We start from the raw sequence: 46,923 nt of genomic DNA, 5'->3' as shown, positions 1-46,923 counted from the left end.
GAGCACCGCTGGGTAGCTATGTACGGACGGGATAAGCGCTGAAAGCATCTAAGCGCGAAGCCCCCCTCAAGATGAGATTTCCCAATTAGTAAGACCCCTTGAAGACGACGAGGTTGATAGGCTGGGGGTGGAAGCACAGCAATGTGTGGAGCTGACCAGTACTAATCGGTCGAGGGCTTATCCTAAAGACTTTAGCTAAAATGATTCACATTGACTTTCGCATCCAGTTTTCAGTGTGCAATACGCTGATTGAAGTTTGCATTCCCTGATAGCTCAGTTGGTAGAGCACTCGGCTGTTAACCGAGTTGTCACAGGTTCGAGTCCTGTTCGGGGAGCCTTCTAGCTCTCATAGCTCAGTAGGTAGAGTGCATCCATGGTAAGGATGAGGTCACCGGTTCGATCCCGGTTGAGAGCTCCATTTTGCAAGGCCCGTTGGTCAAGGGGTTAAGACACCTCCCTTTCACGGAGGTAACAGGGGTTCGAATCCCCTACGGGTCACCAACAATATGGACGCTTAGCTCAGCTGGGAGAGCATCTGCCTTACAAGCAGAGGGTCGGCGGTTCGATCCCGTCAGCGTCCACCATTAATGGGGATTAGCCAAGCGGTAAGGCAACGGACTTTGACTCCGTCACTCCCAGGTTCGAATCCTGGATCCCCAGCCATTTTATTAAGAGCCATTAGCTCAGTTGGTAGAGCACCTGACTTTTAATCAGGGTGTCGAAGGTTCGAGTCCTTCATGGCTCACCATGTTTTATCAAACACGCGCATGTGGCGGAATTGGCAGACGCACTAGACTTAGGATCTAGCGCCTACGGCGTGGGGGTTCAAGTCCCTCCATGCGCATCACAGAAGAAGAACCCTTGATATTCAAGGGTTTTTTCTTTTTCTTTGAAGTGGTAACGAGGAGTTGTTACCGCATTTGGTAACATTTCATGGTAACATAAACTGAGTTATCCACAGTTTTTTAAGTTTTTATCTCTGTTTTGCACTGTTCATTGCCGTGCTAAATCCACTCGCAAGAAACCAGCGGGCGAGGAATAACGGGAAAGTGAAAACGGGTAAATGAAATGAATCAGCGCTTTGTTTCCACCGGAAACAGGCGCTTTTTTCTTTAATTTGCTGTACTCGTGACTGTGTGGGGAAAATGCAAATTTTCACATGGAAAATATTTTATAATGAAGTATAATAATTATATAAATGACGGTATAAGTCATGTCATGTTTTTGTTTCATGCGGGCCGTGCACCAAAGGGATCAAACAATCAGACTCCATGATGAGACTCCTTTGAATCCAAGCGATTCGGGAGTTTTTTATTTCACATTATCGCTTTACTCCTTTTGTTTAATCAGAGAGATAGAAATGATCACTCAAGATCAATTTGACAAGGAGGCGGGACGGGGGATGCATCCAACAACGGAGCTGTCCGGAAAGATGGTAGAACTGGTGGAGTCGCATGTCTATGAGCCTGAGCTGCGCAGGCTCGCGAAGGAATTTATCGCCTACAAGGCAACGGAATCAGGGGTGTTCGGCAGGCTGGCTTCACTGCACTGCGAAATGTTCGGCGGAACAGCCGGGCAGGCCGAATATGCTGCAGCCGCAGCGGAAATCATGATCCTGGCGCTTGATATTTATGATGATCTCCAGGATCTCGATAATGATGCAGTCCCATGGTCAAAGATCCCCGCAGCATTGTCCCTGAATGTAGCGATTGCGCTCCAGGCGTTGTGTATTGAAGCTGTGCGTCTTGGTGCGGAAGGTGACGACAGGCGGGCCATGCTGGCGATGAAGCTGCTCAATCAGGGAGTTCTCAAGGCGGTCAATGGGCAGCATACCGATTTGCGCAATGAATGGGCGACAGAAGAGGAATGTTTGCAAATGATTGCGGATAAATCAGGCGCCCTGGTAGCCGCCGTCTGTCTTGCAGGTACGGCATTGGCAACGGGGGAATACAATGAGAGCGTCGCTGCCTATGGACAAGCGCTTGGTGTAGCTGCGCAACTCCGCAATGATATCGCGGGGGTGGAAAGATGGGATAAGCGAAATGATCTGCTGCATCGCAAGCGGACGCTGCCTCTATTCTATGTATTGGAGGAGCCTGGCGAAAAGGCAGATATGCTGAGAGCCTATTATGACGGCGAATTGAGCCGGGATGAGGTTCTTGAGCATAAGCAGGAGCTTATGCAATATGTCCAGGAATGCGGTTGCATTGAATATGCCCGGGTACATGCGAGAATCAAAGAGTATGAGGTTGAGCAGGTGCTGTCAGCTATGGAACTGGAGGAGCACTGGAAGGAGAAGCTGAGACAATATATGTAGCTGCGTGCCGCGCAAAAACCGCACTTCAATCACGCAAAGAACGCGCAATGATAACTGCGTGATTCCACAACATCATTGTCGATGCAAGGAACAAAAGCCCATGTTATAGTAAAGGTGTAAAGAAAATAACGAGAGGTGGTAGTTTAAAATGATTAAAAACTTGGTGGCTCAATTGAAACAAAGTCCGGAGCTTTTGAACCTGCTGCTGCAAAATCGTGTATCCCTGGTTGGTGTAAGTGCTGTAGAACAGCGTGCACTGGTTGATGTGTTGAAATCCGAAACACTCTCCGAGAAAAAGGTTAACAATAACTACTGGATGTCGTACTGAGAGCAGTTGAAAGGATGAAGGGCATTTGAGGTCTGCATCAAGAAGAACGTGGGCACTATTAACGGTCGCTCTGCTGTTCGCTTTCTACTTTATATGGGTTCATTTCAATGTTCCATATATTGCGATTAGTACGACATATGACGGAGACCAATTTCTCGTCAGTAATATCGAGCAGGAGGCCTGGTCAGCCAAGAGCGGAATCCGGGTTGGCGATGTAATCCAGGAGCTGAATGGAGGCCCTCCTGCCGAGAACGACTGGTTAGTATGGTCCGGTAATATACAAACGGCACAAAACATAGTCGTTGAACGTGATGGCGAGCTGCTGCCTTTTGATTTTAGTGATATGTCCAAACAGCCCCTGTCGTTTAACTTGACCATTGTGCCGATTATGCTTTTTACACTCTTCTATCTATTCTCTACCTTTATTGCATACAAGAAGCCCGACGACAAGCCGGCCATATATCTCATCTTGTTTTTTATGTCCGTCGCTTTAGGATTTTTGGCCGCCGGTACAGGAGTGCGCGGTGATATTTTTTCTTATTTGTTTATGAAAATTTGTATTTTGGGAGTCCCGGTTATTTTTCTGCAATTCCTTGTAGAGTATTTCCGTCTCCGCAATATAAAAGTTTTGCCCTTTAAGACCGGGCATCTTCTATACATAGTTATAGCTGTTTGGCTTTTGCTTGAATGGGTTAACCGAACCAAAACCTCAATCGGCTTTCTTATCGGCAGCAACTTTGGGATCGTGATTTTGTTCTCTGTTGAAATGCTTTGTGTCTGGTATTTGCTTGTCCGTATGTATGCAAAATACCGGCAGACACCGCATGGCTCGCTGCTGAAATATATGATCTTCGGAAATGTTGGAGCGTTTGCTCCGTTTATTATTTTATATATTCTTCCGTTGGCGCTGTTAGGAAAACAACTGGTTGAGGCTGGAGTAGCAGCCTCGTTTTTTCTCGTTTTGCCGTTAATTTACATGTATCTGGTTGCCTCCAGGCAGTTGTTGGATATTGAATTTATTATTGGGCGCTTGCGTTACTATTGTCTGATTGCTATTATTCCAACCTTTCTATTAGTACCGCTTGTAGGGATGCTGATGCAACAGCAGCCGTTCCATTCTGTACAATGGCTGCAGTCTTTTCTGGTGGTATATATTGGTGTCATTCTGTTTTTGTATTTGAAGGAACTGCTGGATCAAAAGGTCCGCAACCGGCTGATTAAAGGGGCGCACCGCTATGAGCAAAGCCTCGAAGGCTTCTCCAAAAAAGTCGGGAATGTCATGAAAGTCCATGAACTGGAGCAAAGCCTTGCTGAGGAAGCGCTGGCTTTACTGCCTATCAGCTCGGTCAGTTTCCTGGAGCGGGATACGAAATCGAATGGAATTACATTGAAAAAAAGCTATGGTCCGTTCGTATTTCAGGATATATTGCCGCAGATCAGATATGGCACCCGCCATTTGAATGTCGGCGAGTACCTGAGAACTGTGGGCGGATGTTGTTATGTCATCGGTCAAAGCCAGTCTGTACAGCATTTGATGTGGATTAGTGATAAGGATAATCGCATGGAGTTCAACCATGATGAACGGGTATGGCTCAGAACTCTGATCACCTATGTCGGTTTCGTATATGAAAATCTGCAGCTGATCGAGGGGCTTGTGCAGGATCTGGATACCAGGGACAGCGAGAAGGCGCCGCCTTGGGTGCTTCGTTTGCTGTTCAGACTGTCTGAGCATGAGCGGCGCAAGCTGGCCAGCGACCTGCACGATTCCGCACTGCAGGATCAATTGCTCTGGTACCGCAGGCTGGAATCGCTGACGAATGATAATCTTGAGCTGTCTGAAGGGACAAAAGCGGAGCTTATGGATATTCAGGAAGGTCTGCTTGATGTCATCCATCAAATTCGTGAGACATGCAATGAGCTGCGGCCCCCGTTCCTGAAAGAAATGGGCGTCATTGGAGCTGTAGGCGACCTGTGTACAAGGGCACAGCTTCATGCGAACTATACAATCAATTTTCAGCATAGTGAATTTCATAATATGCTGGATGATGAGTATGTACTCACCATTTATCGAATTACGCAGGAACTGCTTCGTAACAGCATGAAGCATTCCAAGGCAACGAAAGTAGATGTGGAACTGTTCCATGACGGGGAAAAAATCCGCTACCGCTATCGGGATAACGGGATAGGGATGGAGCAGGAAAGGCTTCAATCGTCTTTTCAGCATATGGGGCTGTCCGGCATTCGTGAGCGGGTGTGGGGCCTTGAAGGAGATGTTGAATTTCAGACGGCTTTGGGAGAAGGGCTGGAGGTCTCGATTTGGCTGCCTCTGCCACAGCATGGTACGGTTCATCAAGCCATCTAACAGCCGGGCTGATCAAGCCTCATTGTCAGGCACTTAAAGGAGGGGCATTATGATTCGTGTACTGCTGGTGGACGATCATCCTTCTGTCGGAGAAGGAACAAAACATATGATTGAACATGACTCGGATATGAAGGTCACGATCGTATTCTCCGGGGCGGAAGCGCTCCAGCTTATTGAGCAGGAAGAGTTCGATGTGATGCTGTTCGATCTGAACATGCCGGTCATTAGCGGGTTGGAACTGACCCGCCGGGTGACGGGAGCGCACCCGGATACGGTTGTGCTTATTTATACGGGATATGATATTGCTGCTCATTTTAATATGCTCATTGAAGCGGGAGCATCCGGATTTATCAGTAAAGCATCATCCAGAGAGCAGTTGATTACGACCATTCGCTGCTCCTTGCGGGGAGAGGCTGTCATTCCTGTTCCTCTGCTGCGGCAATTACGGCGCAGTGAAGTCCGGTTCCAGCAGTCGGACGGCCAGGTGATCGAGGAAGTCTCGATCAATGAGAAGGAGCAGCAAATCTTGCGGGAGGTCGCCAAGGGCAGCAGCAACAGGGAAATTGCAACCAAGCTGTATATGAGCCAACGGACAGTAGAGTATAACTTGACCCGCATATTTGAAAAGCTTAAGGTTCGTTCCCGCTCAGAGGCAATCAGTGAATCGAACCGGCTTGGTCTCATTAATGACCATGAAATCGTGTAAGCAGATTGGATCTGTACGACGCGAAGCATTATTGATTCTGGAATCCCCGATCTCATTCATTGGAATGAGGGCGGGGATTTTTAATGTGCACAGGATGTGCTCCGTGAGGAGTGAGGACACTGCCTACCGCAAGTCCTATTACGGTACCGCCTATACAGAAGTCTTGAAGCACGCCAACCCGCAATGGTATTGCGCCCTCAAGTTGCGGTTCACGTAGGAAGTCTGCGTTATTCTCCAGGTCGGATTTCGGTGAAAAACTTCCTGGGCTGTTTTATGATTTAGTTATAGGATAAGCATTGCACCATAGCTTGAAATAAAAAGGATACCGAAGCAGGTGAGTCCACCAAAAGCATTTTTTACTTTCCGGTGATAGCAGCTGTCGTGATTGCGTATATCAGATAGGGAGGCTTCCGGTCTGGAACAGACTGGCGGTACATACAGACGGCGGCCTGTGTGTCTTTCGCGGGCAAGCAGAGGCAGTCGTTACGCAAAAGAAGGGGAGAGCGTATGTGGCAATCCATTAGAGTTTATTATTACAACGATAACAAAGAAGAGCTACTGAAGCATGCTTTTGGACCTGTCATGAGGGAGCTTAGGGAGCAATTTGGCATCCGGCGGCAATATATGCGGCGCCATTGGAAGCTGGGACCGCATCTGGCCCTTATAGTGGACATTAAGGACTGTGGTGAACAGCGGTATTATGAGGAGGTGCTGCCATACATTAAAAGGCGCCTGGAGGAGTATTTGCAGGATTCCCCATCAAGTACAGTGCTCAATTCTGAATCTTATATTGCGTTAAGCCGCAAGCTTGGCGGGTGGGAATTCGAGCCGGGGCCGTATGAGCCGCTGCAGGCTGATAATACAATTGTATCCGGCCCGGCAGATCATCTCAGCGAAGACATGGGCAGTCCGGAGCTTGGGGAAATGCTGCGCTGCTTCTACTCGGATACAGCCCCGCTGCTATTGGAGACGCTGGAGCGGACAGAAATAAGCGATGAGGAACGATATGGCCTTGTTGTACAGCTTATGGCGATTATCGGCAGCTTGTATCCGGAAGAAGGGCTGCTGCGCGGACACTTGTCTTACCGCTCCCAGCTTGAAGGCTACATCAATCAGTTCCCCGAACCGGATGCGGTAAGAAGACATATGGCGAATTGGACAGATCAGCTTGGCAGGCAAATTCGCTATCAGGTCCAGGCGATTACTGATTGCCTTGAGGACGGGGTCTATGCAGGGGCTGATCCGCTGTTGCGGCAATGGTCGGTGGTTGCAAAGACACTTTATGACCGGGCTTATAAAGTAGCGTTTAAAGGGGAGCTGGTAGTTCCCAAAGAGCAGTACAAGTCGCTTGAAGATCATTATGAGGATGAGACCCGTGGCCGCTGGGGGAAGCAGGCCGAGCACCTTTTTGGGTCACCAGCATATGCGGCCTACCGGATTCCGGTTAACGCCTTCTATTATTTAATGCCGCTAATGGGAATCACCCCGCATATGAAGCATATTTTGTGCGAGCTGATCTCATCTGCAGTGGAGCGTCTTTACGGGACGACCTGGCAGGAACTTACCGGAAGATATACAGGATTAAGGCAGAGACGGCAAAGAGAGCTGGCAGTTGGTTCACCGGCGGAACCCTATGCAAATTAGCTGAAAATAATAGAAAGCAACCTATAGCTTGTGTCTCCTTACTGTGGTGAAAATGCTTACGGTGCTGAAGAATTGGTGTACACCGCAAAAGCAATTGGGCGACTGCAATGATTCTGCGGTGTTATGCAGGTTGAATTTCGGTGTTGCGGGCTTGCTTTTCAGCTAAGATTAGACTATAACTTTAACAATTCATGGTATTAACTTCCATTTTAATAAATGGAATACTTGCCTGGCAGGTATTCGGAAGGGGAGGCATCCATTAATGAAAAATGAACATGTAATTGAGGTGAATGACGTTACAAAATCCTACGGTAAAGTCCATGCTGTACAGGGAATCTCTCTGTCGGTGAATAAAGGGGAGGTATATGGTGTAATCGGCCCGAAAGGGGCAGGAAAATCAACGTTGCTGGAGATGCTGATGGGGGTTCGAAAGGCTGATGGCGGAAGCATCAACGTCTTGGGTCTGGATGTTGTGCAGGAGGAGGAGACGCTGAAGCACAAAATCGGTATCCAGTTGCAGGCGACTTCGCTTTTTGACCGGGTGAAGGTGAAGGAGGCACTCAAGCAATTCCATTCCTACTACAACAAGACCAGATGCTTGGATGAAATAATCGGCATGTTCTCGTTGGAGCCTTACTTGAATAAGTACGTCAGAAAACTGTCCGGCGGCTTGCAGCAGCGCACTGCACTGGCAATTGCACTGGTGAATGATCCGGAGATCATATTCCTCGATGAGCCAACGGCAGGACTTGAACCGCAGGCCCGTGCAGAACTTTGGGATATTGTGGAGCTGATGAAGGAAGAGGGCAAGACAATTGTTGTATCCACGCATGACATGGAAGAAGTAGAAACGCATTGTGACCGCGTTGCTGTCGTGGTGGAAGGGAAGCTGTTCGCCAGCGGGACACCGGATGAGCTTATCGCACAGCTGCCTGGAGGGAACGGAACCATGGAGGATGTCTATTTACAGATGGCTGTATTTCAGAATGGGGTGTCCGCATAATGCAAGCCATGCTTACGCATACGAAAATGGAAATGAGAATGTTTTTTCGCGAAATTATCGGTTTATTCTTTGTCTTTATTATGCCCGCCTTATGCTTCTATTTCTTCGGAAGCTTGTTCGGTACTCGGCAATACGGGGATATGACTTATTTTGACCAGTATATTCCAGGCATGATCGGTGTTATTCTGTTCACTGCAGGATTCTTCATTATTGGTTTGCAAGTCGTCATTGACCGGGAAAAAGGGGTATATAAACGGTTGAAGGGTACGCCGCTGAAGCCTGCTTATGTGTTTCAGGCGATTTTAACAAAAGGGTTCTTCGCCGTTTTTGCAGGAGCGCTGGAAATTATTCTAATTGCCAAGTATGCGTTTGGTGCGCCTGTTTCCAACCATTTGCTGCAATTCTTGCTGTCGCTGATTTTCTCAGCGGTTACGTTTTTCGCTATAGGCTTTGTGGTTGCAAGTATTGCCAAACGGTTTCAGAGCGCAATGGCGATTGGTTTTGTTGCGATGTATCCGATGATGTTTCTGTCCGGCGCGACAATTCCCCTCGATAATCTGCCAAATGGCTTGCAGACTGTATCCATGTTTATTCCGCTTAAATATGCGGTACATATGATGCAAAATGGCTGGACAGGACAGCTCTTCACCTCTGCCAGCACATTGGATGCGATCGTTCTGGGCAGCATTCTGACTGCTGGGATCATCATCGGAATCCGCTTCTTCCGCTGGGATATCGAGTAGGCCGACAACAACAGCATATTGAGCTTCTTCGTTCGGACAGCTCCGCCGGTTAGTATCGGTGAGGGCTGTTTTTGCTGTGCGGTGTCATGGTGTATTCCATTTTTTACAATTTGGGCTTTACATTGTAATTTAATAGTGATACTATAAAAATCAAATAATATTCAACGTTGACTATACAAAATTGGAGGTTTTAGAAATGACCCGTCTTATGGTGTTGGGCTTATTAAGAAACGGACCGATGTCCGGATACCAAATGCATCAGATGCTCCAAATGCTGCAATCTGACAAATGGGCGGGAATTTTGCCCGGATCGATTTATCATGCGCTTAAAAAAATGGAGCAAGAGAAATTTGTAGAGATTGCTTCGGTGGAGCAAACAGGCAACCGCTCCAAGGCCATCTACCGGATTACCCCAAGCGGGGAGCAGGAGATGAAGAAGCTCATTACAGAATCACTGAGCATATCTTCGATCGCTTTCCCGGCTCCGTTGTATACCGGCATTTCATTTCTTGCATGGATACCGGCTGATGAAGCAGTGGCAGCTCTGGACCAGCAAATTGCGAAAATAACAAAGGATTATGAGGAAATGAAGTACGGGGAGGAGCAAAAACAACAGGAAGGAGATCTCCCTGCAATTGTCCGGCTTTCGTTCGATAATATGTACGATCACTACGAGCTTCATTTAAGCTTTCTGCAAAAACTGAAGTCCGAAATAGTACGTAAACGCGAGGAGGATTAAGATGATTAAATCTTTGGTTCAAGCGAAAGGTCTCGTCAAGCACTACGGGGAGCGGAAGGTCGTAGACGGGGTGAGCATCCAGGCAGCAGAAGGAGAAATAATCGCGATTATCGGGCCGAACGGCGCAGGTAAATCGACATCTATGGATATGATGCTCGGTCTGAGAAAGGCGGATGCCGGAACCGTCACTTACTGGGAGGAGAATTACCGCAGCCAGGTAGGCGTGCAGCTTCAGGATACACCGTTTTTCCCCGGCATGACAGTCATGCAGAACCTGCGAATGTTCGCAGCTTTCTATGGACAAAAGCTGTCGCGGCAGCGGTCCATCGAGCTGCTTGCGATATCGGGCCTTCAAGGGATGGAGAAGCTGGAGGCTTCCCGGCTGTCAGGAGGACAGCAAAAGAGACTCGCTATTGCGCTTACACTGGCCCATTCACCGAAGCTGCTGTTTCTCGATGAGCCTACCGCTGCTTTGGACCCGCGGGCCAGACGGGACATTCATGAACTGATTCGTGAGTTGTCGGCGAAGGGGACAGCGATCATTTTCACCTCGCACGACATGGAAGAGGTCGGGAAGCTTGCAGACCGGATTCTCCTGATTGATAAAGGGAAAGTGGCTGCCGAGGGCACTGCCGGGGAACTGTTGATGCAGCACCAGTCTGAAACGCTGGAGGAGCTGTACTTGAATAAAACAATGGGGGCGGTCATATGAAAAGCACCATCTTTGCGGCTATGCTGGGGTTAACGCTAAAGGATAAGATCACGCTGTTCTATTCACTGATTTTTCCGTTGGCACTGCTAATCGGGCTGGGGATGTATTTCGATACGCCAGAGTATCAGGAGAAGCTGATCGCCGGTGTTACCGCTCTCGGAGCTTTATTCTGGGGAGTGCAGGGAATCGCCTTTCAGGTGTATCAGCAAAGAAGCCGCGGTGTCTACAAGCTGCTCATGATGACCCCGTTTTCCATCCTGTCTTTCATCCTCACAGTTACCCTCGCCAGAACAGTAGTCGGACTGGCGATCAACGGAATCATTTTGGCAACAGGTTTGCTGTTATTTGGTTTGACGTATTCCATTGTCAACCTGCTTCTGTTTACAGGGCTGCTGCTTTTGGGAACGCTGTGCTTTACAGCACTTGGCTTTGTCATAGCGAATCTGGCATCCAATGAAGGCCAAATCAACAGTTTATCCAATCTGCTGCAAATTCCGATGATTTTCGGGAGCAGCGCGTTCTATAGTCTGGAACAGGCACCAGCCTGGATCAAGCTGACAGGCGAGTTCTTCCCGTTCGCCCACATGATTAACGGGCAGACCGCTGCGCTCACAGGCCAACTAACAGAGGTTCTTGTGCCTATGAGTCTGCTGTTTCTATTCACCGTCCTCTTCGTAGTGTTGGCTGCAGTTACATTCAGATGGGATAGCCGCACCAGCTTCCTCGCTATTAGAAGACAGTATTAAGTTCTGTCTTAAATCTACCCTTTAACCGCTTGATCTGTTATCCTGCTTATCCACGTACTTTGCATGACGAGACGGGGATAAGCAGGGTTTTATTAGTTTTGAAGATGATGGAGGTTGGAAATTAAACTTGTTTAGTGGGCTTTGCTGTATTCTTAATGAGATTAAATAAAATTTTCAGTGTATCCGTGGCAGGTGTTTTTTGCATACGGGCAATGTAGCTGGTTTTATTCTTCAAAAGGTCGGCAGTGTGTTCAGCCAGTGTATCCGGTGTCAGATGTTCTTCGTTCAGCACCTTGGCGAAACCGGCAGTCTCAAATGACTGGGCATTGAGCAACTGGTCTCCGCGGCTTTGCGCTCTGGTAAGCGGAATCAGAAGCATAGGCTTCCGCAGATGCAGGAATTCGAAAATAGAGTTGGAACCGGCACGGGAGACGATGATGTCTGACAGGGCAAGCAGGTCTGGAAGCTCTTCGTTAACGTACTCATACTGCCGGTAGTCTGCAAGATTCAAGGAGGGATCGATCTGCCCCTTCCCGCATAGATGAATAATCTGAAAACGTCTGGCTAGTGATCGAAGATCGGCACGGACAGCGTTATTGATTGCTTGAGAGCCGAGGCTGCCGCCCATAATAAGGAGAACCGGCTTGGCGGAAGTAAATCGACAGAACTCGCGGCCTTTTTGAGCATTGCCTTCCTTGAGCTGTTCCCTGATAATAGCCCCGATATAACGGGCTTTGCCGGAAGGGAGATGCTTCCCGGTCTCCGGAAATGTCGTACAGACGCCCGTGGTGAACGGGATAGACAATTTGTTTGCCAGCCCCGGCGTCAAGTCGGACTCATGAATAAGTACAGGAACCCGGTTCAGCCATGCCCCAAGCACAACAGGAACGGAGACGAAGCCTCCCTTGGAGAAGAGGATGTCCGGCTTTTGTTTTTGGATCAGACGGAAGGCCTGACAGATTCCCTTGATGACCCGGAAGGGGTCCTTTATATTTTGCCAGTCCAAATAACGGCGCAGCTTGCCTGTGGAAATGCCGAAGTAGTTGACGTCTTCCACGGATGAAATAAGCTGCCGTTCGATACCGGACACGGAACCGATATAATCAACGGACCAGCCCTCCTCCAGAAATAGAGGGATTAACGCAAGGTTGACAGTCACATGTCCGGCTGATCCGCCGCCTGTGAACATAATTTTTTTCAATGTGCATTCACTCCTCGAATATTCAGAGACTATTGCATAACGGTAATCCCCAGTTCCCGGTAGGGTGCCAGTGTGCCGGCAGAAACCTCCGGTTCTGTCACCAGACAGCTCAACGCGTTTGCGGGCGAAAAGATAAAGGAAGATGAAGTGCCGAGCTTATCTGCCGTTGCAATGGCAACGACCTCGGAGGATGAGGCGATCATTTGCCGCTTCACATGCATCTCTTCTATAAAGGGTACGCTGAGACCAATTTCAGGATGTATGCAATAAACCCCGATGAAACACAAATCCGCCCGGATATTGGACAGGGCGCTGACGGTCGCCGCACCGATGTTGATGAGTGAATTTTTGAATAAATGTCCACCCAGCATGATGACTTCAATTCCGGGATGTGATGCGAGCGCTACGGCAATCGGAGGGCAATTGGTAACTACGGTTGCTGAAAGCTGCCGGGGAAGCCGCTCTGCCACACGCAATGTCGTTGTTCCACCGTCCATAATAATGACTTGACCGTCACGTACCAGGGAAACAGCTTTCTCGGCAAGCTGTTCTTTGGCTTCAATTGAATGAAGCTGCCGATCATCATAGCGGACTGCTGCAGGCGCTTTCGGGAGTGCGCCGCCGTGAACGCGATGAAGCAAACCGGCTGCATCCATTTCCCGTAAATCCCGCCGGATGGTATCTTCGGATACCTGTAATTGCTGGCTGAGCTCGGTCGCTACGACCTTGCCTTTCTGTATTAAACGTTCCAGAATGAGCTGGTGCCGTTCTTCTCGTAACATAGGATCTCCTTGTTTATAATTGAATTTGCGTGTTTATGCGTGTTATACTGAGTTTATTATATTTGATTTTCCTTGTTTTGGTCAATATTATGAAGGGTAAGCCATAGTTTTTCGAAGAGAAATGCGTGCCCGAAATATGGTAAGGAGTGAAGAGAGATGAAGCGAATTGCAATTGACATGGATGAGGTTATGGCGGATTTTAATTTGAAGATTATAGATCTGGTGAACCGCGAATATCAGGGAAATGTAACGCTGGATGAATTCAATGGAAAAAAGCTTACCCAGATTCGTCCGCATTTGAATGACCAGGTGCGTGAGCATATCATTGCCTCTAATTTCTTTCGTGATTTGCCTGTCATGAAGGACAGCCAGCAGGTGATTGAAGAGTTAAGCCGAACCTATGAAATTTTTATTACGACAGCGGCGATGGAATTTCCAAGCTCCTTCACAGCAAAATACGAATGGCTGAAAGAGCATTTCGGATTTCTCAAGGATATGAATTTTGTCTTTTGCGGGGATAAGAGCATCATTCATGCTGATTACCTGATCGATGACAACTCCCGTCACTTTACGAGATTCCAGGGTCAAGGCCTTCTGTTTACTTCTCCTCATAACATATACGAGACAGGCTGCGTCCGGGTGAACAACTGGTTGGAAGTCAGGGATTATTTTCTTGGTTAGATAAAGCAGGACTGGGGATTCTTCAAGAAATCCGGAAACAACTGAGATCAGAAGAGCTTTCCACAAGGCGTCCTCTCTCAAGTCTTCGTTTTATTATATATTCCGCTTGCCTGTGCGAATTGAAATGATCCAGCTCTATCGGATAGCTGGCATGTTAATTGAAGATTCACAGATGGGAGTGACGGGAAATGAAACAGGAACAGGGGAAGCTGCAAATCGGGACACTGGGCTGCGGGACAATCTCTCAGGCGGCGCATCTGGAGGCTTGTGCAAGGGCTGGCAATGCGGAGCTGTATGCCATTTGTGATGTAGCAGAGGATTTATTGGATCGTGTGAAGGCTGTCCATCAACCGAAGAAGGCTTATATCAATTATGACGACATGCTGGCTGATCCCGGAGTCGATGCTGTCGTCATTGGCATTGCTGACCAATTCCATGTCCCGATGGCACTCAAGGCGATTCGCGCGGGCAAGCATGTGCTGGTAGAAAAGCCGCTGGGAGTAACCATTCAGGAGTGTGAGCAGTTGGAAGCTGAGGTGCGTGCGTCAGAGCTGGTCTTGCAGGTGGGGAACATGAAGCGTTTCGATCCGGGCATTGCTTATGCACATCAGTTCATTCAGGAGGAAATGGGCGAACTGCTGGCCTTGAAAGCCTGGTATTGTGATTCCACGTACCGGTATCAGGTGACGGAGAATGTGATGCCGGTCATGGTATCGAGTGAAGCGGCGTTACGACCGGAGGGCAACCCGAAGCTGGATAGACAGCGTTACTATATGCTGACGCACGGCAGCCATCTCGTGGATACGGCCAGATTCCTCGGTGGGGATATTGTGAGCGTGCATGCCTGGCATGTGCAAAAATTCGGGGCGTACAATTGGATGATCACGATTGAATATGCCAGCGGTGCGATTGGACAGCTGGATCTGACGGTGGCCGTCCGGATGGATTGGCATGAGGGCTTCCAGGTGTACGGGGAGCAAGGAAGTGTCACGGCCAAAACCTACAATCCCTGGTTGTTCAAGGCCAGTGATGTGGAGGTTTTCTCGGCCAGGGACGGGCTGTACAGACGCCCGTTAGGCGAGGATGCCCATTTCTTCAAGCTTCAGCTGGAGTCGTTCGCAAATACGATCTTGCACGGCACTCCAATGAAGGGGGCAAATGTGCAGGACGGTATTCAGGCGATGCGGGCGATGACAGCTATCGCCAGATCGGTGGAGACAGGGGAGAAGATTTGGCTGGCCGACGTCTCCGGTGGTGTATGATGGAGCTGGGGATTTTCGCGAAAACTTTCAATCGGAATTCGATACTGGAGGAAGCCTTCGAGCTAATTGGTGATTCCATTATTATTGCCCATGCCAAAGATGTGAGTGGTGATGAAGCCCAGGAATTTACCGCAGCGGGTCAGGGTATCGTGGATTATGATTTTTATTTGCATTTATTGCAGTCGGTTTCATTTCAGGGAGCGTTGATTGTACATGGCCTTGGGGAGCATCAAGTAGAGGAAAGCCTGAATTTTATCAGGAAAAAACTGCAATTGTAATGGGTGGTTATGTTTAGGGATACAAGCGCTGGTCCATCGGCAACGATGGTAATTGACGATCTCTTGCTTCCAGTTTCCAATGGTTTTCATGCAAGAGGCTATAGCAGGATACCGTAAGCTTTTTTTGCTCGAGCCAGTGAAAAACAGATGGATGTTGGCTGTCTACATCTTACAGCTCGATTTCAGCACATTTGGGAAGTGCTTGAAGCGGGTTTACGTGGACAGCTGGACGGAGATGGTAATTCAGGGTGCAAAAGCGGCTGCTCAGAGGCCAAAACCAGCATAATCAACAATTAATTTCCATTTAAAGATATGTTATTATTACATGGTAGTGATGGGGAGGGGGACTATTAAAAAACGTCTGTTTTATTCTATCTTGCTGATGGTAGTTGCCCCGCCAAAACGTGCAGGAGACCGGATAAAAACAGACAAATGAGACGCGTAAAGATTAGCCCAGTTATTCCGGGCGGCGAGTTAACTGCGGTACATATGCCAACGCTTGAAGACGAAGTGTTGCGAGACTTGGTTCGGGCACGAGAAGATGCCAAAGATGACATGATGCGCTATAAGCAGCGGTTTTGAAGATCTGTAATGAAAGTGACCCGCAAACAATTCATAAACAACTTGATTGCACCATAGTGCAGGGGCGATTTGAAAATTCATAAGGGGTGAGCATACTAGGGATACGTAGATCAGTCATCAAATTTTACTGATTGAATTTTCACCAGAGCAATGAATAATGCTTGTTTTTTCAAATGAAAGTGCCTAGATTATACATTCATTTTATGAAAAGCATATATTATAAACATAGGAAATGGAGAGAAATTAATGAAAACGATAAAATATTTTAATGGATTGTTGGCTGTCGGTATTGTCCTTTCGATGGTCGGTTGCGCTTCGCGACAAATGGAGGCTGCACCGGAAAAAGCTCCAGAAAACCATAGCGCTACGACTGTTGGAAACCCGCACTGGTCTTATGAGGGGGATACGGGTCCGGAATATTGGGGAAGTTTGGACCCTGCATTTTCTGCGTGCGCCAATGGTACAGAGCAGTCGCCAATCGACATTGAACTGGCCGATGTAAAACTAGACAAAACCATAGACAATATTAATATTAACTACAAGCCCACTACATTTACGATTATGAACAATGGACATACCATACAAGTCAATGATGCATCTGGCAGTAATTCTATCATAGTAGACAATGATGAATATAAGCTTGTACAAATGCACTTCCATAAGCCGAGTGAGCATCAAATTAACGGAAAAAATTTTGAAATGGAAGGTCATCTCGTTCATAAAAATAGTGCAGGAAACCTATCTGTTCTCGGCTTCCTCATTAAAGTTGGTAATGAAAATAAAGAATTAGCTGAAATGTGGTCAAAGCTGCCTCCGGAGAAAACAGAAGCGGATATTAATTTAGAAAAATCTGTAGATCTGTTTAACCTGTTACCTCAAGATAAGAAAATTTTTAGATACAGTGGTTCCTTAACCACTCCAACTTGTTCAGAAGAGGTTAAATGGCTCGTTTTGGAACAACCCATTGAAATGTCCAAACAACAAATTGATGCATTCGCCTCCATATTTCCGCACAATAACAGACCTGTTCAGCCACTGAATGAACGACAAGTATCAACCCCTGACGGGCATTAAGATAAGACATTTGAGTTACATTATAGGAAACTAACACACTTTTAATTGAAGAGGCCTTTGTTCCCGGTAATTCACGCGAACCAAGGCTTTTCATTATTGTAACTTTTCCCTAACCACTAATTCTTAAGTTGAACCGTTTTAGATTTCATTTTCATACACCACTTCAATTCTTTGTGAAACAACGCTGTATATAGTTAAGAAGGCATAGTCGTTTTGCTTATGAAGTTGACTATTCCAAGTACGTTACTTATACTGACGTATATTTAACGATTATTTATTGACGGCAACCATAGTTTATTAAATAATAGAAATAAATTACTCAATAATGATAATTAGGAGGATGATTTCGTGGAAAAGATTACGGCTGCCAGAGGTACGGAACTGCGTTGTAAGGGTTGGAGACAGGAAGCGCTGCTGCGTATGCTGGAGAATGTATTGGAAAACGGCGAAAATCAGAAGGAATTGACCGTATACGCAGCGCTTGCGAAGGCTGCTCGCGATTGGAACTCCTATCATGCTATTGTAAATACGTTGAAATCGCTTGAAGAGGACGAGACCCTTGTCATTCAATCAGGCAAACCAATCGGCATTATGCGTACGCACAAATATGCTCCGATTGTTGTGATGGCGAACTGTAATATGATCGGTCAATGGGCCACAAGTGATAATTTCTATAAATATCAGGAACAAGGCCTGATTGTATGGGGCGGCCTGACTGCGGCAGCCTGGCAATATATCGGCTCCCAGGGCGTTATCCAGGGCACATATGAAATCTTCCAATCGATTGCCAGAATGCATTTTGGCGGCGATCTGGCCGGGCGCTTCATACTGACTGCAGGGCTTGGCGGAATGGGAGGCGCTCAACCTCTGGCAGCAACGATGGCCGGAGCGGCGATTTTATGTGTGGAAGTATCGGAAGCGCGCATTGACAAGCGGATTGAGGTCGGCTATTTGCAACGCAAGACAAGCAGTCTGAGTGAAGCGCTTGAATGGATTCAAGAAGCGGCAGCGAAGAAGGAGAGCGTGTCTGTCGGCCTGCTTGGCAATGCGGCGGATATTTATCCGGAGCTGCTTCGCCTTGGCATTCAGCCGGATATTGTAACGGATCAGACTTCCGCGCATGACCTGCTGTACGGTTATATCCCGTCCGGATTTTCACCTGAAGAGGCAGCGGAGCTGCGCAAGAGCGATCCGGAGAAGCTGCAGGCGGCTTCCGGAGCATCCATTGCCCGGGAGGTCGAAGCGATGCTCACCTTCCAGAAGAAGGGAGCCGTTGTGTTCGACAACGGAAATAACATTCGCACGCAGGCCGTGAAATACGGCGTGAAGGATGCCTTTAATATTGTTGTATTTACGGAAGGATTCCTGCGTCCGCTGTTTGCCCGGGCGATCGGACCGTTCCGCTGGGTCGCGCTGAGCGGAGATGTGGAAGATATCCGTAAAATCGACCGACTGATTCTGGAGCAGTTCAGCGACAACGAGATTGCCGTGAACTGGATCAGACTGGCGAATAAGTATGTTCCGGTAGAGGGGCTACCTGCGCGGATTGGCTGGTTCGGACACGGCGACCGGACAAAGCTGGCGCTGGCTGTTAATGAAATGGTGCGCAGCGGCGAGCTTAGCGGACCAATTGCCTTCTCCCGCGATCACCTGGACGCAGGGTCGATGGCTCATCCGAATATTATGACTGAAAACATGAAGGACGGCAGTGATGCGATCGCTGACTGGCCATTGCTGAATGCGATGCTGAACTGCTCCTCGATGGCCGATCTGGTAGCCATTCATTCCGGCGGCGGAGGTTACAGCGGCTATATGACAAGCGCCGGGGTTACGCTCGTGGCTGACGGAACAGCAGATGCTGACTTGAGACTGAAAACAACGCTGGATAATGACACAGGACTGGGCGTGCTTCGATATGCGGATGCCGGCTATGATGAATCACTGGATGAAGCGAGCCAAAAGGGCATTCGCCGTATTGATACCAAGCAGTTCCAATCTTAAAGGAGGCCAAGAGGCGGATGAGCGGACAATTGGATTTGATCGTATTTGGGAATATCGTGCTGCCTGACGGTGTGCTTTATAATTCGGCTGTTGGCGTCAAAGACGGAGTAATCGTCAAGATTGGCTACCTGGAAGCGGAAGAGCAAGGGGCTGCAAAGATAATCCGGGCCGATGGACAATATGTGCTTCCGGGAGCGATAGATGCCCACGTCCACTGCTACAGTTCGCTGGATGAGGGATTTCATACGGCAACCCGGTCAGCGGCAGCAGGCGGGGTAACTACAATAATTGAAATGCCTTACGATGCGACGGGCATGGTTTGTACGCTGAATGCTTTCGAGGAAAAGCGCAGCCGTCTGGAAAACGAATGTGTTGTGGATGTCGCCATGCTGGTAACCATTCACAAGCAGGACGGCTACGACTCCATCCGCCAGCTTGCTGAAGCTGGCGCCTGCGGGTTCAAGGTATCCATGTTCAATACAGATTCCTTCCGCTTTCCGCGTATTGATGACGGGCAATTGCTGGACTCGTTCGCAGTAATTGCCGAGACGGGATGCCCCGTTGGTGTTCATGCCGAAAATGACGAAATCGTCCGGCGTTATATCGATAAATACAAGGATAAAGGCCATGATCCGCGTTCCCATGCACACAGCAGACCTAAAGTGAGCGAGTCGGCTGCTGCGCTTACGGTTATGGAGCTGGCTTATGAGACAGGAGCCAAGCTTCATTTATATCACTGCACCTACCCGCGCATATTCGAGCTGGCGGAGATGTTCCGGAAAATGGGTGCCAAGGTGACAGCCGAGACATGTACGCATTATCTGACACTTTCAGAGGAGGATATGCCGCGTCTTGGCGCCCGTGCAAAAATCAACCCGCCACTGCGGACGCCTGAGGATGTGGAAGGGCTATGGGAGCTGGCGGCAACAGGCCGGATTGACATGATTACCTCTGATCATGCGCCATGGCTCATTGGGCGCAAGCAGGACAGCGATATTTTCAACAATGCTTCCGGGGCGCCGGGGGTAGAGCAGCTGCTTCCGGTTGTATACAGTGAGGGCGTTGCCAAGGGAAGACTTTCCCTGCTTGATCTCGTCCGCCTGGTCAGCCAGCGTCCGGCAGAGGTATTTGGTCTTGGACACCGCAAGGGCCGGATTGCTCAGGGGTATGATGCGGACTTGGCCATTATCGATCCTGCTCCGACGTGGACACTGGATGAGAACAAACTCCATTCCAGCGCAGGCTGGAGTCCGTATAACGGTATGGAGCTTCAGGGCAAGCTTACCCAGACACTTGTACGGGGTGAGGTTGTATTTGATCATGGTACCGTCACTGGCAAGGCAGGGCATGGCACATTCGTTAAGGCGCGCCATAAAGCTTAGATGAACGCAGGAGGGAACGCGATGGACAAGGCACAATTAAAGCCGGATGAACGCCGCATCCAATCAGCGGTCGAAGCATTGGCCGGGTTTGTAGATGAATCGAAGCCAGGCTGGACACGGCGGCCGTTTACCCGTTGGTACGAGGAAAGCAGACGTTGGCTTACAGAGCAAATGACGGAAGCGGGACTGGCAGTCCGCATTGATGCCGCCTCCAATCTGATTGGACGTCTCCCCGGAACGGACGATACACTGCCGCCAATAGTGATCGGCTCTCATACGGATACTGTAACAGGCGGCGGTCGCTTTGACGGTATTATTGGCGTTGTAGCAGGGCTTGAAATTGCCCGGCTGCTTCAGGAAAGCGGCTATAGGTTGAGACATCCTCTGGAGATTGTGGATTTCACCGCGGAAGAGCCCAGCGAATTTGGAATCTCTACGATTGGAAGCAGGGGGATGGTAGGCAACCTTAGTGAAGCTATGCTGGAGCAAAAGGACCCCAATGGGCTTGTACTCCGTGAGGCCCTCGACAGCATCGGAGGAAGAACCTCCGAAATGGCCGCGGAAGCGCGCAAGCCGGGAGATGCCGCGCTGTACCTGGAGCTTCACATTGAGCAAGGCCCTGTATTGGAGCAGACAGGCCACAAGCTTGGCGCAGTAACAGGCATTGTAGGCATTCATCGCCACCGGATTATTATTGAGGGCGCTCCCAATCATGCAGGAACGACACCGATGGGATTGCGTGCGGACGCATTGGCGGGCTTTTGTGAAATTGGACTGGCATTCGAGCGTCATTGCAGTGCTCACGGCAGGGATGCGGTAGGGACGATCGGCAGGCTGGCTAATGAGCCGAATGCCTCGAATGTCGTGCCGGGGCGCGTCATATTTGAGCTTGAGATCCGCTCCCTGGATACAGAGCTGTCGGATGCGATCTATGCGTTTTTTTCTGTGGAAGCAAGAGAGATTGCCGACAAGCGTGGGCTCGTGTTCCTGGAGGAACAACTTTCGAAGTCCAATCCTGTGCTGGTCCAGCCGGAGGTTCTGGCACTTGTAGAGAAGGGCTGCGCTTCAGTGGCTCCATTCATCCGCCTGCCGAGCGGCGCGGGGCATGATGCGAACCAGATGGCAGTTATCGGGCCTATCGGCATGATTTTCGTGCCGAGCCGGGATGGCAGAAGCCATTGTCCGGAGGAATGGACCGATTACGGGGACACGACGGCGGGCGTTGCAGCTATAGCAGCGGCGATGCTGGCATTCGACGGTGATTCAGGGGGCAGCGGGGATGAGTAATCGTAATCATCACCCTATAATCGATGAAGCGCGATTATGGAGAACGATAGAGGAATTGGGAAGCATCGGAATGGATGCAAGCGGCGGTGTAACCCGGCTCTCCCTAAGCAGCAGCGAACTTCAAGGCCGTGCCTATATTAAGCAGCTTATGCGGGAGGCCGGACTGGATGTATCGGAAGACGCGGCTGGAAATATTATTGGCAGGCTGCATGGTGAGCGGCCGCAGGAAGCTGTCGTCATGACAGGTTCGCATATCGATACCGTAATCCATGCCGGCCGGTTTGACGGTGCTTTAGGGGTTTTGGGCGGCATTGAGGCGCTTCGTGCGATCAAGGAGCATGGGATGAGCCATGCAAGAACGCTGGAAGTGGTCTGCTTTACGGATGAAGAAGGCGTCAGGTTCGGGGTTGGCTATCTTGGCAGCCGGGCGATGGCGGGAGATTGGAAGCCGGAATGGCTGAGTGAAACGGATGCGGAAGGCATAACACTTGCTGAAGCGATGAAGGCAGCGGGGTTGCAGCCTGAAAAGGTCCATAGCGCAGCACGGAGTGGATCAGACATCCATGCATATGTCGAGCTTCATATTGAGCAGGGACGCGTGCTGGAGCACCATCAGCTCCCTGTTGGGATCGCGAGTGCGCTGTTCGGCCACCGGTGGCTGGAGATCAGCTTGAAAGGGCAGGCTGATCATGCCGGTACGACACCAATGCCGCTTCGCCATGATGCGCTAAGCGCGGCCGCGGAGACCATCATGGCAGTTGAGCGGATTGCCCTGGAGCATGGTGGGGTAGCTACAGTAGGTACGCTAAGAATGGTGCCGGGGGCCATCAATGTCATTGCCGGTGAAGTCATTTTCTCCGTTGATCTTCGCCATGAAGATGCATCCATACTGGATGCGATGGCTTTGAAAATTGAGCAGGCGGCATTCTCCCACAAGGATAGCAGAGGCGTAAGTGCAACGGTGAGAGTGACGGACGGTGATGAACCGGTGACAGCTTCAGGAATGGTGATGGAAGCCATTGAAGGGGCCAGCGGCATAGCAGATGTCGGGGCAATGTCCATGGTTTGTGGAGCAGGCCACGATGCGGTAGCCATAAATGCCCTGACCGGAATTGGGCTTATTCTGATACGCTCCAGGGAAGGCATCAGCCATCATCCGGCAGAATGGAGCAGCCCGGAGGATTGCGCTGCGGGAGCAGAAGTGCTGCTGCATACATTAGTTGCGTTAGCTAATGGCCAATGATGGCTTTATGTTATTCAGACGGGATGAACATCCCAGATTTGCATCACCTTATGTAGAGAACTACGGTAAGTTTAAGGATGAATAACTTGAATAGCCTGTGTATATAAAGTTGAATAATAAAAGAAGCCTAAGCGGTAATACAAGCATACGAAATCGTATTTTACGCTGTAATGAATGTTCCTGTTTTAATACGATGCTGCTACTTAAAGTTATAAATATCTAGCCGTATTTATCGTTGTCGTTATATGAATTCCGATTGACATAATAGGTATTGTTATTTAATAATAATGGTAACTTATTATTATTTTTTGATAATTAACAGGGAGGGATTCGGATGGAGGTACTATCACAAGCTATCGAATATGCCGCAACCAATAGCGACAGATTCTGGGAAGCGGTCCGGGTGCATGTATCCATCAGCCTGTACGCGCTGTTGATCGCGGTCGTGATCTGCGTGCCTCTGGGAATTGTATGTGCTAAAAAGCAATGGCTGAGCGGTCCGATTATGGGACTGTTCAACTCGCTGCGCGTCATTCCGAGTCTTGCGGTGCTGGTCATTCTTTTGCCTTTGATCGGTACAGGCTTCACGCCTGCGCTGGTCGCCCTGACACTGCTCGCTTGTCCGCCTGTCCTGATTAATACGTATATGGGCTTTCGCAGTGTAGAGCCTTCAATTATTGAAGCGGCATCAGGAATGGGAATGAGCGGGGGCAGAATTATGCGCAAGGTGGAGCTGCCGCTCGCACTTCCGCTGCTTCTGTCAGGGGTTAAGACAGCGGCGGTCGAAGTTATTGCCAGCGCCACATTAGCAGCTTTCATTGGAGGAGGCGGGCTTGGGACCTTCATTATTAACGGGCTTGGCATGTATAAATTCTCGCTGCTTCTGGTGGGTGCTATTCCTGTAGCGCTGCTGGCTATCCTGTCGGAAATCGGCTTTGCCCTGATCGAGAGAGTGTCAACAAGATATGCGCGTTAAGCTTTGCATGGCTGCTCTCGTACCCGGCTGCCCGAACGGAATGTAACCATCACTAATGAATGCAAAAGCAGAGGGGAGTCCATATCGTATGAAAAAGAGATTAATGACCATCGCAAGTGTAATTCTGGGTGCAGCATTGGTGCTTAGCGCATGCTCCGGAAGCGGAAGCAATGGCAAACCAGTGGTCAAAGTCGGCTCCAAAAACTTTACCGAATCGTTAATTCTGGGTGAAATGTATGCGCTGGCGCTTGAAAATCACGGCTACAAGGTCGATCGCAAGCTCAATCTCGGCGGCACGCTCGTTGCTCATGAAGCGCTCAAAAAAGGCGATATCGACTTCTATCCTGAGTATACCGGTACAGGCTTGATCAACGTCCTGGAGCTTCCTCCTAAATCCGATGCCAAGGAAGTTTACGATGAGGTATCCAAGGGCTATAAGGAAAAGTTCAATCTGATCTGGCTGGAACCGACCAATGCCAATGACTCGCAAGGCCTGGTAACGACCAAGAAGGTTGCCGAGCAGTATAATTTGTACAAAATTTCTGATTTGTCAAAGGTAGCGCCGCAGTTGAATCTGGCCGCTGTGCCTGAGTTTGAGGAGCGTGAGGATGGCCTGAAGGGCTTGAACGCGTTCTATGGAAAAATGGATTTCAAGAGCATCAAAATGTTCGATTACGGCATTAAATACCGTGTCATTCTGGATGGACAGGCAGATGTAACGGTTGGCTTCACCACGGACGGAGATCTGACGAACAAGGATCTGGTACTGCTGGAAGATGACAAAGGCTTCTGGCCCCCTTATTTTGTGGCTCCGGTAATCCGCAGCGAGTTGAACGACAAGGACCCTGAGATTGCCAAGGTGCTGAACGAAATTTCTGCAAGGCTGGATAATGAAACCGTGCAAAAGCTGAACGCGCAGGTTGATATTGACAAGAAGGAATATGCGGAAGTCGCCAAGGCATTTTTGCAGGAGCAGGGCTTATTGAAATAAAGAAATAGGGGTCGCATTTTGCGTCGGGGCTTCTCCAGGCAAGGGGAGGTCCCTTTCCCATACAGGGAGCGGATAATGATGAGCAAGCAAGCGATTGTGTTTGACCGGGTCTCCAAGACATTCCCGAAAGCTTCCAAGCCGTCTGTTAATGAGACAAGCCTGGAAATCGGCCAAGGCTCCTTTGTGACGATATTAGGGGCTTCAGGCTGTGGTAAAACAACGCTGTTAAAGATGGTGAACCGGATTATCGAGCCGTCCTCCGGCACAATATCGATTTTCGGCAAGGATATCCGGCAGCAGCCGCTAACCGAGCTGCGCCGCAGTATTGGCTATGTCATTCAGCAAATCGGACTTTTTCCTCATATGACGATTGAGCAAAATATCTCGACGGTACCTGAAATTTTGGGCTGGGACCGCGAAAAAATCAAGTCCAGAGTCAAGGAACTGATGGAGCTTGTTCATTTGCCGGAAAGCTTCAGCAAGCGGTATCCGCATCAGCTGTCGGGCGGCCAGCAGCAGAGAGTCGGGATTGCCAGAGCGATGGCCGGTGATCCGGAGGTTCTGCTGATGGATGAGCCGTTTGGCGCCATTGATGCGATTACAAGAGGGAAGCTGCAGGATGATTTCAAGCAAATCCAGCAGCAGCTTGGCAAAACAGTAATTTTCGTTACACATGATGTGGAAGAGGCGCTCAAGCTTGGTGACAAGATGATTGTAATGAACGAAGGTACCATCCAGCAGTATGATACGCCGCTGCGTATTCTCGAGCAGCCTGCCAATGAATTTGTCTCCCGCCTTGTCCAGGCGGATGATCTGTTTCAGCGGCTCCATCTGATCCGGGCAGAGGACAGCATGATCGCGCTTGATGGGCATGACCCGGCTGATGCCGGCCAATACCCCCGCCTGCCTGCCGGTGCGAGCCTCAAGGATGCGCTGCAGCTTATATTGAAGCATGGCGTACCTTATGTTGTGATTGAGTCTGTGAACGGGCAGCCGCTCGGCAAAATCACAATGGCGAATTTATATTCCGTCGAAGGCGGGTGAGCCTTAAGATGCTGGATTATTTTACACGCTATTATGACGTTCTGTTCCTGGCGCTGCTCAGACACTGTTATATTACGTTCCTGGCGCTTCTGATCGCGTCGCTGATTGCTTTGCCGCTTGGTTACTGGTTGTCCCGCAACCGCCGGATTGCCGTGCCTGTATTGTCCGTGCTTGGCATTATCTATGCAATTCCGAGCCTCGGCATGTTCGCCCTGCTGATTCCGTTCGTCGGACTCGGCGTGAAGCCCGCGCTGATTGCACTGGTTGTGTACAGCCAATTAATTTTGGTGCGCAATGTCATTGCAGGCTTTCAATCGATTGACAGCTCTGTGGTGGAGGCAGGGCGCGGGATGGGCTACAGCGGTTGGCAGCTATTCTGCAAGATAGAGCTGCCGCTGGCCTTGCCTGTCATTATCGGGGGGCTGCGGATCGCTTCGGTGTCGATTATCGGGATTACTACGATTGCCGCGTGGGTCAATGCTGGCGGCCTGGGTGTTATTTTGTTTGAAGGGCTGTATCAAAATTCGGTACCCAAAATGGTATGGGGAACGTTGTTCGTATCCGCGCTTGCCATTACGGTCAACATGATCTTGTTGCGGCTGGAGAAAACAATGCTGCTAAAGGCACGCGGGCAGTGGCGTATATGATATAATATCAGGGCAAGAACGAACGTATCGCTTTTTCTCTGAGGTGCTCAAATGAACGGAACACAAACTTTAGGCCGCGCAATTGATATTTTATTTGTGCTCGCCGAATCAGGAACTACACTTACAGTAAGCGAAATTGCGGAGAAGGTAGGCATACCGGACAGCACAGCCTACCGTTTTATTCAGACATTAATCAAGAACGGCTTCGTAGAGCGCAAGGGAAGAGGTCAGATCGGCCTTGGCCTGCGGATATTTGATTTGGCGCGGAGCCTCTCCCGGCAGATCGAGAAAGATTTGCTCACGATTGCCAGACCTCTTATGGAAGATCTGACGGATTTGACCGGAGAGACGACTGTTCTGTTCGTCCGTTCTGGTTCGAAGGCAATCTGCATCGAGCATGTGACGAGCAAGCGTCTCATTCGCATGTCGATTGAGAACGGCAGAGTGCTGCCGCTGGACTCGGGCGCTTCCGGCAAGACCTTGCTTGCCTATGAGAGCGAGAAGGTCATTGAGGAGATGTGCAAGCTGTTCTCGGACAGCCACGGCAGCAAGTGCGAACTGGAAAAGGAGCTGGCGGCGATTCGTGAAGCAGGCTATTGCTTTACGCTGGGACAGGTCGATGAGGATGCTTTTGCTATCGCAGCGCCCATTCTTGACCCTCAGCAGCGCATTGTAGCGAGCCTGTCGGTGGCAGGTCCCGTTCATAGGCTGAGTGAAGAGGCTATCCCTGTTATCATTCAACAAGTCAAGGAAGCGGCTTCACAGATTTCCTGCAAGCTTGGCGGACAAGCCTGACAGAGCGGGGATGACAGCTGTAGAGTTTGGAAAACTGTTTCTCCGCACAGGGGAGGCGGTTTTTCTTTTTTTAGGCTGGCATTTTTTCATAGTGAGTATGAATAGCGAATAGATAATTACGAAAGAGAATGAGAATCAGTTGACAAGAAGGCATGAGAACGATTATCATTAACATAACATGAAAGACCGTTGTGAGCGGCTTAATGATATCAAAGAATGGAGTGTGTGTTACGGATGATTCGTTTGACGACAACAAATCTGGACATTGCTTATGAGAAAAGAATGATCGTTGAAGACTTGAATATTGCCATACCTCAGGGCAAAATTACAGCGCTTGTCGGTGCGAACGGCTCCGGTAAATCCACCATTCTAAAAACTCTTGCCAGAATTATGTCACCAAAGAGCGGAAGTGTGCTGCTGGACGGTAAATCCATTCACAAGCAATCAACTAAGGAAGTAGCGAAGCAACTGGCTATTCTTCCACAAAACCCGACTGCACCAGACGGTCTCACCGTTTCAGAACTTGTATCTTACGGACGTTTTCCTTATCAGAAGGGCTTCGGTTCCATGAGCCTGGAGGATCGCAAAATTGTAAGCTGGGCACTGGAAGCTACCGGTATGAGCATGTTTGCTGACCGTCCTGTAGATCAACTGTCCGGTGGACAGCGGCAGCGTGCCTGGATTGCCATGACCCTGACTCAGGGGACGGACATTATTTTCCTGGATGAACCGACAACTTTCCTCGACATGGCGCATCAATTGGAAGTGCTTCAACTTCTGGAGAAGCTGAACCAAGAGGAGAACCGGACCATTGTCATGGTCGTGCACGATTTGAACCATGCGTCCCGCTATGCACAACATATGATTGCAATTAAGAGCGGCAAGGTAGCAGGGGTAGGCGCACCGACGGAGGTCATGACACCGGAAATTTTCCGTGAAGTGTTCAATATTGAAGCGGATATTGTCATAGACCCGCGCTCAGGCGTCCCGCTATGTCTGCCATATGCGCTTATTCATTCGAATCAGGAGAAGCTGGAGCAAAAAGAGCAGGAACAGGGGGCCCGTGAATTGGCTTCTGTCGGGGCTTAGCGTTTCGTTACAGTGTTTTGAGGGATATTTCGGCTTATGGCCGGAGATATCCCTTTTTGGTTATAAGGTAAAATCCGACGCAGGAAGTTCAGGAATAACGGGCTTCAAAGTATATATGAGGTTCGGAAAAGGGCTGAATTCATCATGAAATATGGACCAAAAAAATAATTTAAAAAAGTTTTAAAAAAAGCTTGCAATTGATTTGGATACATGGTATATTATTTCTTGTCGCCGCCGATGAACAGCGGTAGTGAGAGAGTAATTAATGTGCGGAAGTGGCTCAGCGGTAGAGCATCGCCTTGCCAAGGCGAGGGTCGCGGGTTCGATTCCCGTCTTCCGCTCCATTAGTGCCCTTAGCTCAGCTGGATAGAGCGTTTGACTACGAATCAAAAGGTCGGGAGTTCGAATCTCTCAGGGCACGCCATTTTACATCAGTGAAGATTGCCATAACATATAACGGGACGTAGCTCAGCTTGGTAGAGCACCTGGTTTGGGACCAGGGGGTCGCATGTTCAAATCGTGTCGTCCCGACCATTTTTAAGCGGGTGTAGTTCAATGGTAGAACTTTAGCCTTCCAAGCTAATAGCGTGGGTTCGATTCCCATCACCCGCTCCATAACAAAAAATCTCTGAAACCCTTGGTGCGCAAGGGTTTTTTCTTTACCCACTTTTCGACATATGACAGAACATTTTTTCTTTATGGGGCAAATCATGGGGCAAACTTTCGCTGTTTTGGATTTAGCTCCTCCAGTTGGTCGATAGCGGCCCGACTTATCGCGGCGGATTTGTGTGTGTAAATATCTGCGGTGGTACCTATTTTACTATGTCTAAGCTGCTCCTGGATTGTTTTAAGATCAGCACCGCTTTCCCGCAAGAGCATGCCAGCGGTATGGCGTAAGCCGTGCAGCGGGATATGAGGCAGGTTATGCCGCTTAAGAAACTTGCTCCAGGTGTTTGTGGCGGTGGTCGGAAAGTACATGATCCCCTTGCCACCATGGAAAATAAATCGCTTATCTCCACCTTCCCAACTCTTACATTGAAGCTTTTCTTTCTTCCATTCCCGTTCATATTCTTTGAGCTGATCCATGTACCAGCGGGGCATAGGCACCCAACCCTCAGACGCTTCGGATTTCACCTCACCTTCTGTTTTTTTACCGTCTTCGTCGAATGTAATCTGATCCTCAATCCAGATGGCCCCACGATCGTTATCGATATCAGACCATTCCACAGCCAGCATTTCACCGCGCCGGAAACCGCCCATCATCACACCGCTAAAATACAGGCGCCAGCGTGTGGGAAGTTCGAACATTTCAATAAGCACTTGAACTGTCTCTTCCCAGGAATAGTTTTTTTTCTTGTCACGCATTTTCTTTTTTTCCTTCTTGCCCGCACTGGGACGATCCACCCCATCAATGGGGTTTTTCGTGATAACCCCCCAACCTGTAGCGGCATCAAATACAGACTTGGCTGCTTTGAAAATGTTTAATTTGGTATTGGTTGCCATCGGCTTTCCATCTTTTCTCTTAATCTCTGCGAAAAAGGTGACCAAATGTAAAGTAGTAATCTGATCCATGCGGACATCTCCAAAGACCGGCATCAAATACGTTTTGATGAATATCATGCTCTGCCGACGGGTGTAATCGCCCATATGCTGTAAAGCATATCCTGTTCTCCATGTTGGAACAAAATTTCTGAAACTAATTTTTTCAGCTTTTCCTAATGATCCGGATTCAACAATTTTAGCCCATTCTGCCACCTCCAATGTCAACCATGACTCTAGTTTACGCACTGACTTGGCGATATCTGGAGGGGCCTCGACTGATTTGCTTTTTTTCGGCTTATTCACTTTAGTTATGTCCCGCGCAACGACTCTATACTTGTTTCCGCCAAGATGTTCATAATATGCCATCGTATTTCTCCTTCTATCATTATTGAGTTTAAGTTGTGAATCAATCAATGGGTACTACATCGGCCTCACCTCCTTGAATGGGAATATGTGTTCTGTTGGGTGGCTGCAAGAAACTGCCCCACACCTAAGGCGATGCGAGTTGAATCCGTTATGTAAGTGTTTTAATATCCTACCCACGTTCTGCAGATGTACGCAGGAGGCTTTTTTAAAGTGGCCAATTCCCCAGGAACGCCAGAAGCCTCAGCAGCTTGGTATACTGTCATGCCATCGATTAGTAGTTGATCTGGGATCAAGAGTTCTACAGCAAATTGATTTGCCTCACGCTCGATTTTGTCTAATGATAAAAGTGTGTTCTTTTTTAAAAAAGGCGTATTCACTTTAGGGTGCAAATAGTGATGTCCAAGTTCGTGAGCGCAAGTAAAACGAGTTTCTGCTTCAGAAAGACTTTCATGTATGTGAATAAAAGAAATTCGGTTTATGTGGCTGTAGTACCCCCAAGTGAATTTTCCTAAATACTCATGTATGACCTCAATCTTTTGTATTTCAGAAAGCTTAAAGGGGTCTAATGTCCCGTAGGTATTAATTAGCTTTTGAACAAGATGTCTTATTTTCATTAGAGACCCCCAATGATTATTTCTGATATTTTTTTGGAGTGAATTTCTTTTTTGCAGCATACTTCGATAGTCTTAAAGTGTTCTCTAAAGAAATACGTAAAGCTTCTCGATCCTCTTCGTCATATTCAACCTGTTCCCCATGAAATGCGATGGATGCCCCGCTTTCAAGATTTTTCATCATTTTCTCTAGCTGAACAGCAATATCCATCTCTTCTTTTGGGGTAAGGGAATAAGGGTCCTCAAGTGCCATATCTTCAGTTAATCCTAGTAGGTAGTCAGGCCTAACACGAAGAATTGAAGCAATTTTATTCAACTTATCGCTAGGAGGAGCGCTCTTGTCCCTTTCGTAGCTCGAGAAATTTGCTTCTGTCATATCTAACTTCTCGGCCATCGCTTTTTGGGTAAAACCCCTCAAGTTTCTTATTTTTCTTATCCTCGAACCTAATGACATAGCATAACACTCCATAAATTAAATTTGTTAAAAAATCACTTGCTCAAATTAAATTTGAGTGTTATATTATTACTCAAGGAGGTGAGCAAGCGAATGACAAAACAAACAACCTTCAAAAAACCGCGGCAACGGTTGAAAGAATTACGTAAGAGCAAAGGAACCCAACTTGCAGTTGCTATAACTTTGGGCATTACTGAAACTCATTTGCGTGAACTGGAAAATGGACGGTCTGTCCCAGGTACTAGGTTGCTTAAGCGTATCGAGCACTATTTTGGAGTTTCTGATGATGAATTATTCCCTGATTTGAATGAACCTGAATTTTATATGAGTTGAACTAAAATTTAATTTTCGTCACTAATGGAATTATATAACAAGATTTGTGTTTCCGCAAGTGGGATTTGTGGTTTTCTTTAAATATGTCTATATATCAAATTAAATTTGAGTTCTATTCTAAAAGAAAGACGTGATATCGATTACAACAGCGGACTTAATTGATTCCCTGCGGGCAGATATCATCCGTAATCTCCGCGAAGAACTACTAGCCGAACTTGAGCCTGAGATTCAGCGTCGTCTATATGCCAACATCCTGAATATCAAGGAAGCAAGTGCTTACCTAAAAATTTCAGAATCAACATTAAGAAAGATGGTCAGCGCTAATGAAATTCCTTTTTTTCGGCAGCGCGGTCAGATTTTTTTCCGCCAGATTGATATAGATAAACATCTGGAAAAGCTTGTTTCTCAAACGATGCATGAAAGGAGGTGAATTGATTGGAGGTACATATCTCTGATGCTCGCAAAGTGTACACAACTTCTGATCCGAACGAAGTCAACGAAATGCTGGAAGATGGTTGGCTGCTTGCAGATGTAACGCGAGGCAATCTTAAATACTTGTTTTTATTAATCAAAGTTTAGGGGGATGAGTATGAATCCGAAATTGGCACAATTATTTGATAAGGTGATCCAGATTCCAAGAAACTCCGTTTACACTGCATCAATTTCAATTACATCGGATATCGTCGATGTCGTGGTCCTTAAAAATCTCGCTGCTGTGGATTCTGATGAATTTATCCCTGCATGGGTCGAGTTTTTTTTAAACCTTCACAACGAGCAAGAAAAAGTGGAGGAAGCAATACAAGCCATCGATGCCATTCTCAGCGGAGATTACAACAAGGAGGCGGTAAACCTTGCCGGATGATCTGCTGGACAAGCTGGGAGAGTATTTCGTTTATCATTCCATCGGAGAGCGGTACCGCATTACGTTTGAACAATTTCTTGGGAAGGTGAGGGCGGGGACATGGGAGGCGTATCTGGCAGCATAGGGTATGACTTTCAAGCGGCAAGGGGCCGTATCATGGAGTTGACCAGTTTGTATCGGCATGCGGTCCGGCTGGGAGATGAGCTGGCACAGCATGAGTTGAAAACTCTGGTAGAAGAACTTGAGCAAGAGGTTGCGGTTGCGCATGCAGCTGCGGGCAGCAAAAAAGCCGTCGGCGAGGACGGCTTCCAGCAAAACAAATAAATAGGACGTTCCTATAATACCGCATGTACCGGGGGAGCGCAAGGGAGCAGGTTGTGGATCTTATCAGCGAGATTAAAAACAAGGTTCAGAATATTCCTGCTGAACAGATAACATTTTTCTGTATTGGGACGGATCGCTCAACCGGCGACTCATTTGGCCCGCTCATAGGGTCAGCCCTTTACAAATTAGGCTACAACGTAATTGGCAGAATGGACGATTTAGTTCATGCCATGAATCTCGATGAACGGATTAAAGAGATTCCTGAAGGACGAAAGGTTATTGCAATAGATTCATGTTTAGGAAGGGCAGACTCTATAGGCGATATTAGGTTCAGGTCCGGTCCTTGTCGGCCAGGTGCAGGAGTCGGGAAACAATTGACTCCCATAGGAGATTATCACCTGATAGGGATTGTAAACGCGGGGGGATTCATGGAGTATTTCGTTCTTCAAAATACCCCATTACACCGGGTAATGAACATGGCAAAGAGTGCTGTTGATGCCATTTGTAATGCTGTACTCATACCAGCAATTGCTGAAGTAGCTACAACCAATCAAATAAATGCAGGATCGCTGAAGCGATCTGAACTGGAGGAAATGATATGAAAGCAACTGGAATTGTACGTCGTATTGATGATCTTGGCCGTGTAGTTATCCCAAAAGAAACCCGTCGTGTACTTGGTATGAAGGAAGGAGACCCAGTCGAATTCTACATGGTTGAGGGCGGGATTGTAATCCGTAAATATTCTCCTGGATGTGCAGTAACCGGCAGCACAGAAGATTTGATTGAATTTAACGGCAAGCAATATAGTCGTGAAGCAATAAGACAGCTCGCCCAGCGGGCAGGCATTTAAGTTGGACAAGGCTCAGCCTTGTCTCAGGGATTCAGACACTCCCCGTCTGGCTTCCTGAGATGTGGCTGACACATCTGAGTGGTGGCGGAACACATGCAAGGTTCAAATTCTTGCCCACTCAATTACATAGGAAGGAGGACGGACGGCATGGGTGATGTTGCTGAAATGATTTTGGATGGAATCCTTTGTGAAGGATGCGGGGCTTTCATCGATGACGGCGAGGAACCGGGTCATCCTCGGAAATGTGAAGACTGTGAATAAGTAAAATAGCCCGCTGCAACGGGCTACACCAATCAATGGATGCCCCCATAATACCATGTGTAGGTGGGGGCGACAAGGAGGAGCTATGACAAAGCAGGAGCTTATTACGAAATTATTGGCGTTGCCGGCCGAAATTACGGCTGCTGAAGATGCAGTGCTGGGGGTACATCGGCAATTAACGGATGTTAAAGATATTCTTCAGGAAAAGGAAGATTCGCTTTTGCTGGGCAACAGGTTAGATGGAAAGAACGCCGAAATGCGAGCAGCACAGGCCCGCGCTTTTACAGGGCATGAGCGCAAACTGGTGACTGAATATGAACTGAGATTGAAAAACGCGGTATCCAATCTGGAGCGTTTGCGGGTGCAAATGAATGCATATCGTACCGTGGCCAGTCTCCTGCAGGTGAACGTATGAACAAGATCACCCTACAACGCCTGACACTCCGCAATTTCAAAGGCTTCCGCGAGTTTCAGCTTGTGGCCAATGGACAGCCGGTCAATGTATTCGGCGATAACGGGACAGGCAAGACAACCCTGTTCGATGCTTTTACCTGGCTGCCGTTTGGCAAGGACAGCGCAAACCGGACAGACTTTGAAATCAAGGAGCTTGATTCCGCCGGCAAGGTTCGGCAGCACAAGCTGGAGCACGAGGTTGAAGGTGTGCTCGACATAAACGGGAAGAGCAAGACGTTCCGACGTGTCTTCGCTGAGAAATGGACCAAGAAGCGCGGATCGCTGACAGCTGCATTCGAGGGTCATGAAACTTCTTATTTCGTCGACGGTGTACCCGTCACTAAAAAGGAATACGATGCAGCGGTCACGGCCCTGCTTCCGGAGGAACTGTTCAAGCTCCTTACCAGCCCGACGTATTTCAACGAGCAGCTCAAATGGCAAGATCGGCGAAAGCTACTCCTGGAGGTCTGCGGGGATGTAACGGATGCCGAGGTTATTCATTCCAACACTGAGTTGGCTCCATTAGAGGCCATTTTGCGTGAGCGGGATATTGATGATCATAAAAAGGTCGTTGCTGCATCGATGAAACGCATTAATCAGGAGATTAATGATATCCCCATCCGGATCAGCGAGGCACAGCGCAGTATGCCGGATGTATCCGAGATCAGCGAGGATATGCTCAAGGAGGATATTGTCACGCTTCGCGAGCGGTTAACCGGAAAGGAGCAGGAGCTTGTCCGGGTGCAATCAGGTGGCCAAGCCGCCGAACTGCAGCATCGTCTTCGAGAAATTGAGGGCGAGCAGCTCCAGATTAAGAATGTATTGCAAACGGCAGCGCTGGATTCGGTAGCTCAGCAGCGGGCGCATGTTGATAACCTACTTCGTGATTTGGATAATGTTCGCCGATCGATGGATGATCGGCACTACAAAATCAAGATCAATGAGCAGCGGATCGCCGGGCTTGACCAAGAGAGGGCGCAACTCCGAGCGGAGTTCAGCGCTGCAAGCACAGACGGATTTGCACATTCGGCTGACGATAACTGCCCGGCGTGTGGACAGCTGCTTCCGGAGGAGTGTCGGCAGGAAGCTCATGATATGGCATTGGCCGACTTCAACCGCCGCAAGGCCGAACGTCTGGAAGGGATTCAGCGCCGTGGGCGCGCTGCGCGTGATGAATCTGAGCGCCTGGACGATGAAGTCACCCGTATGCGAGAGGAGTTCCGGCAGTTGGCTGGGCAGCAGGAGCAGTTGCAAGTTCGAATTGATATGGCTAATGCTGAACTGGACCGCCTTCGTCAAGGTGTTCAGAACCCGGATGACGATACTAAATTTCGGAGTTTGGGAGACGAAGCAGGGCTGTTACGCCAGCAAATCACTACGTTACAGACAGATTCAGCGCAAGAGCAACAGCGGATTCAACAGGAGATTCAAAGCCTGCGCGTAGAGATTGGAGTCCTGGATGCTGAATTGGCCAAATTTGACCATGTGCGCCGGCAGCAAACTCGCATTATGGAGCTCGAGCAGCAGGAAAGTAAACTTGCCAGAGAATACGAGCACCTTCAGTATGAGCTCTATCTGATGGAAGATTTCATGCGAGCTAAGGTCAATCTGCTGCAATCTCGCATTGATTCCAAGTTCCAGTATGCGCGCTTCCGGTTGTTTGAGGAACAAATCAACGGTGGGCTGCGCGAGGTCTGTGACACACTTTACAACGGCGTGCCGTATGACGGCGGACTCAACAACGCCGCCCGGATCAATGTCGGTCTGGACATCATTAACACGCTCAGCCAGCATTACGGCGTGTCCGCTCCGATTTTCGTGGACAATGCTGAGGCAGTCACGGATTTGTTAGAAATCAACACACAGATGATCAAGTTAGTTGTTCCACCGAGTTTTGAAAATTTGCCGTCAGAAACGCAAGCGGAACTGATAAGTATACATGGACAAGAAAAAGCAGAATCAGCTTGGAAAGATCGAATGAAGAAACTGCGTATCCATACCAAGGGAGTAACTTTGGAAGGGCTGCTGATCGTGGACAATGAGGTGATTTCATGAGCGACGTTGTCGAGGTCAAGGTTGTGACTGGCAAAGCTCGTTATGTGGATGCCCGAACCGAAACGCTGTACATCGATGGCAAAGAGGCAATGAGCGCCTATCCATTATGTGAATGTCCGGAGGATGCAATTCTGGAGCGTGATCTGCTGGGGCCTTCAGATTTCGCTAGTCTGCTGAAAAGCTTCTTGAAGGAACACAAAGGTAAGAAAGTCAAATTTGTTTATGAAGATGAGCCTGAGGAGGAAGAAGAATGAGTGATAATGCGGTTGTAAAACAGGAACCTACCCAATCCGAACGGTTCATGAATATGGTGATCACACAATTTACTGGTAGCGTGGGTGAGGTTCCACTGACTAATTTTCAGAAGCGCCTTGCTCAAAATTATTTCATCTCGCTAGATGCTTCGTTGAAAGCTGCTGAAGAAAAACGTCTTGCAAAGTCAGAGAAGTATCGCGACCCCCTTCCTATGATATGGGATAACATCAATTTGGAAAAGCTTGCTCGAGACGTTGTCACCTATGCCCGGGTCGGTTTTGACCCCGCACAAAAAAATCATATTAATTTAATTCCATTTAAAAATAACAAAACGAATAAATATGATATTGGATTCATTGAAGGATACCGGGGACTTGAATTAAAGGCTGTAAAGTATGGCTTAGATGTTCCTGATCATATCCCAGTCGAATTGGTTTACTCTACAGACCATTTCCGTCCAATTAAAAAGGATGCAAGGAACTCTATCGAAAATTATGAATTCGAAATAACACAGCCATTTAATAGAGGTGAGATCGTAGGCGGATTCTACTATCACTCATTTTCCCATGAACCTGAGAAGAACAAGCTGGTGACATTCAGTATAAAGGAGATTCTCAAGCGTAAGCCGGAAAAGGCATCGGCTGAGTTTTGGGGGGGCGAGAAAGACAAATGGGAAAATAACAAAAAGGTTGGTACGGAGCAAGTAGAAGGCTGGCATGAGCAAATGTGCTGGAAAACTATTTTCCGGGCAGCGCATAATGACATCACAATTGATAGCCAGAAGATCGACGATGACTACATGCGCTTAAGTCAGCTTGAACAGGAATATGCGGAGAGGGCGGTTGATGCAGAAGTTGCAGAGAATGCTAATCGGCAGCCGATCGATGTCACACCGCCACACGAAGCTTATTCAGTGCCAGAAGGGAATTCTGCTTCAGCCCTGCCTCCTGAGCAAGAGGCAGCTAAGGCGACAGGGACAACGCAACAAGCAACTAACACTGTGCCAGAGATGGATTTCTAATGATCGACATTTATCCTATTGCCAGCAGCAGCGCGGGCAATGCCTACCGGGTGACCGATGGGCAGACGATGCTGCTGCTGGAGGCCGGGCTGTCATATAAGGAGATTCAGCGGTCACTCTCCTTTCGGGTGACTCAACTCTCCGCCTGCTTGATTACGCATGAGCACGGCGACCACAGCAGATCCGCCAAAGAACTCATGCGTGCCGGCGTGAAGGTTTTTACCAGCTCGGGCACAGCGGATGCTGTGGGGCTGTCAGGGCATCGCCTGCAGATCGTCAAGCCGGGTGAGCGGGTGCAAGTCGGTTCATGGACCATTCTGCCGTTTGGGGTTGAGCATGATGCGGCGGAGCCTTTGGGTTTTGTCCTTGCAAATACATCCAGAGATAAGCTTGTTTTTCTTACAGATACTTATTACTCCCGGTACACTTTTCCGGGCATGACACATTTAATGGTCGAGTGCAATTATGCGCTCGACATTGTTAATAGACGTGTGGCAGCCGGAGAGTTGCATCCTTCACAAAAAAGCCGGTTGCTCCAGTCACATTTCGGACTCGACAACGTGAAGGACATGCTCCGTGCCAATGATCTGAGCAAACTGCGGGAGGTCTGGCTGCTCCATCTGAGTGACAGCAACAGCGACGCCGACCGGTTTAAGCGAGAGGTGCAGGAGATTACCGGGACGGTCGTCCAGGTGGCTCGGAGGTGATCGATCCGTTATACGATGAATACGGCGTGCCGCTCTGCAGGTCAGGGGTTGGTGAGCGGATATGGGCATTCTATCATTCTGATCCGGAACAATTTAGGTCAGAGGTCAAGGCATATTTCGCCCTCGGTATGCCGGGCTGGACAGTGGTTAAGGCCAATTATGAGCACCGCATCATTTGGCTGCGGGATGACCGGAGGCGAACCGTGTGATAGAGCAACTTGAATTGTTTGATTTTGAACCCAAGGTTGAGCCCGCAATTATTTTTACTTCTTATTCGGTACCGGCACTTAACGGCTTTTATTACGAGACCAAGACCCGTAAATTCGTTTCATTTGTTCTTGGCCAGCGATATTACGAGATTCCGGCCAGCCGTTGCCGTTTGGCGAAAGAATGGCAACAAAAAATTATGAGGGAGCGATCCATATGAATGTAGCTATGAAAAATCAGATGAATAGTTGGTTTGAGCAAGCAAGAGCTGAAGGTCCAGAAAGCACCAGAGAATATTTGCAATACATTGCTCGCACTTTGGGTCTGCAGGTGGCTGAGGCAACAAAGCCGGATGAGATTCCAGCGGAGATCGCGGTGATTGTTGAGAACTTTGGTAAAGGAATGACTGCTGGAACGCTAATTCATCATGGGAAATATGGCGTGCTGGACTTGAATGTCTTCCAGGTCCACCGGACGAGACCATGAAGAACGGAAAGCGCCCGACACGGCGCCAGAAACAATTGATAAAGGCAGCCGGCTGGAATCCGGATAACTGGTTTGTGGTGAAGCATCTTCCGAGAGAGATGCATCTGACGCATCGATACACAGGTACTGCAAAAGTGATTCCGCTTTAAGGAGGGCGACGGATGGCTAACCCACAACTAGAAAAAGGATTTTTACAAATAGCAAACGACATATGGGATGAAGTCATCCGTCGAGATTTTACGAAGCGGCAGAAGGATATTTTACTGTTCATCTGGCGACTATCATACGGCTGCCGAAAAAAGATGGCTATCATTCCTAAACTCAAACATTTTGAAGTGTGCGGAGTATCCCCGCAGAACGTTACCAAGGAATTGAATTATTTAGTTTCATGCAAGGTTCTAAATTGGGATAAAGAGTCAGCAATCTTCCAGGTCAACAAGGACTATGAGCAGTGGCAAATCAGTCCAGTCAAAGGATGGGACGAAGAAGTTTTCAAGGATTTAATCCGGAAAAATTTATCTTTAAAAACTTCTCAAAACGAGAAGTCCAGCAATAAAAAAACTTCTCAAAACAAGAAGTTTTCAACGGGGAAAATCCTTTACACTTCTCAAAATAAGAAGTCGTTACTTCTTAAAATAAGAAGTTCTGACTTCTTAAAACAAGAAGTTCAACGCCTTTCAATCCCTTGCGGCTGTAGGGCAAAACGCTCTCCTAAATACAGTATTAAATACAGTATTACTACTACAACAACTACCACAACACCGGAGCCGAATTCTAAGCAAGATTTTTCATTCGGGAATGTATTCAAAGCCTATGAAAAAAATTTCATAGCCGGGGGAAAAATCACGGAATTTGATATTGAGGAGTTTTCTGCCTTGTTTGATGACTACGGTGGTGAGTGGCTGCTTCAAGCGATGAGGGAAGCATACCGGCAAGGACCAGACAAAAGAAATTTAGCATACGTGAACGGGGTTCTTAAAGGATATCGGGAGCGGGGAGGTCCTTCAAAGCAAAATAAAGATTCGCCACGTCCTGGACGCACAGTAAAGTCAGATACCAGACAGCAGCAGCTTGACGAACTGGACAAGCTCATTGAGGAGGAGGAGATAAAGCGTGGAACTCATTGAAGTTGCCAAGCTTTACAGACACATTAAAAAGTATTTTCCTTTTTTTGATGCTTCGGCGGATCGGGCTAAGGATGATCACACTCGTTATCTCAAGGACTTTCCAGCCGATACAGCTTGGGCAAATATTGATCAGCACATTCTTACCGAGACGGTCACCCCTCAGATCGCTCACATCCGGGGGAGATTAGGGGACCAGATCGACAGCAAGCGCAGCAAAGACAAGGCGGCCGAGTACGAGGCTCAGCTCCAGGAATGGGCTGCCAGTGACAGTCCGCCCCCTCCTGGATACTGGGAAGATATGAGACGTAAGCTGCGAGGGGATATCGAATGATTGATATTGCTGAGCAGTTGGGGATTGAGGTTCCGCGTGACCTGCAGGCGGAGCAAGCTGTTTTAGGAGCAATTATTGCTTCTCCATCTCCGGCAGCATATGAGACTGTCAGTGACATGTTGCAAGGCGGGGAATTCGATAATGAGGCCCATGCCCGGATTTATCGTGCAATGAAACAGCTTGCAGCTGAGGGACAGCCAATTGATATGGTCACGCTGACATCGCAGCTTCAAGATACTGACGAGCTAGTCAAAATAGGTAGTGTTACCTATCTGGCGCAGCTTGTCGGAGGCGTGGTTTCTACTGACAATGTTGGGTACTATGCCGAGCGTGTTCAAGAGATGTTCCTGCGCCGGGAGACTATCAGCACATCCCTCGAACTGCTTAAAAATGCAGCTCAAGAGCAGGATGTTAAGGGCTTCGTGGCCATGGCCGAGGCTGCTGTAGGTAAACTTTCTGATCAGACGGCTCCAGTGAAAGAGTTCGTCAAAATCAGAGATGTAGCCTTACGGGTATGGGATGAAGCGGAGCAGCGTTACAATGCTCGTGAAATTAATCGAGGCATTACGGGGATTGAGTCTGGGTATCCGGATCTTGATCGGATGACTGCTGGGTTTCAGAGGAATGACCTGATCATTGTAGCAGCTCGTCCTTCCGTAGGAAAGACGGCTTTCGCGCTTAATATTGCCCAGAACGTAGGAATTAGAGGCAAGGTGACAGTGGCCATTTTCAGTCTGGAGATGTCTTCTGCTCAATTGGTTCAGCGCATGGTTTGTGCTGAAGCCCAAATTGATGCAAGCCGAATGCGGACCGGTTATTTCGAGGGTGATGATTGGGAGAAAATGTCCATGGCCATCGGTGATATTTCTGAGGCTGATATCTTCATCGATGATACGCCAGGAATCACGGTTAATGAGATCAGGGCAAAGTGCCGGAGGCTGAAGAAGGAAGCGGGGCTTGGTATGATCCTGATCGACTACCTGCAGCTAATTCAGGGTAGCGGTCGACGTGGGGCTAACCGACAAGAAGAAGTGTCCCAAATCTCCCGTACACTAAAGCAAATTGCCAGAGAGTTGGAGGTTCCGGTTATTGCGCTGTCACAGCTCAGTCGGGGCGTGGAGCAACGGCAGGATAAGCGTCCGATGATGTCCGACCTCCGGGAATCCGGAGCGATTGAGCAGGATGCTGACATTGTATCCTTCCTCTACCGGGATGACTACTACGATAAGGAATCCGACAAGAAAAATATTATCGAGATTATCATTGCCAAGCAACGTAACGGACCGGTTGGAACGGTGGAGCTGGTGTTTATGAAGCAGTTCAACAAATTTGTTTCACTGGATCGGACATACAGCACTACTCCGGAACCGCCAGAGCCTGAATCAAAAGGGAGTCGTGTTCCGGATATGTACCGAAAGGGGAATACAGCATGAAAAAGCAAAATTTCGATGCTTTTTATCAGACTAAGTATCGTCAACTGATTTGGCATCGTGGGCGATTAGTTGGTGAGGTGTTCACGCTGCCTCCCCGGCCCCAGCGTTGGAGAAAGGGGAAGCGGCTTGAAAATATTAGGATTTGATCACGGAACTAATTATGCTGGCTGGGCCACTATGCAGAACGGCAAACTGTTGGAGTATGGGCTTCGTAATTTCACAAAAATTGAAATGCCGTCGGTGCTGGATGCGATCTATCAGGATGCTGCGGCTCTAATAAAGCAGGAGCAGCCGAAAGTGGTCGTGCTAGAGCGGCCTGTACACTTCAAGAATGCTAACAGCGTTCTGGCGCTGGTCGGAGCTTACTCTATGGTGACTCTGGCTGCTCTGCACTGCGGGGTTGCATTGGATGCGGTCCGCCCCTCCGAGCTTAAAAGGCAGACAGGGAAGGGCAATGCAGATAAAGAGACAGTGGCATTGGATGTGGCCATGCGTTTCTGTTTAGATTTCGATAGTGTCGCTATTCCGGTTCTCTACAAGGTCAATGACCGCAAGGGAAAATACAAGGCGGGCGACCTTAAAGAACGACTTTATGACCCAGCAGATGCAATTGCTCTTTGCTGGGCATATCACCAAAAAATCAAGGGAGCTGAGTAGATATGAGTTTCATGAGCTTCACAGGTAATATCATCAAGAAGGTAGACAAGCCAGGTAAGGGTTATGAAATTACTTTGTTTGTCCCTTTTGAAAACTTGGAAGGTCATCAGTTGGCAACATTTCCAAAGCTTTATGAGTGCGATGTGAGAATGGAGTTTGAACCCTTGGTTGTACGCTACAACGTCCAGGTTAATGCGAAGACGGATAAGCCGATCAAGTCCTACAAGGTGGACGAGCAAGGCATTGTATCGGAGGTTAAGCCTGAGGGCGAACAGGTTGAAATGGACTTGGACATTCCTATGGCCAAAGATCAAATTAAAGATGTTCCTGAGGAAATTAGCCGGGAAGTCGTGGATGAGTTTATTCTTTCCGGTCTTGCCCCAAGATTTGAAGGTCTATGGTATCCGGTCCAAGAGTGGATCGAGCGCTTGGCAGAAGGAGATACTTACCTGCGTCTAGCCAATGAGGCGCGAATCAGCAGCGGTAAGATCGTCGATATCATCGATGATTACCGTCAGAGAGTGGCCCCTCTTGCGGCCAAGTGGGATGATTGGCGGCAGAATGGCCAGCCGGCTTCACAGGACAGTGAGGATGAGGAGCAGGAAGAGCAGGAACAGGGAGATTTGGGTTCGGATGATCTGCCGCCTGCTACTGATCAGGAAGAAGAACCAAAGCTGCAGCAGCCGGGTGAAATAAATTTTGAAGATGAGGGGCTGGAAGGAAAAGCTGCTGCCCAAGGGTTGATCGATGACTGGGAAGCGGAAGTCAAGGGAGAGGGAAAGCCTGGTTCTAGCATTCAACCCAATCCGGAAGAAGCCGAAGACCTGGATGCTTATATCCTCCGTGAGCGCCCGCTATTCGAAGACATTCCCTATGATTTCCCTACTTTACTGGAACGTCAGCGTGCCGGAGAGACGTGGAGAGAGATTGCTGAGGAGTTGGGGACTGTCGGCACGACGTTATCAAGTGCTTGGAACAAATATAAAAAGCGTGTAAAGGATCAACGGGCAAACGGGGCAGCATAAGCCCCGATTATTCATATAAGGAGGGATGGCTGTGAGTGACGTTGTACGCTATCAGGCAACGCCCGAGATGCTGGCCGAGCTCGAGCAGCGCGCGGCCCGGAAGTATGGTGGCCCCGAGGTCAAACGTTGGGAACGCACCATGACGAGGGAGCAGTATCTTGCTGCTCGCCTCGCTGGTACAAAGACCGAGGACATCATGCTGAGCTATTTCAACAACGACCCTATGGAGCTGCGCAAGCAGCTCCGGGAGTGGGGTATCGATAAAAAAGTGGAAAAGAAGGAGCTGGCGGGAATGGCACAAGGTAGGAAAGCGTCAGAATTGACTATTACCAAGCAGGAATACCTTCAACGCAGGCTTAATGGCGAGAAACGGGGTCGTATTCAACACTCGCTTGGAGTGACGGCGCCCCGATTCTATGAGCTACTGGATAAGTGGGGGATTCGCGAGATGGATGCAGAGAGCCGGGCATTGGAAATGATGGCTCCAGTGCCAAATGAACAGGGAGCTTCTCCGGAGGCCAGAGTGATAGATAAGCGTTTGGCTGAGCAGTTAGAGAGGCAAGGGGAGGCACGCGGGTTGATCGCCTTAAATGCACAAAACGGTACCACTCAGCAAACTGCTCAATATGCAGGAGCAGAAGTCCTTCAACGTATGGAGGAGCGAGCTGCAGCGCAGGCAGAGGAGATCCAGAACCTTCAGGTGACCGCGCAACAAAGTGCTAAGTATGTAAAAGACCTTGAAGGGGAACTCACCAAGGCTAGGGATGAATTGGAGAAAGCCAATAGCCGATTCAAAATGGTTTCGGAGGAGAACCGTAAGGAGTTGTATGACCTCAGCAGTATGGTTGCCGATCTTCAGGCGACACTGACGGAAAAAGAAGTGCAGATCAGCGAGCTTCGGGCCGATCGGGATAACTGGGAGTCGGAGTACAGCACGCTGGAGACGGTATACGGAGAACTAAAGCAGGCACTTGCTGACCTAGAAGCCGAGCGTGACATGCTGCTCCAGACCATCGAGCAGGCTGCAAGCCGAGAGACTGGAATCATATCGTTTCGTATTCCAATCCAATCAGCAGATATAGCCAATGCAGAGAGAACCAAGATTTATGAGGCTCTGGAAGCACTCAGCAATCGTGTTGAGGCTGCCAATATTGACAGGGGCCGTGTCATGAAGGAACTTTTCGAGCTATTACAGCGAGTGGTCAATTTCGTGTCTGCTGATCTGGTCGATCTTCTTCCATGCCAAGGGGTTAATGGTTTTATTTATGAATTTTTCAGATATTATAACCAGCGTCATGTAGAGAGTTTACCGACACAACAGGAGGCGATCTGATGCGGAATACCTTGGGGGACTTGAATAATCATTTGTTTGCACAGTTGGAAAGGCTCGGCGATGAGGAACTGACAGGGGAAAAGCTTGAGGCCGAAATTAACCGTGCCCGCGCTGTTATGGGAGTTGCATCTAAAATCATTGATACCGGTGCTTTGGTTCTGGAGGCACAGCGCTTTGTTGATGATAAGTTGAATGCAGATGCTCAATTACCCAAGATGTTAGAAGGCGGCAACTGATGTTTCGTTACACGCTTGAGCAAAAAGAATATATTCGTCAAATTGCTCCAGGGAAGTACAATTGTGAAATTGCTGAGCTGTTTAACGCCAAGTTTGAGACAGAAGTTACAGAGCAGCAAATTAAATGCTTTAAGGCCAATCACAAGATAAAAAGTGATGTTCCGAGGGGGCGAGTAACCGGTGATGAAGGGTTATTCAACAAGGAACAAAAAGATTTTATTCGAAAAAATGTAGCGGGCTGCCTGAATCAAGAACTGGCCGAACTTGTAAATGAAAAGTTCGGCCTGCAGATCACGGCCAGGCAGATGAATACGCATAAAAAAAATCATGGGTTAGTCAGTGGTTTAGATCGTCGATTCGGAGAAGGGCATACGCCGGCAAATAAAGGAACGAAGGGATTGTACAATGTCGGAGGCAACAAAACTTCCTTTAAGGAAGGGCAGCGTCCTTTGAATTACAAACCTGTGGGCAGTGAGCGCATCGATGAAGATGGCTACACCTTAATTAAAGTATCCGATTATGGTCCTTGGCATAAACGGTGGAAGCATAAACACAAGGTAATCTGGGAAGAAAAGCATGGTCCAATACCGAAAGGTCATGCAATCATCTTCGCAGACCAAAACAAACGCAATATTGATCTGGATAATTTTATATTGATCACACGGAGCCAACTTGCACTCATGAATAGGAATGGACTGATTCGGAATAATGCCGATCTCACGCGAACCGGTGTTATAATGGCTGATCTTCTTAAGAGAATAGGAGAAAGGAAGCAGGGCATAAAGGCATGAGTGTAGCGATAGAACGGCTCAAGGAGTACAAGTGGAAGGATATCCGCAAGCGAATACTGTTGTTGAAGCACAGCACTGACGACAGCGAAGTACAGGATTTGACTTTGGAGCTCCAATTAATTGATACAGCACTGAACGGTTTAGGGAGCATCAGGTTTGAGTATGAACAGGTATTACGGCTTTCATATATTGAAAAGCTTCAGGTGGACGATATTGCACAACGCCTGTTCGTTAGTCCAAGAACCGTAAAACGCTGGAAGAAGACAGCCGTTCAGGAATTCGTACGATTACTAAAATAGGGGGATGTCACATTGGCAAATGAGATTGTAAATAAAGAGCAGCTTCACAAATTGTTCTTGGCGGGAATGCCGCTAAAGGAAATCGCGAATCAGCTGAATAGCAAGCCTGGAAGCATCCGGACGATGATCTACCATGAAAGGCAGCGCAACCCGCATGAGTGGCCACACCGGATTCAATATCCGGGCAAGCCAAAAGAGCAGCCACTCATGATGCACAGCTACGAATGTACAGATTGTGCGACCAGGTTCGCCGTTGAGGATTACGATGACATTGATCATTCAGTTACAG

56 protein-coding genes, 11 tRNA genes and 1 rRNA gene (1 of these 68 cut by a window edge) are annotated in these 46,923 nt (G+C 48.5%); 63 read left to right on the top strand and 5 right to left on the bottom strand.

All coding sequences use genetic code 11. The features are described from left to right. The 18 genes from H583_RS0102525 to H583_RS31660 all read left to right on the top strand — a co-directional run. Positions 1-185, top strand: a 23S ribosomal RNA gene (locus tag H583_RS0102525); the annotation flags it as partial. A 77-nt stretch (positions 186-262) separates the two neighbouring features. Next, positions 263-335 (top strand) — tRNA-Asn (locus H583_RS0102520). Between the two features lie 7 nt (positions 336-342). Continuing rightward, positions 343-418: transfer RNA gene (locus tag H583_RS0102515), tRNA-Thr, on the top strand. Positions 419-426: 8 nt separating this feature from the next. Beyond that, positions 427-501, top strand: a tRNA-Glu gene (locus H583_RS0102510). A 7-nt stretch (positions 502-508) separates the two neighbouring features. After that, a tRNA-Val gene (locus tag H583_RS0102505) sits at positions 509-584 on the top strand. A gap of 4 nt (positions 585-588) precedes the next feature. Next, a tRNA-Gln gene (locus H583_RS0102500) sits at positions 589-663 on the top strand. 9 nt (positions 664-672) lie between these two features. Then, a tRNA-Lys gene (locus H583_RS0102495) sits at positions 673-748 on the top strand. Positions 749-763: 15 nt separating this feature from the next. Then, positions 764-844 (top strand) — tRNA-Leu (locus H583_RS0102490). Between the two features lie 558 nt (positions 845-1,402). Beyond that, on the top strand, positions 1,403-2,317 hold the full coding sequence (locus H583_RS0102485; protein ID WP_028559084.1) for a polyprenyl synthetase family protein: 915 nt from the start codon (positions 1,403-1,405) through the stop codon (positions 2,315-2,317). 148 nt (positions 2,318-2,465) lie between these two features. Further along, entirely contained in the window at positions 2,466-2,645 is a 180-nt protein-coding gene (gene comX / locus H583_RS31665) for a competence pheromone ComX (protein ID WP_036708109.1), read from the top strand. Positions 2,646-2,670: 25 nt separating this feature from the next. Continuing rightward, entirely contained in the window at positions 2,671-5,007 is a 2,337-nt protein-coding gene (locus tag H583_RS0102475) for an ATP-binding protein (RefSeq protein ID WP_028559083.1), read from the top strand. A gap of 49 nt (positions 5,008-5,056) precedes the next feature. After that, positions 5,057-5,713, top strand: coding sequence for a response regulator transcription factor (locus H583_RS0102470; protein WP_028559082.1), 657 nt, complete (start codon positions 5,057-5,059; stop codon positions 5,711-5,713). A gap of 507 nt (positions 5,714-6,220) precedes the next feature. Next, the gene (locus H583_RS0102465) at positions 6,221-7,357 is read left to right on the top strand and encodes a lantibiotic dehydratase C-terminal domain-containing protein (protein ID WP_028559081.1); all 1,137 of its coding nucleotides are present in this window, start codon (positions 6,221-6,223) and stop codon (positions 7,355-7,357) included. Positions 7,358-7,619: 262 nt separating this feature from the next. After that, positions 7,620-8,360 carry an ABC transporter ATP-binding protein gene (locus H583_RS0102460; protein ID WP_028559080.1) on the top strand — a complete coding sequence of 247 codons (741 nt, stop codon included), beginning with the start codon at positions 7,620-7,622 and terminating at the stop codon, positions 8,358-8,360. Next, positions 8,360-9,103, top strand: a complete 744-nt coding sequence (locus H583_RS0102455; protein WP_028559079.1) for an ABC transporter permease — start codon at positions 8,360-8,362, stop codon at positions 9,101-9,103. The genes H583_RS0102460 and H583_RS0102455 overlap by 1 nt, the downstream gene beginning before the upstream one ends. Before the next feature lie 196 nt (positions 9,104-9,299). Further along, positions 9,300-9,842 carry a PadR family transcriptional regulator gene (locus tag H583_RS0102450; RefSeq protein WP_028559078.1) on the top strand — a complete coding sequence of 181 codons (543 nt, stop codon included), beginning with the start codon at positions 9,300-9,302 and terminating at the stop codon, positions 9,840-9,842. 1 nt (position 9,843) lies between these two features. Continuing rightward, positions 9,844-10,554, top strand: coding sequence for an ABC transporter ATP-binding protein (locus H583_RS0102445; protein ID WP_036708105.1), 711 nt, complete (start codon positions 9,844-9,846; stop codon positions 10,552-10,554). Further along, complete coding sequence (locus H583_RS31660) at positions 10,551-11,300, top strand: ABC transporter permease (RefSeq protein WP_051235866.1); 750 nt, start codon at positions 10,551-10,553, stop codon at positions 11,298-11,300. Before H583_RS0102445 ends, H583_RS31660 begins: the two co-directional genes overlap by 4 nt. A 121-nt stretch (positions 11,301-11,421) precedes the next feature. Here H583_RS31660 and H583_RS0102435 read toward each other — a convergent pair whose 3' ends face one another. Together H583_RS0102435 and H583_RS0102430 are read right to left on the bottom strand one after the other, a co-directional pair. After that, a complete protein-coding gene (locus tag H583_RS0102435; protein ID WP_036708245.1) occupies positions 11,422-12,489 on the bottom strand; it encodes an undecaprenyldiphospho-muramoylpentapeptide beta-N-acetylglucosaminyltransferase in 1,068 nt (355 codons plus the stop codon). Between the two features lie 41 nt (positions 12,490-12,530). Further along, complete coding sequence (locus tag H583_RS0102430) at positions 12,531-13,283, bottom strand: DeoR/GlpR family DNA-binding transcription regulator (protein ID WP_028559075.1); 753 nt, start codon at positions 13,281-13,283, stop codon at positions 12,531-12,533. Positions 13,284-13,439: 156 nt separating this feature from the next. Here H583_RS0102430 and H583_RS0102425 point away from each other — a divergent pair, with 156 nt between their 5' ends. From H583_RS0102425 to H583_RS0102330, 18 genes are all read left to right on the top strand, one after another. After that, positions 13,440-13,964 (top strand): 5' nucleotidase, NT5C type, encoded by a 525-nt coding sequence (locus tag H583_RS0102425; RefSeq protein WP_028559074.1) that lies wholly within the window; start codon positions 13,440-13,442, stop codon positions 13,962-13,964. 188 nt (positions 13,965-14,152) lie between these two features. Further along, entirely contained in the window at positions 14,153-15,226 is a 1,074-nt protein-coding gene (locus tag H583_RS0102420) for a Gfo/Idh/MocA family protein (RefSeq protein ID WP_028559073.1), read from the top strand. Beyond that, complete coding sequence (locus tag H583_RS0102415) at positions 15,196-15,504, top strand: sugar phosphate isomerase/epimerase (RefSeq protein ID WP_154665780.1); 309 nt, start codon at positions 15,196-15,198, stop codon at positions 15,502-15,504. The genes H583_RS0102420 and H583_RS0102415 overlap by 31 nt, the downstream gene beginning before the upstream one ends. Positions 15,505-16,332: 828 nt before the next feature. Continuing rightward, entirely contained in the window at positions 16,333-17,160 is an 828-nt protein-coding gene (locus H583_RS0102400; protein ID WP_028559070.1) for a carbonic anhydrase, read from the top strand. Between the two features lie 348 nt (positions 17,161-17,508). Then, on the top strand, positions 17,509-19,161 hold the full coding sequence (locus H583_RS0102395; RefSeq protein ID WP_028559069.1) for a thiourocanate hydratase: 1,653 nt from the start codon (positions 17,509-17,511) through the stop codon (positions 19,159-19,161). Between the two features lie 17 nt (positions 19,162-19,178). Then, positions 19,179-20,543: a dihydroorotase gene (locus H583_RS0102390; protein ID WP_028559068.1), complete on the top strand. Its 1,365-nt coding sequence runs from the start codon at positions 19,179-19,181 to the stop codon at positions 20,541-20,543. A gap of 21 nt (positions 20,544-20,564) precedes the next feature. Further along, positions 20,565-21,830 carry a Zn-dependent hydrolase gene (locus tag H583_RS0102385; RefSeq protein WP_036708098.1) on the top strand — a complete coding sequence of 422 codons (1,266 nt, stop codon included), beginning with the start codon at positions 20,565-20,567 and terminating at the stop codon, positions 21,828-21,830. Continuing rightward, positions 21,823-23,073 carry a Zn-dependent hydrolase gene (locus H583_RS0102380; RefSeq protein ID WP_051235863.1) on the top strand — a complete coding sequence of 417 codons (1,251 nt, stop codon included), beginning with the start codon at positions 21,823-21,825 and terminating at the stop codon, positions 23,071-23,073. The genes H583_RS0102385 and H583_RS0102380 overlap by 8 nt, the downstream gene beginning before the upstream one ends. Before the next feature lie 334 nt (positions 23,074-23,407). Continuing rightward, positions 23,408-24,049 (top strand): ABC transporter permease, encoded by a 642-nt coding sequence (locus H583_RS0102375; RefSeq protein WP_028559065.1) that lies wholly within the window; start codon positions 23,408-23,410, stop codon positions 24,047-24,049. An 88-nt stretch (positions 24,050-24,137) separates the two neighbouring features. Continuing rightward, positions 24,138-25,040 (top strand): ABC transporter substrate-binding protein, encoded by a 903-nt coding sequence (locus tag H583_RS0102370; protein WP_028559064.1) that lies wholly within the window; start codon positions 24,138-24,140, stop codon positions 25,038-25,040. A 75-nt stretch (positions 25,041-25,115) separates the two neighbouring features. After that, the gene (locus tag H583_RS0102365; protein WP_154665779.1) at positions 25,116-26,084 is read left to right on the top strand and encodes an ABC transporter ATP-binding protein; all 969 of its coding nucleotides are present in this window, start codon (positions 25,116-25,118) and stop codon (positions 26,082-26,084) included. Between the two features lie 8 nt (positions 26,085-26,092). Next, positions 26,093-26,731 (top strand): ABC transporter permease, encoded by a 639-nt coding sequence (locus H583_RS0102360; RefSeq protein ID WP_028559062.1) that lies wholly within the window; start codon positions 26,093-26,095, stop codon positions 26,729-26,731. A gap of 51 nt (positions 26,732-26,782) precedes the next feature. Beyond that, a complete protein-coding gene (locus H583_RS0102355) occupies positions 26,783-27,526 on the top strand; it encodes an IclR family transcriptional regulator (RefSeq protein WP_028559061.1) in 744 nt (247 codons plus the stop codon). A gap of 234 nt (positions 27,527-27,760) precedes the next feature. Beyond that, positions 27,761-28,615, top strand: coding sequence for an ABC transporter ATP-binding protein (locus H583_RS31655; protein ID WP_051235861.1), 855 nt, complete (start codon positions 27,761-27,763; stop codon positions 28,613-28,615). 269 nt (positions 28,616-28,884) lie between these two features. Next, positions 28,885-28,959, top strand: a tRNA-Gly gene (locus tag H583_RS0102345). Positions 28,960-28,962: 3 nt separating this feature from the next. Next, positions 28,963-29,039 (top strand) — tRNA-Arg (locus H583_RS0102340). Positions 29,040-29,072: 33 nt separating this feature from the next. Continuing rightward, positions 29,073-29,149: transfer RNA gene (locus tag H583_RS0102335), tRNA-Pro, on the top strand. Positions 29,150-29,156: 7 nt separating this feature from the next. Then, positions 29,157-29,230, top strand: a tRNA-Gly gene (locus H583_RS0102330). A gap of 93 nt (positions 29,231-29,323) precedes the next feature. Here the strand turns inward: H583_RS0102330 and H583_RS0102325 are convergent. The 3 genes from H583_RS0102325 to H583_RS0102315 all read right to left on the bottom strand — a co-directional run bounded on the left by H583_RS0102325 (position 29,324) and on the right by H583_RS0102315 (position 31,588). Continuing rightward, the gene (locus tag H583_RS0102325) at positions 29,324-30,523 is read right to left on the bottom strand and encodes a tyrosine-type recombinase/integrase (protein ID WP_028559060.1); all 1,200 of its coding nucleotides are present in this window, start codon (positions 30,521-30,523) and stop codon (positions 29,324-29,326) included. Positions 30,524-30,684: 161 nt separating this feature from the next. After that, entirely contained in the window at positions 30,685-31,137 is a 453-nt protein-coding gene (locus H583_RS31650) for an ImmA/IrrE family metallo-endopeptidase (RefSeq protein WP_036708095.1), read from the bottom strand. Between the two features lie 16 nt (positions 31,138-31,153). Next, positions 31,154-31,588 (bottom strand): helix-turn-helix domain-containing protein, encoded by a 435-nt coding sequence (locus H583_RS0102315; protein WP_028559059.1) that lies wholly within the window; start codon positions 31,586-31,588, stop codon positions 31,154-31,156. A gap of 93 nt (positions 31,589-31,681) precedes the next feature. Here H583_RS0102315 and H583_RS31645 point away from each other — a divergent pair, with 93 nt between their 5' ends. The 27 genes from H583_RS31645 to H583_RS0102170 form a co-directional block, all read left to right on the top strand. After that, entirely contained in the window at positions 31,682-31,921 is a 240-nt protein-coding gene (locus H583_RS31645) for a helix-turn-helix domain-containing protein (RefSeq protein WP_036708092.1), read from the top strand. 130 nt (positions 31,922-32,051) lie between these two features. Then, a complete protein-coding gene (locus H583_RS31640; RefSeq protein ID WP_245585820.1) occupies positions 32,052-32,351 on the top strand; it encodes a helix-turn-helix domain-containing protein in 300 nt (99 codons plus the stop codon). A 5-nt stretch (positions 32,352-32,356) separates the two neighbouring features. Beyond that, the gene (locus H583_RS36450; protein ID WP_154665778.1) at positions 32,357-32,500 is read left to right on the top strand and encodes a hypothetical protein; all 144 of its coding nucleotides are present in this window, start codon (positions 32,357-32,359) and stop codon (positions 32,498-32,500) included. 10 nt (positions 32,501-32,510) lie between these two features. After that, the gene (locus tag H583_RS0102295; protein ID WP_028559057.1) at positions 32,511-32,783 is read left to right on the top strand and encodes a hypothetical protein; all 273 of its coding nucleotides are present in this window, start codon (positions 32,511-32,513) and stop codon (positions 32,781-32,783) included. After that, a complete protein-coding gene (locus H583_RS37830) occupies positions 32,773-32,907 on the top strand; it encodes a hypothetical protein (RefSeq protein ID WP_281170088.1) in 135 nt (44 codons plus the stop codon). The genes H583_RS0102295 and H583_RS37830 overlap by 11 nt, the downstream gene beginning before the upstream one ends. Positions 32,908-32,939: 32 nt before the next feature. Beyond that, positions 32,940-33,107, top strand: coding sequence for a hypothetical protein (locus H583_RS36445; RefSeq protein WP_154665777.1), 168 nt, complete (start codon positions 32,940-32,942; stop codon positions 33,105-33,107). A 53-nt stretch (positions 33,108-33,160) separates the two neighbouring features. Continuing rightward, positions 33,161-33,709 (top strand): spore protease YyaC, encoded by a 549-nt coding sequence (gene yyaC / locus H583_RS31635; RefSeq protein ID WP_161631185.1) that lies wholly within the window; start codon positions 33,161-33,163, stop codon positions 33,707-33,709. Continuing rightward, positions 33,706-33,957 carry an AbrB/MazE/SpoVT family DNA-binding domain-containing protein gene (locus H583_RS0102275; RefSeq protein ID WP_028559056.1) on the top strand — a complete coding sequence of 84 codons (252 nt, stop codon included), beginning with the start codon at positions 33,706-33,708 and terminating at the stop codon, positions 33,955-33,957. Before yyaC ends, H583_RS0102275 begins: the two co-directional genes overlap by 4 nt. 346 nt (positions 33,958-34,303) lie before the next feature. After that, a complete protein-coding gene (locus H583_RS0102265) occupies positions 34,304-34,633 on the top strand; it encodes a hypothetical protein (RefSeq protein WP_028559055.1) in 330 nt (109 codons plus the stop codon). Continuing rightward, positions 34,630-36,726: an AAA family ATPase gene (locus H583_RS31630; protein WP_051235859.1), complete on the top strand. Its 2,097-nt coding sequence runs from the start codon at positions 34,630-34,632 to the stop codon at positions 36,724-36,726. The genes H583_RS0102265 and H583_RS31630 overlap by 4 nt, the downstream gene beginning before the upstream one ends. Then, a complete protein-coding gene (locus tag H583_RS0102255) occupies positions 36,723-36,980 on the top strand; it encodes a hypothetical protein (RefSeq protein ID WP_028559054.1) in 258 nt (85 codons plus the stop codon). The genes H583_RS31630 and H583_RS0102255 overlap by 4 nt, the downstream gene beginning before the upstream one ends. Further along, on the top strand, positions 36,977-38,002 hold the full coding sequence (locus H583_RS31625; RefSeq protein WP_081666939.1) for a recombinase RecT: 1,026 nt from the start codon (positions 36,977-36,979) through the stop codon (positions 38,000-38,002). The genes H583_RS0102255 and H583_RS31625 overlap by 4 nt, the downstream gene beginning before the upstream one ends. Beyond that, the gene (locus tag H583_RS0102245; RefSeq protein WP_028559053.1) at positions 38,002-38,709 is read left to right on the top strand and encodes an MBL fold metallo-hydrolase; all 708 of its coding nucleotides are present in this window, start codon (positions 38,002-38,004) and stop codon (positions 38,707-38,709) included. The genes H583_RS31625 and H583_RS0102245 overlap by 1 nt, the downstream gene beginning before the upstream one ends. Continuing rightward, positions 38,706-38,918 (top strand): hypothetical protein, encoded by a 213-nt coding sequence (locus tag H583_RS0102240; protein ID WP_028559052.1) that lies wholly within the window; start codon positions 38,706-38,708, stop codon positions 38,916-38,918. Before H583_RS0102245 ends, H583_RS0102240 begins: the two co-directional genes overlap by 4 nt. Then, the gene (locus H583_RS37115; protein ID WP_036708088.1) at positions 38,915-39,136 is read left to right on the top strand and encodes a hypothetical protein; all 222 of its coding nucleotides are present in this window, start codon (positions 38,915-38,917) and stop codon (positions 39,134-39,136) included. The genes H583_RS0102240 and H583_RS37115 overlap by 4 nt, the downstream gene beginning before the upstream one ends. After that, positions 39,133-39,402, top strand: a complete 270-nt coding sequence (locus H583_RS0102230) for a hypothetical protein (protein ID WP_028559051.1) — start codon at positions 39,133-39,135, stop codon at positions 39,400-39,402. The genes H583_RS37115 and H583_RS0102230 overlap by 4 nt, the downstream gene beginning before the upstream one ends. Beyond that, positions 39,399-39,551 carry a DUF6906 family protein gene (locus tag H583_RS37110; RefSeq protein ID WP_169456455.1) on the top strand — a complete coding sequence of 51 codons (153 nt, stop codon included), beginning with the start codon at positions 39,399-39,401 and terminating at the stop codon, positions 39,549-39,551. Before H583_RS0102230 ends, H583_RS37110 begins: the two co-directional genes overlap by 4 nt. A gap of 12 nt (positions 39,552-39,563) precedes the next feature. Continuing rightward, positions 39,564-40,529: a replication protein gene (locus H583_RS35885; protein WP_081666938.1), complete on the top strand. Its 966-nt coding sequence runs from the start codon at positions 39,564-39,566 to the stop codon at positions 40,527-40,529. Then, entirely contained in the window at positions 40,516-40,860 is a 345-nt protein-coding gene (locus H583_RS0102215) for a hypothetical protein (RefSeq protein WP_028559050.1), read from the top strand. The genes H583_RS35885 and H583_RS0102215 overlap by 14 nt, the downstream gene beginning before the upstream one ends. Then, the gene (gene dnaB / locus H583_RS0102210) at positions 40,857-42,293 is read left to right on the top strand and encodes a replicative DNA helicase (protein WP_028559049.1); all 1,437 of its coding nucleotides are present in this window, start codon (positions 40,857-40,859) and stop codon (positions 42,291-42,293) included. The genes H583_RS0102215 and dnaB overlap by 4 nt, the downstream gene beginning before the upstream one ends. 126 nt (positions 42,294-42,419) lie before the next feature. Further along, positions 42,420-42,950 (top strand): crossover junction endodeoxyribonuclease RuvC, encoded by a 531-nt coding sequence (locus H583_RS0102200; protein ID WP_028559048.1) that lies wholly within the window; start codon positions 42,420-42,422, stop codon positions 42,948-42,950. 2 nt (positions 42,951-42,952) lie between these two features. Beyond that, positions 42,953-43,975 carry a hypothetical protein gene (locus H583_RS0102195; RefSeq protein WP_028559047.1) on the top strand — a complete coding sequence of 341 codons (1,023 nt, stop codon included), beginning with the start codon at positions 42,953-42,955 and terminating at the stop codon, positions 43,973-43,975. Positions 43,976-44,006: 31 nt separating this feature from the next. After that, positions 44,007-45,308 carry a hypothetical protein gene (locus tag H583_RS0102190; RefSeq protein ID WP_028559046.1) on the top strand — a complete coding sequence of 434 codons (1,302 nt, stop codon included), beginning with the start codon at positions 44,007-44,009 and terminating at the stop codon, positions 45,306-45,308. Further along, positions 45,308-45,544 carry a hypothetical protein gene (locus H583_RS0102185; RefSeq protein ID WP_028559045.1) on the top strand — a complete coding sequence of 79 codons (237 nt, stop codon included), beginning with the start codon at positions 45,308-45,310 and terminating at the stop codon, positions 45,542-45,544. Before H583_RS0102190 ends, H583_RS0102185 begins: the two co-directional genes overlap by 1 nt. Next, positions 45,544-46,335, top strand: a complete 792-nt coding sequence (locus tag H583_RS31610; RefSeq protein WP_036708085.1) for an HNH endonuclease signature motif containing protein — start codon at positions 45,544-45,546, stop codon at positions 46,333-46,335. The genes H583_RS0102185 and H583_RS31610 overlap by 1 nt, the downstream gene beginning before the upstream one ends. Continuing rightward, entirely contained in the window at positions 46,332-46,634 is a 303-nt protein-coding gene (locus tag H583_RS0102175) for a helix-turn-helix domain-containing protein (protein ID WP_028559043.1), read from the top strand. The genes H583_RS31610 and H583_RS0102175 overlap by 4 nt, the downstream gene beginning before the upstream one ends. A 12-nt stretch (positions 46,635-46,646) precedes the next feature. Then, on the top strand, positions 46,647-46,923 hold the 5' portion of the coding sequence (locus H583_RS0102170; protein WP_028559042.1) for a hypothetical protein. Its footprint extends 89 nt past the window's final position; only the first 277 of its 366 coding nucleotides appear in the window; the start codon lies at positions 46,647-46,649; its stop codon lies off the right edge, out of view.

The organism is Paenibacillus pinihumi DSM 23905 = JCM 16419 (genome assembly GCF_000422505.1).
In the GTDB taxonomy this organism is placed as follows: domain Bacteria; phylum Bacillota; class Bacilli; order Paenibacillales; family Paenibacillaceae; genus Paenibacillus_D; species Paenibacillus_D pinihumi.
Note: the sequence above shows the minus strand (reverse complement) of the source record. Positions and strands in the feature narration are given on the sequence as shown.

What these genes read in the sequence shown, in the direction of transcription:
- H583_RS36445 (WP_154665777.1), top strand. Translation starts at nt 32,940, where the DNA reads ATGGAGTTGACCAGTTTGTATCGGCATGCGGTCCGGCTGGGAGATGAG.
- H583_RS0102295 (WP_028559057.1), top strand. Translation starts at nt 32,511, where the DNA reads ATGAATCCGAAATTGGCACAATTATTTGATAAGGTGATCCAGATTCCA.
- H583_RS0102450 (WP_028559078.1), top strand. Translation starts at nt 9,300, where the DNA reads ATGACCCGTCTTATGGTGTTGGGCTTATTAAGAAACGGACCGATGTCC.
- H583_RS0102230 (WP_028559051.1), top strand. Translation starts at nt 39,133, where the DNA reads ATGAATGTAGCTATGAAAAATCAGATGAATAGTTGGTTTGAGCAAGCA.
- H583_RS0102455 (WP_028559079.1), top strand. Translation starts at nt 8,360, where the DNA reads ATGCAAGCCATGCTTACGCATACGAAAATGGAAATGAGAATGTTTTTT.
- H583_RS0102390 (WP_028559068.1), top strand. Translation starts at nt 19,179, where the DNA reads ATGAGCGGACAATTGGATTTGATCGTATTTGGGAATATCGTGCTGCCT.
- H583_RS0102360 (WP_028559062.1), top strand. Translation starts at nt 26,093, where the DNA reads ATGCTGGATTATTTTACACGCTATTATGACGTTCTGTTCCTGGCGCTG.
- H583_RS0102370 (WP_028559064.1), top strand. Translation starts at nt 24,138, where the DNA reads ATGAAAAAGAGATTAATGACCATCGCAAGTGTAATTCTGGGTGCAGCA.
- H583_RS0102385 (WP_036708098.1), top strand. Translation starts at nt 20,565, where the DNA reads ATGGACAAGGCACAATTAAAGCCGGATGAACGCCGCATCCAATCAGCG.
- H583_RS31655 (WP_051235861.1), top strand. Translation starts at nt 27,761, where the DNA reads ATGATTCGTTTGACGACAACAAATCTGGACATTGCTTATGAGAAAAGA.
- H583_RS0102485 (WP_028559084.1), top strand. Translation starts at nt 1,403, where the DNA reads ATGCATCCAACAACGGAGCTGTCCGGAAAGATGGTAGAACTGGTGGAG.
- H583_RS0102380 (WP_051235863.1), top strand. Translation starts at nt 21,823, where the DNA reads ATGAGTAATCGTAATCATCACCCTATAATCGATGAAGCGCGATTATGG.
- H583_RS0102375 (WP_028559065.1), top strand. Translation starts at nt 23,408, where the DNA reads ATGGAGGTACTATCACAAGCTATCGAATATGCCGCAACCAATAGCGAC.
- dnaB (WP_028559049.1), top strand. Translation starts at nt 40,857, where the DNA reads ATGATTGATATTGCTGAGCAGTTGGGGATTGAGGTTCCGCGTGACCTG.
- H583_RS31650 (WP_036708095.1), bottom strand. Translation starts at nt 31,137, where the DNA reads ATGAAAATAAGACATCTTGTTCAAAAGCTAATTAATACCTACGGGACA.
- H583_RS0102275 (WP_028559056.1), top strand. Translation starts at nt 33,706, where the DNA reads ATGAAAGCAACTGGAATTGTACGTCGTATTGATGATCTTGGCCGTGTA.
- H583_RS31630 (WP_051235859.1), top strand. Translation starts at nt 34,630, where the DNA reads ATGAACAAGATCACCCTACAACGCCTGACACTCCGCAATTTCAAAGGC.
- H583_RS0102245 (WP_028559053.1), top strand. Translation starts at nt 38,002, where the DNA reads ATGATCGACATTTATCCTATTGCCAGCAGCAGCGCGGGCAATGCCTAC.
- H583_RS37110 (WP_169456455.1), top strand. Translation starts at nt 39,399, where the DNA reads ATGAAGAACGGAAAGCGCCCGACACGGCGCCAGAAACAATTGATAAAG.
- H583_RS0102420 (WP_028559073.1), top strand. Translation starts at nt 14,153, where the DNA reads ATGAAACAGGAACAGGGGAAGCTGCAAATCGGGACACTGGGCTGCGGG.
- H583_RS0102175 (WP_028559043.1), top strand. Translation starts at nt 46,332, where the DNA reads ATGAGTGTAGCGATAGAACGGCTCAAGGAGTACAAGTGGAAGGATATC.
- H583_RS0102445 (WP_036708105.1), top strand. Translation starts at nt 9,844, where the DNA reads ATGATTAAATCTTTGGTTCAAGCGAAAGGTCTCGTCAAGCACTACGGG.
- H583_RS31625 (WP_081666939.1), top strand. Translation starts at nt 36,977, where the DNA reads ATGAGTGATAATGCGGTTGTAAAACAGGAACCTACCCAATCCGAACGG.
- H583_RS0102195 (WP_028559047.1), top strand. Translation starts at nt 42,953, where the DNA reads ATGAGTTTCATGAGCTTCACAGGTAATATCATCAAGAAGGTAGACAAG.
- H583_RS0102355 (WP_028559061.1), top strand. Translation starts at nt 26,783, where the DNA reads ATGAACGGAACACAAACTTTAGGCCGCGCAATTGATATTTTATTTGTG.
- H583_RS0102465 (WP_028559081.1), top strand. Translation starts at nt 6,221, where the DNA reads ATGTGGCAATCCATTAGAGTTTATTATTACAACGATAACAAAGAAGAG.
- H583_RS0102365 (WP_154665779.1), top strand. Translation starts at nt 25,116, where the DNA reads ATGATGAGCAAGCAAGCGATTGTGTTTGACCGGGTCTCCAAGACATTC.
- H583_RS0102265 (WP_028559055.1), top strand. Translation starts at nt 34,304, where the DNA reads ATGACAAAGCAGGAGCTTATTACGAAATTATTGGCGTTGCCGGCCGAA.
- H583_RS31610 (WP_036708085.1), top strand. Translation starts at nt 45,544, where the DNA reads ATGTTTCGTTACACGCTTGAGCAAAAAGAATATATTCGTCAAATTGCT.
- H583_RS0102315 (WP_028559059.1), bottom strand. Translation starts at nt 31,588, where the DNA reads ATGTCATTAGGTTCGAGGATAAGAAAAATAAGAAACTTGAGGGGTTTT.
- H583_RS0102470 (WP_028559082.1), top strand. Translation starts at nt 5,057, where the DNA reads ATGATTCGTGTACTGCTGGTGGACGATCATCCTTCTGTCGGAGAAGGA.
- H583_RS0102425 (WP_028559074.1), top strand. Translation starts at nt 13,440, where the DNA reads ATGAAGCGAATTGCAATTGACATGGATGAGGTTATGGCGGATTTTAAT.
- H583_RS31645 (WP_036708092.1), top strand. Translation starts at nt 31,682, where the DNA reads ATGACAAAACAAACAACCTTCAAAAAACCGCGGCAACGGTTGAAAGAA.
- H583_RS0102435 (WP_036708245.1), bottom strand. Translation starts at nt 12,489, where the DNA reads ATGTTCACAGGCGGCGGATCAGCCGGACATGTGACTGTCAACCTTGCG.
- H583_RS0102325 (WP_028559060.1), bottom strand. Translation starts at nt 30,523, where the DNA reads ATGGCATATTATGAACATCTTGGCGGAAACAAGTATAGAGTCGTTGCG.
- H583_RS35885 (WP_081666938.1), top strand. Translation starts at nt 39,564, where the DNA reads ATGGCTAACCCACAACTAGAAAAAGGATTTTTACAAATAGCAAACGAC.
- H583_RS0102430 (WP_028559075.1), bottom strand. Translation starts at nt 13,283, where the DNA reads ATGTTACGAGAAGAACGGCACCAGCTCATTCTGGAACGTTTAATACAG.
- H583_RS0102185 (WP_028559045.1), top strand. Translation starts at nt 45,308, where the DNA reads ATGCGGAATACCTTGGGGGACTTGAATAATCATTTGTTTGCACAGTTG.
- comX (WP_036708109.1), top strand. Translation starts at nt 2,466, where the DNA reads ATGATTAAAAACTTGGTGGCTCAATTGAAACAAAGTCCGGAGCTTTTG.
- H583_RS0102255 (WP_028559054.1), top strand. Translation starts at nt 36,723, where the DNA reads ATGAGCGACGTTGTCGAGGTCAAGGTTGTGACTGGCAAAGCTCGTTAT.
- H583_RS0102460 (WP_028559080.1), top strand. Translation starts at nt 7,620, where the DNA reads ATGAAAAATGAACATGTAATTGAGGTGAATGACGTTACAAAATCCTAC.
- H583_RS31660 (WP_051235866.1), top strand. Translation starts at nt 10,551, where the DNA reads ATGAAAAGCACCATCTTTGCGGCTATGCTGGGGTTAACGCTAAAGGAT.
- H583_RS0102400 (WP_028559070.1), top strand. Translation starts at nt 16,333, where the DNA reads ATGAAAACGATAAAATATTTTAATGGATTGTTGGCTGTCGGTATTGTC.